The organism is Nocardia sp. 852002-51101_SCH5132738 (genome assembly GCF_001665695.1).
Lineage (GTDB): Bacteria > Actinomycetota > Actinomycetes > Mycobacteriales > Mycobacteriaceae > Nocardia > Nocardia nova.
The window spans coordinates 1-57671 of the sequence record NZ_LZML01000107.1 but is presented as its reverse complement, the minus strand read 5'-3'; the positions used below and the strand labels follow the sequence as shown (position 1 = coordinate 57671).

Sequence of the window (57671 nt, the reverse complement as noted above, 5' to 3'; positions counted from 1 at the left end):
TAGTCGGGCGGAATGTGCGCATCCACCGGCAGGTCGATCCGCACCTCCTTGACCTCTTCCTCGGTCGTGATCGGCCGGCCGTCGGCGGCGGCGCGATAGGCCTCCACCGCCTCACCGACCAGGCGCACGTAGAGATCGAAGCCGACGCCGGCGACATGTCCGGACTGTTCGGCGCCGAGAACGTTTCCGGCGCCGCGGATTTCGAGGTCCTTCATCGCCACGGCCATACCCGCGCCGAGATCGGAGTTCTGCGAGATGGTGGCGAGGCGGTCGTAGGCCGTTTCGGTGAGCGGCTTCTCGCCCGGGTACAGGAAGTAGGCGTATCCGCGTTCCCGGCTGCGCCCGACCCGGCCGCGCAGCTGGTGCAGCTGCGAAAGTCCCAGAGCGTCGGCCCGTTCGACGATCAGTGTATTGGCGTTGGAGATGTCCAGACCGGTCTCGATGATCGTGGTGCACACCAGCACGTCGAACTCGCGCTCCCAGAAGCCCTGCACGGTCTTCTCCAGCGTGTCCTCGTTCATCTGGCCGTGCGCCACCGCCACCCGCGCCTCGGGCACCAGATCGCGAATTCGCTTGGCGGCCTTGTCGATCGAGGAGACGCGGTTGTGCACGTAGAAGACCTGGCCGTCGCGCAGCAGTTCGCGGCGCACGGCAGCGGCCACCTGCTTGTCGTTGTAGCCGCCGACGTAGGTGAGGACGGGGTGGCGCTCCTCGGGCGGGGTGAGAATGGTCGACATCTCGCGGATCCCGGCCAGACTCATCTCCAGGGTGCGCGGAATCGGCGTGGCCGACATGGTCAGCACGTCGACGTGGGTGCGCAGCGCCTTGATGTGTTCCTTGTGCTCGACGCCGAACCGCTGCTCCTCGTCGATGATCACGAGGCCGAGTTCCTTCCACCGCAGACCGGTCTGCAGCAGCCGGTGCGTGCCGACCACGATGTCGACCTCACCGGTGGCCATACCGTCGATCACCTCGCGCGATTCCGCCGGATCGGTGAAGCGGGACAGACCCTTCACCGTGACCGGGAATCCGGCGACGCGTTCGGCGAAGGTCTGCAGATGTTGCTGTGCCAGCAGCGTTGTCGGCACCAGTACGGCGACCTGCTTACCGTCCTGAACGGCCTTGAACGCCGCGCGCACCGCGATCTCGGTCTTTCCGTAGCCGACGTCGCCGCAGATCACCCGGTCCATCGGGACCGGCCGCTCCATATCGGCCTTCACCTCGGCGATAGCGGTGAGCTGGTCGTGGGTCTCGGTGAACGCGAACGCGTCCTCCATCTCCTGCTGCCACGGCGTATCGGGGGCGAACGCGTGGCCGGGCGCGGCCTGCCGCGCGGCGTACAACTGCACGAGTTCGGTGGCGATCTCGCGAACGGCCTTGCGCGCCTTGCGTTTCGTATTCGCCCAGTCGGATCCGCCGAGTTTGGAAAGACTCGGCATCTCCCCGCCCACGTAGCGGGAGAGCTGATCCAGCGAGTCCATCGGCACGTACAACCGGTCGCCGGGCTGGCCGCGCTTGCTGGGCGCGTATTCGATCACCAGGTATTCGCGCCGAGCGCCGCCGACGGTGCGTTCGATCATCTCCACGAACCGGCCGATGCCGTGCTGATCGTGCACGACCATATCGCCCGAGCTCAATGCCAGCGGATCGACCTGATTGCGCCGGCGGGCGGGGAGCTTCTTCCCCTCGCCGGGCGCGGTGACGCGGTTGCCGGTCAGATCGGATTCGGCGATGACGACCAGTTTCGCGTCGTCGAACACGATGCCGTCATGCAGTGAACCGCACAGCACACCGACCAGCCCGCGCACCGGTTCGGCGCCCGGCTCGAGCGCCGCGGCCGGCACCTCGGCATCGGCGAGGCGTTCCTGAATGCGTTGCGCCGTACCGTGTCCCGCGACCACGATCACCGCGCACCCACCGGTGGTCACGTGCGCGCGCAGCGAGGCGAAGACGGTCGCGACCAGTTCCTCCGAACCGCGGGCCGCCGGGGCCGACAGCACCGGCAGCACGATCTCCGCGGGGTCGTCGGCGGCCAGCGGGCTCAGCGTCCACCACGGCAATCCGCGCGACTCGACACCGGCCCGCACGACATCCAGGCCGCGATACGCCGAGGACGCCAGATCCAGACCGTGCGCGCCCAACGGGGCCGAACCGCCGAAGGAGGCGGCCGTCCACGACGCCTCGAGGAATTCCTGTCCGGTGCGGACCAGATCGGCGGCGCGGGTGCGGATCTTCTCCGGATCGCACAGCAGCACATGCGACTGCGTCGGCACCACATCGGTGAGCAACTGGAGCTCGCCCGGCCGCAGCACCGGCAGCAGCGCCTCCATACCCTCCACGGGGATGCCCTGCGCCAGCTTCTCCAGCATTTCGACCAGCGCCGCGTCGGCCGGGTTGTCCGCGGCCACCTTCGCCGCGGATTCGCGCAGGTCCTCGGTCAGCAACAGTTCCCGGCAGGGCTGCGCCACAACGAGATCCACCTCGACCTCGGTGAGCGAACGCTGATCGGCGACCGAGAACGCGCGCAGTTCACTGATCTCGTCGCCCCAGAATTCCACACGCACCGGGTGATCGGCGGTGGGCGGGAAAATGTCGAGAATGCCGCCGCGGACCGCGAATTCGCCACGCTTGCCGACCATATCGGCGCGCTCGTAGGCGAATTCGACCAGCCGCGTGGTCAATTCGTCGAAATCGAATTCGGCGCCGACGCGCAGCACGATGGGTTCGATCTCGCCCAGTCCAGGGGCCATCGGCTGCATGAGCGACCGGACCGTGGTGACCACCACCTGCAGCGGTTCCGGATGGCCCGGATCCTCCGGATGCGCCAGCCGCCGCAGCACCTGCAACCGCCGGCCCACGGTGTCGGCGCTGGGCGACAATCGTTCGTGCGGCAGCGTCTCCCAGGACGGGAACAGCGCGACCCGATCGCCGATGATCTCGCTCAGCTCGACGGTCAGATCGTCGGCCTCCCGCCCGGTAGCGGTCACCACCACCAGCGGCCGCGCGGCCGCGACCGTCGCCGCCACGAACGGCCGGATCGCCGAGGGCGCGACCAGTTGCACCGAGGAGCGCCCGATCAATTCCCGAACCTGACTCAGCGCGGCATCGGCACCGGCCACCTCGGCCAGTCCCGCAAGAGGTGGGCGATGGCTCGGCATGAAAGAAACTCCCGGCTGCACAGATCGGCGAATCAGAGCGACCAATCGAGTCTATGTTTTCGGCCTCCGCTTCGCTCCGGCGGGGTTCTCGGCCCTCAGGCCTCGATTTTTCCCTCCTCCGCTCAGTCGCTGCGCTCCCTCGCTCCGTCAGTCCACAATCGAGGCGGCCGGGAACCACTCAGGCGCACGTCTCGCAAATGCGGGCTCCGGCGTTCACAGGTACCGTCGTCTGACGTCGCGACCGATTACGGCACGTACCTGCGCAGCCGCCGGGCCGCGAATTCCCGGAAGTACGCCACCTTCTCGTCCGGCACGATCGAGGGCAGCAGGAAGTACCACATGCGTTCCATGCGCACCGCCATCTGGTCGATGGATTCGGTGCCGACGGCGGTGATGTGGACTCCGGCGGTCATCTCCTGCAGGAGAAGGCCGATGGTTTCGGGGTCGAGGTCGGGCTTGAGATCGCCCTGGGCGATGGCCCGCTCGGCGAGCAGCATCTGGGTTTCGCCCCAGGTCTTGGTGATGTTCTCGCCCGAGGCGCCGCGATAGTCACCGATCTGGTGCGTGAGTTTGAGCATCGCGCCCACCATCGGATCGTTCATGGTGAGGTCGGCGACGACGTAGGTGATGCCGATGGCGGCTTCGAGGGCGGGCACGCGCGGGTCGAAGAAGCCCTGGCAGGCGCCGCGCAGTCGTTCGTTGCCCTGGTCCACTACGGCGCGCGCGAGTTCTTCCTTGGATCCGAAGTGGAAGTACAGTGCGCCCTTGGTGACGTTGGATTGCGAGATGATCTCGCTGAGGCTCGCATTCGCGTAACCGAGTCGCAGAAAGACGTCGGCCGCGCCTGCCAGCACCGAATCGCGGGTGATTTCCGCACGCGCTTGCCTAGCCATCAGATCCGCCTGTCCTCAAACCAGCCATCCTGAAGTAGACCGATATCCCGAAGTTGACCGACATCACAGCTCGAACAGCACTTGAAGGATGGGTGAACCGTACCATCCGACCGGCCGTCGCCAGCGGAATCGAGCATTAAGACCAGTCTCCTTCGCAAACAATGGGCTAACCGTCCAGTTCGGTCGCCTATTACCCCCCGGCATCGCCACCGCCGGTCAGCCGGGTGTCGCGCTCGGCCATTCGGAGGCCAGCTGCGGATCGGCCTCGAGGTGGGTGAGTCCGTTCCAGCACAGGTTGACCAGATGCGCGGCGACCACCTCTTTGGAGGGCTGCCGCTCGTCGAGCCACCAGGTGGCCGCGGTGGCGACCATGCCGACCAGGGCTTGCGCGTAGAGAGTGGCGAGACTGGTGTCGAAGCCGCGGCGTTCGAAATCGCCGGCGAGGATGTGCGCGACCTGGTTGACCGCCTCGTTCAGCAGGCTGGAATAGGTGCCGGCGGCAGCCGAGGCGGGCTGATCGCGCATCAGGATCCGGAAACCGTCGGTGCGCTCCTCGATATAGGTCAGCAGCGCCAGGGCGACCTGTTCCAGCCGGACGCGGGAGCGGTTCCGGGTCAGCGACGAGGTGATCATGTCCAGCAGCGTCGACATCTCGCGGTCGACGACCACCGCGTAGAGCCCTTCCTTACCGCCGAAGTGTTCGTACACAACGGGTTTGGAGACCTGAGCGCGCTGGGCGATCTCCTCGATGGAGGTGGCGTCGTATCCGCGTTCGGCGAACAGCGCCCGTCCGATCTCGATCAACTGCTGGCGCCGCTGCGTTCCGGTCATCCGCGGGCGCGGCACCCGCGCCGCATCACCCGAAGTCATCGCTGCTCCCCCGCCTCTCTCCCCCGCCTCTCCGGGAATCTTGCCGGTCGTAGGTACCTGGAGATTTCTCGGCCGGGCCGGCGGTCGGCAGCGCACCCGCGGTCAGGGCGTGCCCGACGAGTTACCCATGTGCTTTCGAAATCAGATGTTGCGTTGTGCAAATTTACCCGACCGCGACCGGGCCATCTCGCAGACCCGCGACCACGCGTGGGAAAATCTGCCCGCAATTCGCGGAGATGCGGGGAAACGTGCGAGGATATTGCGCGCATGCCGTGCGTAGTGGTGGACCCGTAGGGTTCATCGGTGCGACGATCCGCCGTAGTGTAATGGCAGCACCACTGATTTTGGTTCAGTTAGTTCAGGTTCGAGTCCTGGCGGCGGAGCTGGCGATGGGGCTGTGACCTGCGTGAATATCGAGTGAAGCCCCGAGCCGGGGCCCGGGCCCGAGTGGACTAGGGTGTGGGCGGACGGCCAGCCGCCGGGCCCGCCGCAGGCCGGATCTGCGAAGGTCCGGCGCAGGCAGCGACAGCCGCAGGCCAAAGACAGCGCGTACCAGCACGATGACAGGCAGCCGAGGGAGATCCATGCCACAGCAGACCGCCGTCGTCGTTCTCGCCGCCGGTGCCGGAACTCGAATGCGGTCCAAGACACCGAAAGTGCTGCATTCGCTCGCCGGGCGCAGCATGCTCGAGCACGCCCTGCACGCGGCGAACGAGATCGACCCCACCGCCCTGATCACGGTGATCGGCCACGACCGCGAACAAGTCGGCGCCGCGGTGAATTCCGTTGCGGCAGAACTGGGTCGCGAGATCACCTCCGCGGTGCAGGAACAGCAGCTGGGCACCGGGCACGCGGTGCAGTGCGCCCTGACGGCGCTGCCCGCGGACTTCGCCGGCGACCTGCTGGTGACCTCCGCCGATGTGCCGCTGCTGGACGGGCACACCCTTTCGGCCCTGCTGGACGAGCATCGCAGTTATCAACCGCGTTCCGCGGTCACGGTTTTGACCTTCGTTCCGGAGGATCCGAACGGGTACGGCCGGATCGTGCGCGACGCCGACGGCGGTGTGCTCGAGATCGTCGAACACGCCGATGCCACGCCGGAGCAAGCGGCGATCAACGAAGTCAATTCCGGCGTCTACGTTTTCGACGTCGCCGTGCTGCGGACGATGATCAGCCGCCTGACGACCGCCAACGCCCAGCACGAGCTGTATCTGACCGATGTCCTGAAGCTGGCGCGCGAGGCCGGTAATCCGGTGCACGGCGCGCGTCTGGTCGACGCCGCCAAGGTCACCGGCGTCAACGACCGGGTGCAGATGGCCCAGGCCGCCCGCACGCTGAACCGCTACATCCTCGAGCGCCATATGCGCGCCGGAGTCACGGTCATCGATCCGGCCACCACCTGGGTGGATGCGAGTGTGCGCATCGGCCGCGACGCGGTGCTGCGCCCCGGCGTGCAACTGCTCGGCAATACCGTGATCGGCGAGGATGCCGAGGTCGGCCCCGATTCCACCCTGACCGATGTGCTCGTCGGCGAGGGCGCGAAGGTGGTCCGGACCCACGGCGAGGGCGCGACCATCGCGGCCGCCGCCACAATCGGGCCGTTTGCCTATTTGAGACCGGGGACCATCGTCGGCGAATCCGGCAAGATCGGCGCATTCGTGGAGACCAAGAACGCCTCGATCGGCGCGCATTCGAAGGTCCCGCATCTGACCTACGTCGGCGACGCCACGATCGGCGAATACAGCAACATCGGCGCATCGAGCGTGTTCGTCAACTACGACGGGGTGAAGAAACACCACACCGTCGTGGGTTCGCATGTGCGCACGGGCAGCGACACGATGTTCGTGGCGCCGGTGACCGTGGGCGATGGCGCATATTCGGCAGCGGGTACTGTGCTGCGTAGAAACGTTCCGCCGGGAGCGCTGGCGGTGTCCGGCGGAGCGCAGAAGAACATTGAGGGCTGGGTGCAGCGGTATCGTCCCGGGACGGCCGCGGCGCAGGCGGCGGCGGAGGCGATCGCGGCCGATGACAGAGCGAGTCAGGCAACCGAGCAAAAGGATGGCAACACAGAGTGACCGCGTTCTCCACCGATAACCAGAAGAACCTGATGCTGTTCTCGGGGCGCGCTCACCCCGAGCTGGCCGAGCAGGTCGCGAAGGAACTCGACGTCGCGATCACGCCGCAAACCGCCCGCGAGTTCGCCAACGGCGAGATCTTCGTTCGCTTCGAAGAATCGGTACGCGGCTCGGATGCCTTTGTGCTGCAGAGCTTTCCGGCTCCACTGAACCAGTGGCTGATGGAACAGCTCATCATGATCGATGCGCTCAAGCGCGGCTCGGCCAAGCGGATCACCGCCGTCCTGCCGTTCTACCCCTACGCCCGCCAGGACAAGAAGCACCGCGGCCGCGAGCCCATCTCCGCTCGCCTGGTCGCCGATCTGCTCAAGACCGCCGGCGCGGACCGCATCATCACCGTCGACCTGCACACCGATCAGATCCAGGGCTTCTTCGACGGCCCGGTCGACCACATGCACGCGCTGGTCCAGCTGTCGGAGTACGTGCGCAACCACTACAGCACCGAGAACGTCACCATCGTCTCCCCCGACGCCGGTCGCGTGAAGGTGGCCGAGAAGTGGGCCGACGCGCTCGGTGGCGCGCCGGTGGCGTTCATCCACAAGACCCGCGACCCGCTGGTGCCGAACCAGGTCAAGTCGCATCGTCCCGTCGGTGACGTCGCGGGCCGCACCTGCATCCTGATCGACGACATGATCGACACCGGTGGCACCATCGCCGAGGCCGTGCGCGTGCTGCGTGAGGCCGGGGCCGGCGATGTGGTCATCGCCGCCACCCACGGCGTGCTGTCCTCCCCCGCGGCGGAGCGCCTGGCCTCCTGCGGCGCCAAGGAGGTCATCGTCACCAACACCCTGCCGATCACCGAGGACAAGAAGTTCCCCTCGCTGACCGTGCTGTCGATCGCCCCGCTGCTGGCGCGGACGATCCGCGAGGTCTTCGAGAACGGGTCGGTCACCGGCCTGTTCAACGGCTCCGCGTAGGAAAAAGCCTCGTCACTACCGCAGAGCTGCGCTCGAGTGGAGAATAGGGCAGGGTAGAACCTAGTCCTCGCGAAGAAGGCCGATGTATCGACTGATTTCGCGAGGACATGGGTAACTCGCCGGGGACGCCCATAACTTCATAGCCTCGTGAGGCGAGACCGACTACCGAGTCGCGTGGCTCTCACGGCACGCAAAATCCCCGGAGAGGCGGGGGAGCCTGCGAGAGAGGTGGGCACGGATGGCCGACGACGACACTTACCCGTTGATGGACGAGGTGTTCGAAATGGGCGATGACGAGCGCGAAGACCTGGATTACGACCTCGGTGACGATGAACAGGCCGACGAGATCCGCGAATATCAGCGCTACATCGACGATCCGCCCGACGACCTGGAGATCAGGTATCACGAGAACGACGACGACGGCCGCCTGGGGATTCGCAGCGAACTCGACCAGGAATGGACCCGCCGCCGGCATCGTCAGGAATTGCGCGACGAGGACGAGCGGCCCGCCGAAGTCGCCGCCATCGAGGTGGTCGACGAGCCGGGCGACTGAGCGGCAGCCGGTCGGAGCGGGCGCCGCGGAACATGTCCGCGGCGGTCGCTAAGTTGGCGGTATGAGCGGATTCGCGGGGTTCCCGTTCGCCGGGCTCGACTTCTACGAGGATTTGGAAGCCGACAACTCGAAGGCTTTCTGGACCGCCAACAAACACGTCTACGAACAGTCCGTGCGGGCGCCGATGATCGCGCTCACCACGGAACTGGAGAACGACTTCGGACCGGCGAAGATCTTCCGGCCGTATCGCGACGTGCGGTTCTCCAAGAACAAGGCGCCCTACAAGGACCATCAGGGCGCGGTGGTCCGTACCGCCCCGGGAGCGGGGTGGTACGTCCAGATCGGCGCGCCCGGGCTGTATGTGGCCGGCGGGGTGTACGCGCCCACGCCCGAGCAGCTCGCGCGGCTGCGCACCACCATCGACGACGAGGTGCGCGGCTACGAATTGCAGGCGCTGCTGGACGGTTTGGCGGCAGTCGGCTATGTGATCGGCGGGGAGCAACTGAAGACCCGTCCCAAGGGTTTCCCCGCCGACCATCCGCGCATCGACCTGCTGCGCCACAAATCTCTCGTGATCCACAAGGACTTCGGCGCACCGCCCTGGCTGGAAACACCGCGCGCCGCGACCGAAGTCCGAGCCGCCTGGGAAGACCTGCGGCCGGCCGTCGAGTGGCTGGCCGCGGTCATCGGCAACTGACCTCGGCGCAGCACCCGCGCCGGGCGATCAGCGTCGTTCGGCGAGGACCAGGGCGAAGCGGTCGTCCGGATCGGTCCACACCTGTTCGGTGGCGAATCCGGCGCTGTCCAGTTCCCGGCCGAGTCCGTCGACGCGGAACTTGGCCGAGATCTCGGTGCGCATCTGCTCACCCTGGGCGAAGTCCACGACCAGGTCGAGGTCGGCGACCGTGACCCTCATATCCCGGGTTGCCGCCAACCGCATCTCGATCCATTCGTTCTCCGCGTCCCAGTGGGCGATATGGGCGAAGGCGTCCGGGTCGAAGTCGGCATGCAATCGAGAGTTCAACACGTGCAGGACGTTTCGGTTGAATTCGGCCGTCACTCCCGCGGCGTCGTCGTAGGCGGGCACCAGCACGGCCGGATCGGTGACCAGTCCGGCCCCCAGCAGCAGTTGCTCACCCGGCTCGAGCACCTGCTGAATGCCGGCCAGGAATTCGGCCCGCTCCTGCGGGACCAGATTGCCGATGGTGCCGCCCAGGAAGGCGATCATGCGGCGACCGCCGCGCGGGAGATTGTGCAGGGTTCGGGTGAAATCGCTGACCACCCCGTGCACCGCGAGATTCGGGAATTCGGTGCTGATCTGCTCGGCGGCACCGCGCAGCGCCGACACCGACACATCCTGCGGCACATAGGTCTTCAGCGGCCCCTCGGACAACAGCGCCGAGAGCAGCAGGCGTGTCTTGGCGGCCGAGCCGGCGCCCAGCTCCACCAGTACCTCGGCCTGGGCGGTGCGCGCGATCTCGCCGACCACCCGCTCCAGTAACGCGCGCTCCGTGCGAGTCGGGTAGTACTCCGGCAGTTCGGTGATCGCTTCGAACAGTTCGCTGCCGCGCGCGTCGTAGAACCACTTCGGCGGCAGCGTTTTCGGATTCGCGGTGAGTCCGATCCGAGCGTCCGATCGCAGGGCTGCGTCGAGATCGTCGTCGGTGAGGTGGATGTCCAGCGTCGGTTCGATCATGTACGGGCCCTTTCGGATTCATCAGGTCCTGCGGAGAGAACAGGTTGTGCCGCGTCCAGCGGCTCGACCACGAGAAGGCCGGGCCGCACCGTCAGCAGCTGCCGGTCGGTAATCGCCTGCCAGCGCGGGTCGTCGTCGTACGGTTCGGAGGACACCACCGCGAAATCGTCGGCGACGAGCACCGACAGCGAATGGTGAACGGTTGTGGCCCAGAGTGTTTCGCCGTCCCCGAGCAACAGGTTCAGCCGGGCACTCGGCGCCTGCGCCAGTACGGCGCGAACCGTCGCCGACACCGCGGCAGCGACCGCCCGGAGCCGGGCGTCGGACTCGCTGCGGCCTGCGAAGGTCGAAGACATCGCGCCGATTCCGTTCAACGCGGCACGCAGCACCACCCAAAGCGCGGCCGAATCGGTCGCGGATTCGGCATCCAGCAGATCCGGCGACCCGAATCGCGTTGCCACCGCGGGCAATACCGTGCGCCAGTTCTGGATCACGCCGTTGTGGCTGAACGCCCATCCGCCGTCGGTGAACGGAGCACAGGCCGTTCGCTCCACCGGCATACCGACCGTGGCCGAACGCACCGCGGCCAGCACCGCGGGCGAGGACAGCTGCGGCAGCACCTCTTCGACCGCGGGGTCGGTCCAGATCGGCGCGGGGTTGCGATAGCGGCTCGCGGTTCCTGCCCCGGTCCACCACGCGACTCCGAAACCGTCGGCGTTGACGGTTCCCCCGTGGCGCATATCGTCGGGCGCCCACGACTGGGTGCGCAGCGAATGCGTGCCACGGGTGAGCAGTTCGCCGACCGGAGCCGGCGGTCCCAGATAGCCGAGATGTCGGCACATCAGCGCTCGTCCGGTCGCAGGTCGCGGGCGAGGCGGAAGCCGGAGAAGATCTGACGGCGGATCGGGTGGTCCCAGTTGCGGAAGGTGCTGCGGCAGGCGACCGGGTCGGTGCCGAAGGATCCGCCGCGCAGGACGCGGTAGTCACCGCCGAAGAACACCTCGGAGTATTCGCGGTACGGGAACGCGGCGAATCCGGGATACGGCTCGAAACCCGATGCGGTCCATTCCCAGACGTCGCCGATCAACTGATGCACCCCGGACGGTGACGCACCGGCAGGGTACGCGCCGACATCGGCCGGTTCCAGATGGCGCTGCCCCAGATTGGCGGTGGTCTCGTCGGGTTCGGCGTCGCCCCACGGATATCGCCGCGACCGCCCGGTGGCCGGATCGAACCGCGCGGCCTTCTCCCATTCGGCCTCGGTGGGCAAACGCTTCCCGGCCCAGTTGGCGTAGGCCTCGGCCTCGAACCAGCACACATGCACCACCGGCTGCTGCGGGCGCACCGGCGCCAGGGTGCCGAAAACCCGTCGCCACCAGCGGTTGTCGCTGTCTCGCTCCCAGAACTGGGGTGCGGTCAGATCGGCCTCCACACGATAGGCCCAGCCACGCTCCGACCACAGCTCGGGCCGGTGATAGCCACCGTCGTCGATGAACGCCAGATACTGCGCATTCGTCACCGGCGCCGCGTCGATCGCGAATGCGGGCAGCTGGACGCGATGTTCGGGGCGCTCGTTGTCGAGTGCCCACGGGTCCGACGAGGTGCCCATGGTGAATTCGCCTGCGGGAATGACGACTTCGTCGCCGACCGCGACGCGCGCGGCCGGTGCGGGCGCGGCTGTCAGCACCGCGACGCCCGCGCGCAGCTGATGGGTGGCCAGCATAGTCTCGTCGTGCTGCTGTTCGTGCTGGGCGATCATACCGAAGGCGAAACCCCTGTCCACCAGACGGTTTCCCCGCAGCGGACTGGAGTTCAGGACATCGAGCACCTTGTCACGCACGGTGCGCACGTACCCGCGTGCCTGCACCGGATCCAGCAGCGGCAGCGCCGGACGGTCGGCGCGGGCATGCCGGAAGGCGTCGTAGAGGTGGTCGATATCGGCCCGCACCGGCTCACGCCCGCCGACATCGCGGACCAGCCACAGTTCCTCCTGGTTGCCGATATGCGCCAGATCCCACACCAGCGGGCTCATCAGCGGCGAATGCTGGGCAACCAGCTCGGCCTCGTCGACCGCCTCGGTCAGCACCGTCGTGCGGGCGCGGGCGCGGGTCAGGACCTCCGCGATCTGTGTGCGTAATCGCTCGGCCGCGGCGTGATCGGTTCCGATGTGAACGGTCATCAGTGCTCTCCCAAGGGTCGTGCCCGGCGGCCTCGTCGCACCGCAGCGAGGTGCGCGCCGCCGGTCGTACTCATTCGGCCGTCTCGGCGGGTGCGCAGCGGGCGACCTCCCCGTCCGGAATGCGCCCGCGGCGACATCGCCGCACCGCGGCCCACATCTGCTCGGCCGCCTCGTCGCTGCGGGCGTGTTCGGCGGCGAGAGTCAGCAATTCGACTGCGACGGAACGGATCTCGGGATCGGCCAGGCCGCAGCGGGCGGCCGAGGCCCATTCGTCGGCGACCGGCTCGGCCAGCGCGGTGGCCTCCGCGACGACCGCCGGCGCCGACATCAGCGCGTCCACGACGTGGATCGGCACCGACCACTGATCACCCGGCTGTGCGTCCAGATAGCGGACCTCGAGATGTCCGGCCGCCCGCACCGGGGGAAAGACCGTGGTCAGGTGGTAGTCGAGATCCTCGACCTCCGGGCGGCGGCCGATCTCGTCATCGAGCGCACCGCACAGCCAATCGGCGAAGGTCGCGCCCGGTGGCGCCGTCCAATCCGCCTCGGCCGGGCCACGCCGCACGCAGAGCAACGGGGTGTCCAGCGCCCAGCGGCCGTACTCGGTGAGCGGATCGGCCCAGCTCCGCACCGGCGGCCGGGTGCGGGTGTGATCGAGCCGCAGCCAGGTGCGCATCCGCTGCGACGCCCAGGCGCCGGTGGGAGCCCCGTGCAGACTCGGCGAACAGGCGAACGCCGCCACCAGGGCCGGGCCGACCGCGTACAGCGCGTTCCAGCGGGCCGCGATCTCCGCGGGATCGGCACCCGCGTCCACGCTGACCTGCGTGGCGGCGGTATTGCACATCATCAGCTTGCCGTACGGGCCCACCCCCGCGAAGGCGCGTTCCATCGCGCGATAACGCGGTAGGCGAAGCACCCGGCGGGCCCGCCGGCCGGCATCGGCGGCGGCGGAATACGTTCGGATGGATCGGGTTTCGAGTAGACCGGAGAGAAAGCGAGAATCCTCGAGCAGCCGGGCGCAGAGTTGCGCGGCATCGGCGAAGGGGGCGCTGGACAGTTCGATCTGACCACCGGGTTCGATGGTGATCCGGCTGCCACCGGGAAGTACTTTGGCGGGCGAATCGGGCGAAATAGACTGCGGGGCATAAGGACCCAGCGCATCCGCGAGCATCGACAAGCGCGGACGCGAATCCGGCGCCGACAGCTCCCCGCGAGCGGTGAGCCACTCCAGTTCGGCACCGATCAACGCCGGTGGGCCCTGTTTGAAACAGACACCTCCCACATATGCCTCCGCCGCGGCGCGCGAAGACAAACCGGCACCCAACCCGGCTGGCGCCTTGTCCACCGTTACCGCCATGCCAACCTCCGCTCGAGCCTGCGGGGGATCACCCACCGCGTTCCGCTCACCCTGAGCCCATGCCGGCGACAGTGCCGCATCGACCGAGTGCCGGTATTGCGTGTAGCAGTGCAACGAGAGACCGCGCCCGGTTCTTCCGTCGCTCGAACCAGGGTAGCCGCGCGCACCGACACAAAATCCCTCGAAATGGTGAACATGCCGGTCACGGCCGTACCACCAGCACCACCGCCCCCACCGAACGCCGCTGTTCCACTTCCCGATGGGCGGCCGCGGCCGCCGCGAGCGGCAGCCGGGCGTGGATCCGGGGCACCAGTTCACCGCGCACCGCCGCGGCGAGGGCCTGCTCGGCGTCCGCCCGCTGTTCGGCATCGGACTTGCGGATGACGACGCCGAGCGCACCGGTCACCGTCAGTCCCCGCCGAGCCACGCCGAGGGCGTCGAGGGCCGCCCAGTCGCCGGAGGCGAAGCCGTACAGGCCGATCCGGCCCGCACCGTCGGCGGCCGCCGCGAGGGCCTGCGCGGCGACCGCGCCGCCGACCGCGTCGAGCACGACGTCCACGCCCCGGCCGCCGGTGAGCGCGCGCACCCGCTCGGCCCAGTCCCCGGACCCGTAATCCAGGGCGTGATCGGCACCGAATTCCGCGACGGCGGCCGTCTTCGCCGCACTCGACACACCGATCACCCGCGCGCCCGCGGCCTTCGCGGTCTGCACCAGCATCGAACCGATCCGGCCCGCGGCCGCGGTGACCAGCACCGTCTCCGCGGGCCGCACCGCCATCGCCGCGAGCAGACCGCGCGCCACCGCGCCGGATTGGAACACGGTGAGCGCGACCTCCGGATGCAGACCGTCCGGTACCGGAAAGGTATATGCCGCCGGGGCCAGGGCCAGTTCGGCGTATCCACCGGCCTGGCCGACCGTCGTCGCCACCACCGCCCGGCCGAGCAGCGCCGGATCGACGCCGGCACCGAGGCCGACGACCCGCCCGCCGACCTCCAGCCCTGGGATCCACGGCAGCGGTAGCGGATACCGGCCGGATCGCACGATCACGTCGCCGAAGGCCACACCGGCCCGCTCGACCTCCACCAGGACCTGCCCGGCAGCGGGTTCCGGTTCCGCGACTTCCGCCGGAACCAGCACCTCGGGATCGCCGAACTCCGTCACCCGTACAGCACGCATGGCATCTTCTCTCGTTTCGCAGGTAGGGTTTCCGCGAGACAACCTGTCTCGTTCCGAACGCACTGTCCAGCCTCCGAAACTTCCTGTGCCACGACAAGATTCATCTCGGCGGATCTGTCCCGAAACAGACAAGGAGCCGAAAATGTCTCAGCAGAACGTGCGCGTCGTCCGCACTCGCACCCTTCTGCGGCAGGCGTTGATCGAGGCGATCGAAGAGCGAGGCTTCGACCGGATCACGGTCGGAGAACTCACCACGCGGGCGATGGTCAGCAGGGCCGCGTTCTACCGCAACTATCGCGACAAATACGAACTCGTCGAGCAGATCTTCGACGAGGCGATGACGGAGATGACCGCCGGCGATCCGGACGCCGAGCGCTCGCCCGAACAGCGCTGGGCCGGCTTCTTCGCCCATATCGACCGCTATCACCGCCTGTACGCGGCATTGCTGGGCCGCAAGGGAAGTCCGTGGTTCACCGACCGCATGCGCACCACCCTCGCGGCCATGTCCAGTGCACATCTCCCGGGACAGTCCGCGACGGATTTCGTGCCCGGCATCGTCGGGGCGATGTTCGTCCAGTCGATCGTGTGGTGGCTCGACAACGGCCGGCCGTGTCCGCCGGAACAGATGGCCGCGGAGTCCGCGCGGCTGATCCGGGCCGTTCTCGGGACGGCGTCCGGCGGCGGTGGTTGGTGATGGCCTACCGTCGACAGGGTGCTCGATAGCGACCGCCTGCGCGCCGATATCCCCGCCTACGACACCGCCGGACCGCCGCCGGTCTTCCTCGACAGCGCGGGGTCCTCACTACCCCCGCGCGTCGTCGTCGATACCGTCGTCGCGCATCTGCGGCGGGAGGCCGAGATCGGCGGATATCGCGCCGCCTCGGAACGGCTCGACGATCTGGCGGCGGTCAAGACCGCGATCGCGTCGTTGATCAACACCGACGCCGCGGCGATCGCCCTGAGCGACAGTGCCTCGCGTTCCTGGTCGGATTTCTTCTACGCCGTACCGCTGCGGCCGGACGATCGCATTCTGGTCTCGGGTTCGGACTACGCCAGCAATGTGATCGCGGCCCTGCAGCGGGCGCGGGCGGCGGGGGCGACGGTCGAGACGATTCCCAGCGACGAGACCGGGCAGATCGACCTGGTGGCCCTCGACGCCATGCTGGACGACCGTGTGAAGATCGTCTCGCTGCTGCACGCTCCCACCAACGGCGGCCTGGTCAACCCGGTTGCCGAGGCCACCCGCATCGCCCATCGCGTCGGCGCGCTGGTACTGCTGGATGCCTGCCAATCCGCCGGTCAGATCGATATCGATGTCGCGGAGCTGGGCGTCGACGCGATGTCGGCCACCGGCCGCAAGTGGTTGCGCGGCCCGCGCGGCACCGGCTTCCTCTACGTCCACCCCGACGTCTGCCGCGAACTCGAACCCAGCCGCCTCGATCTGCACAGCGCCGCGTGGACCGGACCCCAGGATTACCGCGTGGCTCCCGACGCGAGCCGCTTCGAATTCTGGGAGTGCGACGTGGCGGCGCGACTGGGCCTCGGCGCGGCGGTGCGGTATCTGCTGGATCTGGGGCCGGAGAACGTCTTCGCCGACGTGGCCGCCAAGGCGCGGCATCTGCGCGAGAATCTGCCATCGATCCGGGGAGTCACGGTGCGGGACCTGGGAACCGAACATTCCGGCATCGTCTCGTTCACCGTCGACGGAGTCGATCCGAACGAGGTGCGCGAGAGCCTGCGTGCCGCAGACATCACGGTGACCGTCAGCTACCGTAGCTCGACGCTGCTCGACATGTCCGCGCGGCGGCTCGAGTCCGTCGTGCGTGCCTCGCCGCATTGCTTCGTCACCGTCGAGGAGCTCGATCGCTTCCTCGAGGCCGTCGACCGCCTCGCGGGCTGAGGCGGCCGAACCGAGTTCCGATTTTCATCGTGTTATTCGTAGTGCGACGCTGAAACGATCACGCTCCGGCGCCGGCTAACGCCGCGCCCGCGCACCGAGATAGTGCAGATGTGCCGACCGCCGGTCGGGTGGAGACGGGAGTTCGAGGGTGAGCCGGTTCACCGAGGAAATGTTCGCGACCGCACAACGTTCCCGCCGGGGGCTGATCACCGGGGAGCCGGAGGCGCCGCTACGCCGGGGGTGGGACGAGATCCACCGCCTCGCGCGACGGATGGCGGGCGGGCTCGCGGCGGCCGGGATCGAGCACGGCGACGCCGTCGGCGTGCTGGCGGGTATGCCCGCCGATATCGCGCCGGCCTGCCAGGCGATCTGGATGCGCGGGGCGTCGATCACCATGCTGCATCAGCCGACGCCGCGCACGGATCTGCAGTTGTGGGCCCGCGACACCGAGACGGTGTTGCGGATGATCGACGCCCGCGCGGTGGTGCTGGGCGCGCCGTTCGAGGTGGCGGCGCCGCTGCTGGCCGAACGCGGTATCACCGTGGTCCTGACCGACGACCTGGCCACCGGATCCGATACCGATCCGGTGCCGACCGAGGACTCCGATATCGCCCTGCAGCAGTTGACATCCGGTTCCACCGGATCGCCGAAGGCGGTGCGGATCACGCACGAGAACTTCTATGTCAACGCCTACGCCATGTTCGACCGGGTCAAGTTCCAGCTCGATCAGGACGTGATGGTCAGCTGGCTGCCGCTGTTCCACGATATGGGCATGGTCGGATTCCTCAGCGTCCCGATGCAATTGGGCGCCGAGGTGGTCTGTGTGACGCCGATGGACTTCCTGCGGCGGCCGATCCTGTGGGCCGAACTGATCTCGAAGTACCGCGGAACGGTCACCGCCGCACCCAATTTCGCCTATTCGCTGCTGACCCGCCGCTTGGCGCGCGCCGAGGACGGGAGCGTGGATCTGAGCAGTGTGCGATACATGTGGAACGGCGCCGAACCGGTCGATCCCGACACCATGGAGGCCCTGGCCGCGGCCGGAAAACGCTTCGGGCTCAGCGCGTCCGCGCTCACGCCGGTGTACGGCATGGCCGAAACGACACTGGCGGTGTCGATTCCGGATCCGGGCGTCGGGCAGGTCGTCGACCTCGTCGACGCGGATCTGCTCGAAGCGCTCGGCAAGGCGGTTCCGGTGACGGATGCGCCGGCCCACCACGGCAATCTGCGCCGCCTGCCTCTGCTCGGCCGACCGGTGGACAATCTGGAGATCCGGGTGGTCGACGACGAGCACCGGCCGTTGCCGACCCGAACCGTGGGTGTGCTCGAGGTGCGCGGACCCGCGGTCACCGCGGGCTATGTGACCGTCGAGGGTTTCCGGCCCGCGCGCGACGCCGAGGGCTGGCTCGACACCGGCGATATCGGCTATGTGACCGAGGACGGTTCGGTGGTGGTCTGCGGCCGGATCAAGGACGTGATCATCATGGGCGGTCGCAACATCTTCCCGACCGATATCGAACGCGCCGCGCTGCGCGTCGCCGGCGTGCGGCCGGGCAACGCGGTCGCGGTCCGCCTGGACGCCGGGCAGAAGCGCGAGAGTTTCGCGGTCGTGGTGGAGAGCAACGACTTCCAGGATCCCGAGGTGGTGCGCCGGATCGAGCACGAGGTCGTCCACGAGGTCTTCAGCGCGGTCGGCGCCCGCCCGCGCAGCGTCACCGTCCTGGGCCCGGGAGCGCTGCCGAAGACGTCCTCGGGGAAGCTGCGCCGCTCGGCCACCGCGGCGCACCTGAACTGATCGTCACGAGAGTTGCTGCGGTACCGGATCTTCCGAGGCGTCCAGCGGATAGCGGTCGCCGAGCGGGGTCCGGTCGCGGTACACGAAGGCGGCGACCAGATCGTCGGCGACGCGGGCCAGATCGTCGCGGCCCTCGACCGCACCGCACCAATCCAGCGGTAGCGCGTCGAGGCCGTGACGGGCGCCGAGGATGTTGCCGGCCACGGAACCGGTGGAATCGGAATCGCCGGAGTGGTTGACCGACAACAGGAATGCGCGGCGCAGGTCCCCGGTCCGCTCGGCGTCCAGCGCGCAGTAGACGCCGATGGCCAGGCATTCCTCGGCCACCCAGCCCGCACCGACCTGTTCGACCCCTTCGGAGGTGGCGGGCCCCGCGTCCGCGGTGGCCACGGCCTTGCGCAGGGCGGCGGCGGTTTCCGCACCACCGGCGACCGCCTCCACCTGACTCGTGGTGTCCTGCACCGCGGTTCGCAGATCGGCGCCGTTGACGAGCCGGTCGATCAGCGCGGCGAAGGCGCCGGCGGCCAGATATCCGGTGGGATGGCCGTGGGTGAGCTGGGCACACCGGGCCGACGCCTGGAAGGCGGCCTCGGGTCCGAGGGCGGCCAATCCGAACGGGGCGGACCGCATGACCGTCCCGCAACCCTTGGAGTCCTCGTTCACCGGACCCGGGACGCCGAAGGGATGGGGTTCGCGATAGCTCCGCGCCTGCCGATTCAGCCCGCCCATGCACGCGTTGCCCGGTGCGCGCACCGCGTACAGATACGGCAGACTCGCCAGCCAGCCGTCGGGGCGTGCGTCGGGCGCGTGTTCGCGTTGGGTCCGCAGCCAGCGCAGATAGGCACCACGCAGAGCGGGTGCCGGATCCGCACCCGGCACGCACCGCAACAGCCCCTCGGCGGTGAACAGCGTCATCTGGGTGTCGTCGGTGATCTGCCGGGGCGCGGATTCGTCTGCCGCTGGGGCGAATCCGGTGAGCCCGTCGGGACCGAACCGATCCCGGATCTGTTCCAGCTTCAGGAATTCGATCGGCCAGCCCAGGGCATCACCGACCGCCCCGCCCAGTAGCGTGCCCCGATACCGATCGAAAATCGTCGTGTAGTCCTGCACGGCCACCGATCTTCGCAGAGATCGCTCAATGCAGTTGGTTCTGGGCGGTTTCCAGCCCCACCCGCAACAGCAACTCCACCGCGTCGGCGGTCTGTTCGACCAGCACCGGAACCTCTTTGCGCTCGGGCGCGGAGAACGGTTTGAGTACGAAATCGGCCGGATCCTGCCGGCCGGGCGGGCGGCCCACGCCGAACCGGACCCGCAGATAGTCCTTGGTGGACAGGGCATTCGAGATCGAACGCAGCCCGTTGTGACCGCCTTCGCCGCCACCACGTTTGAGCCGGATGCTGCCGAAGGGCAGATCCAGTTCGTCGTGCACGACGATGACCTCGGTGGGCGGAACCGAGAAGAACCGGGCCAGCGCCGCGACGGGGCGGCCGGACAGATTCATGTAGGTACGCGGCTTGGCCAGCAGTATCTTGCGCCCGTCGAGCCGGGCCTCGAGCAGATCGGCGCCCGACTTCTTGTGCACGGTGAACCGGCCGCCGATGCGCTCGGCGAGCACATCGGCGACCAGGAAACCGGCATTGTGCCTGGTGCGCTCGTATTCGGGCCCAGGATTACCCAAGCCCACCACGAGCGCGGGGGCAGTAGATTCCGTCATCAGATTCCGTCATCGAAATCCGTTGAGCGACCGAATTATTCGGCGCTCTCGGCCTCACCCTCGGCCTCGCCCGCACCCTCGCCCTCGACGGCCTCGGCGGCCGGAGCGACGATGATGTTGACGATCAGGGCCTCCGGGTCACCGGCCAGGGTGGTGCCCTTCGGCAGTTCGATCTCGCCGGCGGTGATCTGGGTGCCGGCCTCGACGCCCTCGATCGAGATTTCGATGGACTCGGGCAGCTTCATGGCCTCGGCCTCGACCGACAGCACGGTAGCCTCCTGGGTGACCAGGGTTCCCGCGGCGGCATCGCCGGTGAGGACGACCGGCACGTCGACGACGACCTTCTCGCCGCGCTTGACGATCAGCAGGTCGGCGTGCTCGATGTAGCGGCGGATGGGGTGCACGACCACCGACTTGGTCATCGCCACCTCCTTCTTGCCGTCGATCTCCAGCTCCAGCACGGCGTTGGTGCCGTGCTCGCGCAGGATCGCGGCGAAGGCCTGGGCGTTGACCGCCAGGTGCTTCGGCGCCTCACCGTGGCCGTACAGGACGGCGGGAACGTTGCCGTCGCGACGGGTGCGGCGCGCGGCGCCCTTGCCGAATTCGGTGCGGGTCTGAGCTGCGAGGACGCTGACGTCGGACATGACTGAAATACTCTCCTACGGCTTTCCGGGGCGGACGGTGTGCTGGCCAGGTACTGTCCTGATTCGGACGGCCCTGGCGAAAGGGTCTGCTCGTCGGGCGATGACCGCACGACAACGGCCGGAAGCCGAGCCGCGTCGATCACGGTGTGCACTGGGTGCGACACCCTCGCCGAGACAACCTGAGAACAATAGCATGTAGCGGAAACCGCTTCCGCGCCGCACCCCGATGCGGTATTGCACGCCGAACGGACACCGGTCCATCGTCGGCCCCGGCCGGTTCAGGCGGATTCGGCGCGGAAGTGCGCGGCATGGCAATCCACGTAGCGGCGGCCGGAACGCATCGCCACCCGGATCACCCCGGTGCGGCCGCGATAGACCCGGCCGTCCGGCGAGCGGGTCCCTTCCGGATGAATGCCCCACACCCCGCCGGATTCCAGAATCTCGACCGCCGCGCCGGCTGGTGCTGCGAACGGTCGCCCGACACCCGGCCGACTGACCTGGCACCTACCGGATGCCCAGCACACCGGCCCTGACCGGCGGCTTTCCCCACGGCACTGGCCGCCCGGCGCGGGCCGGACGGGCCTGTTCCCGTATTCTGATGCTTTGCCCTGTCCCGCGAAGAGGAGCCGATCGGTGAATTCCCCCTCAGCCAGCACGACCACATCCGGGCGGGTGGCGCAGGAGGCGGAACGGCGGCGCACCTTCGCGGTGATCTCCCATCCCGACGCGGGTAAATCGACGCTCACCGAGGCCCTGGCCCTGCACGCGAAGATGATTTCCGAGGCCGGCGCCATCCACGGAAAATCCGGCCGGAGATCCACCGTTTCCGACTGGATGGAAATGGAGAAGGCACGCGGTATTTCCGTCAGCTCGACGGCGCTGCAGTTCGAGTACGGCGAGTGCGTGATCAATCTGGTCGACACGCCCGGCCACTCCGATTTCTCCGAGGACACCTACCGGGTGCTGACGGCCGTCGACGCCGCGGTCATGCTCATCGATGCCGCCAAGGGCCTGGAGCCGCAGACCCTCAAACTGTTCCAGGTCTGCCGCCACCGCGGCATCCCGGTGATCACCGTGATCAACAAGTGGGACCGCCCGGGACGGGCGCCGCTGGAACTGCTCGACGAGATCAGCGAGCGAATCGGCCTGACCCCCACGCCGCTGTTCCTGCCGGTCGGCATCGCGGGTGATTTCCGCGGCCTGCTGCGCCGCGGTCCCGAGGGCGCCGCCACCGAATACATCCACTTCACCCGCACCGCGGGTGGCGCGACCATCGCGCCGGAGGAGTCGTATTCGCCCGAGCAGGCCGCCGCTCGCGAGGGCGAACCGTGGGAGACCGCGGCCGAGGAGAGCGAACTGCTCTCGGCCACCGGCCAGGACCACGATCAGGAACTGTTCCTCGCCGGGCAGACCTCACCGGTCATCTACGCCTCGGCGATGCTGAACTTCGGCGTGCGCCAACTGCTCGACACCCTGGTGGCGCTGGCCCCGCCGCCCGGCCCGCGCGCCGACGTCGATGGCGCACCGCGACAGCCGGCCGACCCGTTCAGCGCGGTCGTCTTCAAGGTGCAGGCCGGTATGGACGCCGCGCATCGCGACCGGCTGGCGTTCATGCGCATCGTCTCCGGAGAATTCGAGCGCGGCATGGTCGTCACGCACGCCCAGACCGGACGCCCGTTCGCGACCAAATACGCGCTCACCGTCTTCGGCCGCGAACGCGCCACCGTCGACACCGCCTACCCCGGCGATGTGGTCGGTCTGGTCAACGCGACCGCCCTCGCCCCCGGGCACACGCTGTTCGTGGACAAAAAGGTGGAGTTCCCGCCGATTCCGTCCTTCGCGCCGGAACATTTCGCCACCCTGCGCGCGCGTAGCGCGGGCAAGTACAAGCAGTTCCGCAAGGCCATCGATCAGCTCGACTCCGAGGGCGTGGTGCAGGTGCTGCGCAACGATCTGCGCGGCGACGCCTCTCCGGTGCTGGCGGCGGTCGGCCCGATGCAGTTCGAGGTGGTCACCGCCCGCATGCAGGCCGAATTCAACGTCGAAACGCAGCTGGACTTCCTGCCCTATCAGCTGGCCCGGCGCACCGACGCCGCCTCCTCGCCGGAGCTGGACCGCCAGCGCGGTGTCGAGGTCTTCACCCGCACCGACGGCGTGATCCTGGCCCTGTTCAGCGACAAGTGGCGGCTGCAGTACATCGAGAAGGAAATGTCGGGCCTGACCCTGGAACCCCTCGTCGCGACCGCGGACTGACTGCGTGGCCGGATCACGCAGGGCCCCGCCAGATCGCCGATGAACCGGTACTGGCCGGTTCACCATTGGCGCATCGTAGACCTTGGTGGTTTTCGGCCCGCCTCGATTTTGGACTGACGGAGCGAGGGAGCGCAGCGACTGAGCGGAGGAGGGAAAAATCGAGGCCCAGGGGGCCGAAAACCCGCGTCGGCGAAGCCGTCGCCGAAAACTCAGCCGATCGCCTCGTCCGGTTCTTCCTCGACCGACCCGCCCGGAGTGTCCTCGATATTCGACACCACGGCCGGGATATCGGGCACCGAACCCGGTTCACCGGTGATCACGCCCCACCGGCTGGCGGTCAGGCGCAGACTCGGCAGGTCCGACAGCGACAGCACCACCTCGTAGGTCCGCTCGTATCCGGTGTGGGCGATACGCCACTGGCCGTCGTCGCAGCGCACATACCGGTCGTTGTAGAACGCCGCCCCGCGCAGCAGCATGTTGTGACCGGGAATGAGCACGGTGTCGGCCAGGTACCAGGTGCCGGTCGCCGAATCGCCGTCGATATCGATCTCGGGATGGTCGCACCGATGTTCGGTGATGACGTGGGGCCCGAGGGTATTGCGCATGAACGCCAGGAACGCATCACGCGACTCGAACTGCAGGTACTCGCTGTAGGTCGCCGTCGCCTCCGGGATCATCGTGTCGGCGAAGTCTTCCCACGATTTGGTGTCGAGTGCTCTCAGGTACCGGAACTTCAGCCGGCTGATCGCGGAGACGGCATCGGAATCCATACCTCAACAATCCCACCGGATCCGGCGAATCTGCGCAGATCGGAAAATCTGTATCGTATCGCTACACAGCGTTGACCGGCGGCCGCGGGTCAGGACCCGTTGATGGTGAAGCAGGTCTTGCAGAAGTCCTCGCCGAATTCGGTGAGGCGCAAGCTCTTTCGCACGATCTTGGGCACCCGGCCGGCCTGCTTGAGCGCCGATTCCACGATCGGCTGGACCTCGAGCACCATATAACGGCTCAACACCACCGGATCGTCGGAAGTGGTCAGCAGACCGAGCCGGTTCAGGTTGATCAAATACAGCCGCGACCGGTCCGGATACCGCACGCCGGCCTGCTCCGGCACCGAGGTCAGATCTCCCGCGACCAGCTCGGAACCGATCCCCAGCGGCCGGTTGGTGCGCACGTCGACCGAGGGCTGCGGGCCGTTGATGGCCATGAACCGCAGAATCCGCGCCTCGTCCGAGGACAGCTGATCGAGAATGCGGTCGTAGGCCGGATGGACTTCCTCGGTGAAGTACACATCGGCCGAGCGCGCGAGCAGATTGTCGCCGCGGCGGCGCAGATCGACCAGGGTCGAGGAGCGGACCAGCCCGCCGGTCGACGGGCCGGGCGCCTGGCCGTTGGTGGGGACGTAGCTGACGATCTCGCGCACCGAACCCTCGGTGACGCCGAGGACGCTGCGGGCGACGGACTGCAGTGCGGCTCCGGTGCGTTCGGCGATCTCGGTGGAGGATTCGCCGTCCAGCGCGGCCTGGGCGATCTGCTTGGTGACCTCCAGACCGGTGCCGACGGCCCACTGGCCGCCGCGGACCGCGGTCCCGGCTGCCAGGCCGGCAGCCCGGAAGACGCCGCGGATCATGCGGGCTTCGTTGCTGATCTGCCGCTTCTCCACGTCCGAGCTGCGTTCCACAGCGCGGGAACCGGGTCGGACCACATCCTGTCCGGTCCTGTCGTCTGTCACGTCATTCTCCGAATATCGCCAGGTGAACGAATCCGCTCACATATTCTTACCGCACCCCGAAGGCCACCGGCCATGTTCGGCGGCTCTCGGCCATGAGCGCCGACACCCGCACAGCGATAGCGGCATGAATGTGGTTCCGGTCATTCTTGCGGCTGCCGCTGTCCGGTGCGACATTCCGATCGCACGATGTGATCGAAGTCTCCGCCGATACGCTACCGTGTAGCGGCTTCCAACCCGAATTGGATGGCGACTTCCGCGGCGGCCTCCGTGGTTACGCAGGCTGCCGCCTCCGGCCGCGTCGCTACAGCCGCCAATTGGACCCGTTTCCGGAATTCACAGTAAGGTTCGCCTGGCCGACGGGGTACGTTGTAGTGCCGGTGTGACGGCGGTCACCGGTAAGGGGTCGGCAGGAGGGTGTCGTGCTGGATAGTTTGCTGGGTTTTCACCCGACGATTTTGCTGGAACTGATCACGATCCCCCTCTTCACGGGTGTCATCGGCTATATCACCAACTGGACCGGCATCCTGATGCTGTTCAAGCCGCTACGCTTTCACGGGTTTCGGGTACCGGGTCTGAAATGGTTGTTCCCCTATCTTCCCAAGCGCATTCAGGTGCTGCCGCTGCTGCAGTACGACGGCCGCATGGGCTGGCAGGGAATCGTGCCCTCGCGCGCGGACAAGATGGCCTCGATCGCGGTCGACAAAGGGCTCTCGAAACTCGGCAGCGTCGCCGACTTCTATCGCGAACTGGAGCCCGATGAACTGGCCGCGCATCTGACCGATATGGCGCAGTCGCAGATCCGCGACATCGTCGAGGAGATTGCCCGCCGGGAACATCCGCAGCTCTGGTACAACCTGCCCGCGCAGGTCCGGGAGTTGGTACACGAGCGGGTCCGGGAACAACTTCCGGATATCCTCAAGGAACTGACCGACGAACTCGGGTCGAACATCGAACAACTGCTCGATGTCAAACAGATGGTGATCCGATATTTCCAATCGCGGCCGCAGTTGCTCAACACCGTATTTCAGGTGCTGGGCGCCAAGGAGTTGCGGTTCATGCAGAACTTCGGCTTCTATTTCGGCGCGCCGATGGGTCTGGTGCTCGTCGCGGTGCTGCATCTGACGCATTGGTCGCCGCTGGTGGTGCTGCCGGTCGGCGGTGTGATCATCGGCTGGGTGGTCAACTGGATCGGGCTCAACATGATCTTCGAACCCGCCTATCCGAAGTGGTGGTGCCCGTGGCGGCAGGGTCTGCTGATCAAGCGGCAGCCCGAAATCACCGAGGGCTATGCCGAATTGGTGGCCACCCAGATCATCACGATCGCCAATGTCGGTGACGAACTGCTGAACGGCCCGCGCTCGGACCGCACCATGCAGGTTCTCGAGGACACCCTGCGCCCGGCCACCGACCGCGCGCTCGGGCCGATGCGGGGGGCGCTGAAGTTCGTGATCGGCAGTCGCGACTACGCGACCCTGCAGAACCGCTTCACCGACGAGGCCAAATCGCTGGCACCGGCCGCCTTCGCCGATCCCGGATTCAACGCCCAGCAGAGCCGGCAGGTCAGCCAGTACATCGCCAAGCAGATGGCGGCGCTGAAACCGCCGGACTTCGTCGACATGCTGCGCGCGGCGATCAAACAGGACGAGTGGCTTTTGTTCGTCCATGGCGGTGTGCTGGGGCTCATCGCCGGTTACGCTCATCTTCTGATCTTCGGAACGGAAGTAGCGAACGTATGGCTGTGAGCGGATCCGCGCCGGAAACCGGTGACGGCGCCGAGTTTTCGATCGAATACGCCGAGGTGGTGGCCGAATCCGGCGCCGACGCGGCGGCCGGTACCGGTGCGACCGAAATCGAGACGGTCTTCCCCGACCCGGACGCACGCTCCACCGACCTCGTCGCGCGCCGGTCGGCCGAATTGATGCTGTCCGAGGATGCCCGCCCGGGCTGGGCGGGTCCCGTGCGCACCACGACCGGTGTGGTGCGGGTGGCGCTCTCCGCGGTGACCGAGGCCGCGGCCTGGGGCCTGGGCACCGCAGTGGGGGTGACGGCCACGGTGGTGCGCGGCAGCATGTCCGGGCAGCCGCCGCGGCATGTGCTCTCCGAGGCCGGCGAGCAGGTTCGCGACTCGGTGCGGCGGGCGCTCGGTATCGATGCCGCACCCGCGGGCGCCCCCACCGGCTCGGCGCCGAGCCTGCGCGATCGCGGCGCCGAACTGCTGCGCCGCTCGGCCGATGTGCACTGCGAGGACAGCGACCATCCGGCCTTCGCGCGCATCCTCGCCGAACTGGCTCCCGACGAGGCCCGGATCCTGCGCTTCCTCTACCTCGACGGGCCGCAGCCGGCGCTCGACATCCGCACCGGGCGGCCGTTGAGTTCGGGCACCCAGCGCATCGAGGTCGGCATGTCGCTGATCGGCGAGACCGCGGCGCTGCGCTTCCCCGACCGGGCGATCACCTATCTGACCAATCTGCGCCGCCTCGGCCTCATCACCGTCGAGGGCGATCAACTGGACAACCCGGCCCGCTATCAGTTGCTCGAATCACAGCCCGAGGTGCGGCGGTTGCTCAAGCGCGGATTCGGCACCAAGGTCGCCTACCGCAGCATCGCGCTCACCTCGTTCGGCACGGATTTCACCTGTGCGTGCCTGCCGGTGCCGCCACTGGGCCACGCGCTCTGAAACGCGATAGAACCACCGCGCACACTCATCGGACATTCCACAACCCGCCCGCGCTACCGCATGCGGTCGTGGTCGAGACATTGGAGCGGGCCCTGCGCGATCGCACCGCCGAAGGGGAGGCCGCGGACGTCCTGGTCGGAAGCGCGTTGAACGACGAGGACCGAGATTTTGTCGAACACTGGTGTATGCAGGTCGGGACGCGCGCAGTCTCGGGAAGTCCACTGCTCGGGCTGGCCGTACTGTGCCTGGGGCACACCGCGCGACGATTCGGCCACCTCGGTGTCGACGCCGTGGCGCTGGTGAAATCCCTTGCGGCCCGGGCCGAAGCGGACCCTTCGGATGTCGACGGCCGGGCTCTCGACGGATACGACGACGTTCGGGACTTCCTGCACCTGTGGTGAGGCCGGAGGCCCCGGCCGCCGCCGACGGTCGTAACTGCCTACCCCACCTCTTCGGCGAGTTCCAACCAGCGCATCTCGGTTGATTCCTTCTCGGCCTGCACCTGCTTCAGTTCCGCGCCGAGGCTCACCAGCTTCTCCGGATCGGTGGCGGCTTCGGCCAGTGCGGTGTGCAGGCGTTCCTCCCGCTCGCCGAGTTTCTCCAGGGTCCGCTCCAGCCGGCCGAACTCCTTGCGCGCGGCGCGGTAGGCGGCGGAATCGGTTGCGGGAGCGGAAGTTTCGGTCGGCGTGGAGGTTCCGGTGGGGCGGCGCGCGGTGTCGGCGAGGGCCGCGCGGCGACGCAGGTACTCCTCGATCCCGCCGGGCAGGTTGGTGAGCTTGCCGTCGCCGAACAGCGCCCAGGTGGAGTCGCTGATGCGCTCGATCAGATACCGGTCGTGGCTGATCACGACCAGGGTGCCGGGCCAGCCGTCGAGCAGGTCCTCGAGTTGCTGCAGGGTGTCGATATCGAGGTCGTTGGTGGGCTCGTCGAGCAGCAGGACGTTCGGCTCACTCATCAGGATGCGGGTCAGTTGCAGGCGGCGGCGCTCACCGCCGGACAGGTCACCGACCGGAGTGCGCTGTTTGGCCGGTGTGAATCCGAGCCGCTCGGCGAGCTGCCCGGCGCTGATCTCCTTGTCTCCCAGCCAGGTTCGCTCGGCGACATCGGACACCGCTTCCAGCACCCGCATGTCGGTGGGTAGATCGTCGAGTTCCTGCCGCAGCCAGCCGATCCGGACGGTCTGGCCCTGAATCCGCTTACCGGCCGCCGGTTCCGCGTCACCGGCGAGAGCGCGCAACAGGGTGGTCTTGCCCGATCCGTTCACCCCGACCAGGCCGACCCGCTCTCCCGGCGCCAACCGCCAGGTCAGATCGCGCACCAATTCGCGGCCGTCGGGGGTGGTGAGGGTGGCGTCCTCGAGTTCGATCACCACGCGGCCCAGGCGTTTCCGTGCGAAGGAGGCCAGCTGCACGGTGTCGCGCGGCGGCGGCACATCGGCGATCAGGGCCTCGGCGGCCTCGACTCGGTAGCGTGGCTTCGAGGTACGGGCCTGCGGTCCGCGACGCAGCCAGGCCAATTCCTTGCGGGCCAGATTGCGGCGGCGTGCCTCGGTGGCATCGGCCTGGCGGGCCCGCTCGGCGCGGGCGAAGATCCAGTCGTTGTAGCCGCCCTCATAGCTTTCGACCTTGCCGCCCACCACTTCCCAGGTGCGGGTGGCGACGGTGTCGAGGAACCAGCGATCGTGGGTGACCACCACGAGTGCGCTGCGGCGCCCCAGCAGATGTTCGGCCAGCCACTGCACACCCTCGACGTCGAGGTGGTTGGTGGGCTCGTCGAGGACCAGCAGATCAAGTTCGCGCACCAGCGCGGCGGCCAGCGCCACACGGCGGCGCTCGCCACCGGACAGATTCGCGACCGAGGTGTCCATGCCCAGATCCGCGATGCCGATACCGTCGAGCACGCTGCGGATGCGCGGATTGGCGGCCCACTCGTGTTCGGCGACGCCGTCCGTGCGCGCGTCCTCGGCGAGCCCGGCCAGCACCACCTCGCCGACGGTGGCCCCTTCCGGCAGCACACCGCGCTGAGTCACCGCCGCCATGCGCAGGCCGTTGATCCGGCTCACCCGCCCGCTGTCGGGCTGCTCGAGCCCGGTCAGCACCTCGAGCAGTGTGGTCTTCCCCCCGCCGTTGAGACCGACGACCCCGATCCGCTCACCCTCCTGCACGCCGAGGGACACATTGTCCAGCAGCGGGGTGATTCCGAAGCTCTTGTGGACCTGCTCCAGATTGATCAGATTCGCCAAGGGGTCAGTCCTCTCCGAGTATGGCGGGGCCTCCGGGTGTGCCACGAGCTCGGCGGATCCGGCCGCGTCGCGCGCGCCGGCTGCGCTCCCGCAGCGGCGGGACCACGCCCGTCGGCTTCACCCGTGAAGGTTACGGCACGAGGGTGCGCACTTCCGGCGCGGGTGAGCCGGGCGCGAGCCCGCGCTCTCCGAATACGCCGCCCTGACGGCGACCACCGGCGGTGCGTTCCATGGAGCTCGCGGGAGACGCGGACCGCACGCGCGGGTCGGCCTCCGGCTACACCAGCACGCCGATCTCGGAGCCCACGCAGACCGGTCCCCCAGCCACAGGCGTATGCCGATCTCGAGGCCACGCACGCGGGCGGCGACGCGGTCACCACATGCACGCAGATCTCGGCTTCGCGTTTACCCGCAGCCACCCCAGTGTGGCCGTTTCCCTCCCCTGCCGACGGACCGAACCGCAGCGGTACCGCGTGGCTCCACACATGGATCGCGGTTGCGAAAAAGGTTGAGGCATAGGTACTCTGCGGGCAATCCAAATGGGCTCTCCAGAAGTATGGCCGTAGTGCGGAGCCCCGCCTCGTGAGGGCGCGGAGTGGGCGGCGCTGATTTGCCGACCCCACATTCGGAGGATTCTCATGACCGACTCGTCATCCGCCATTGCCACCTCGTCGTCCGGCGACAGTTCCGGGCAGCCGGACGCACTGCGCACAGCCCACGGCGTGAAGGTCGGCATCGGGCTGCCGATCGCCGCCCCACAGTCACTCGTCGCATGGGCCGAGCGGGCCGAATCGGGCCCGTTCTCCACCCTCGGACTGCTCGATCGACTGGTCTACGACAATCCGGAACCCCTTGTGACACTTGCGCATCTGGCCGGTGCGACGCAGCGGATCCGATTGCAGACCGAAGTGCTCCTCGCGCCACTGCGGGAGACCGCGCTGCTCGCGAAACAGGTCGCCACCCTCGACCGGCTCTCGGGCGGCCGATTCACCCTGGGGCTCGGTGTCGGCGGCCGCGCCGACGACCATGAAGCGTCCGGGACGCAATTGCGCACGCGCGGAAAGCGATTGGACGAGCAGATCGCGACGATGCGCAGACTCTGGTCCGGTGAACCCTACAGCGAGAATTGCGCCGCGATCGGCCCGCTGCCGCACACCTCCGGCGGTCCGGAACTGCTGTTCGGCGGATTCCAGCCCGCCGCGCTGGAACGCGTCGCACGCTGCGGCGGCGGATTCCTCGCCGCGGCCGCACCCTCGTGGGCGCCGGGCCTGTTCGACACCGTGCGGCGGTTCTGGCGCGACTACGATCGCCCGGGTTCACCGCGCATCGTCGCGCAGGTCAACGTGGCCCTGGGTCCGCGGCACGTCATCGACGACGCCCGCGCCGCCATGTCGGCGTACTACGCCTTCAGCGACTACGGCGCGAACATGGTCGAGGGCATGCTCACCACACCGGAGCAGATCCGCACGGTCACAAAGCAATTCGCCGATCTGGGCGCCGACGAAGTGATCTTCTACTGCTACGGGCGAGACCCGGAACAGGTCGACCGCCTCGCCGACACTCTCAGCTGAACGGTCGTACGTAGCTACCGGCCGGCGCCGACCCGCACGCGACGATCGGCGCCGGCTCGTCACGTCCGGTCAGTGACGCCCGTCGGCCAGCACACGCGCACCGGGCACCGGACCGGTCGCGGTGCGGACGCTGCGGCACACCCCGGCGCCGGAGAGTTCGGCCGAGACCTCCACCGCATCGTCCTCACTACCGCACAGGAAGGCACAGGTGGGCCCCGAACCGGAGACGATTCCGGCGAGGGCGCCCGCCTCGACGCCGGCACGCAGGGTGCGGCGCAGGGCCGGATTCAGCGACAGGGCGGCGGCCTGCAGATCGTTGCCGAGCAGGGGCGCGAGCTGGGTGGGGTCGCCGGAGGCCAACGCCTGCAGCAATTCCTGCGGGTCGCCGAGGCGCGGCGGATCGCCGTTCTCGCGCAACCGGTCCAGTTCGCCGAACACCTTCGGCGTCGACAGCCCCTCCTTCGCCAATGCCAGCACCCAGTGAAAAGTGTTGCGCGACAACACCGGAAGCAGTTTCTCGCCACGGCCGCGGCCCAGTGCGGTGCCGCCGTGCAGCGCGAAGGGCACATCGCTGCCGAGTTCGGCCGCGACCTCGGCCAACTGGTCGCGCGACATCTCCAGCCCCCACAATTCGTTGAGCCCCACCAGCGTCGCGGCGGCATCCGCGCTGCCGCCGGCCATCCCCCCGGCCACCGGGATACCCTTCTCGATCTCGATCTCCACCAGCGGAGCGCGGCCGGCCAGATGTCCGAGCCGGACGGCGGCCTGCCACACCAGGTTCGTGCGATCGGTGGGCACCTGGGCGGCGCCCTCCCCGTGCACGGTCACGGCCAGCGATCCGGCCGGAGCGATCCGCACATCGTCGGCCAGCGACAACGCCTGGAAGACCGTGGTCAGTTCGTGGTATCCGTCGCTACGCAGGTCATCGACCCCCAGATGAAGGTTCACCTTGGAGGGGGCGCGGACGACCACGGAACTGGGTACTACAGACAGCACGGGGCTAGGTTATCCGTCCGCGCGGCAAACGGTCGGTTTGCCGCGCGACGCGGGGCTCCCGCAGCTGGGGACTCGCCGGACACCGGCCGCCGCGCCAGGCAGCCGACGCCGAATTGCCGGCCGACGCCAGGCCGATCACCTGCGCAGACGGGTGTCGCCGGAGATGCGCGCCACCGCGGGCGAAATTCCCCGTCGTCCCCCTTGCGCCGGGTACCCATGGGGGGTATGTTCGGTGATGTCAGGGGATACCCCCTCACCGTATAAGACCGAGCGAAGGAAGCGATCATGGCTACCAGCACCTACACCGTCACCGGGATGACCTGCGGCCACTGCGTGGCGTCGGTGCAGAAGGAGATCGGCAAGATCGACGGCGTCACCAGCGTCGACGTAGACCTCGCCTCCGGCCGCGTCCAGGTCGAATCCGCCGCACCGCTGACGGACGCCGAGGTCGTCGCCGCCGTCGACGAGGCGGGATATCAGGTGGCGAGCTGAATGAACGACAGACTGAAGTTCGCGGCATTCGGCGGCGGACTGGTCGTGCTGTTCGGGGCCGCGCTCGGCATCGGCGCCCTGGTGGGCGATCCGGCCGAGCCGGCCCCCGGCCACGGCACCGGACTTCAGGCCACCCAGGAGGGATACACCCTCTCCGAGGTGAGCGCACCTACCGAACCTCGGACCCCCGGCACCCTCCGATTCCGGATCACCGGCCCCGACGGCGCACCGGTCACCCAGTACACCGATCTGCACGAGCAGGACCTGCATCTGATCGCCGTCCGCTCCGATACCACCGAATACCGGCACGTGCACCCGGTCCGCGACGACACCGGCACCTGGTCGATCGATTGGACGTGGGCCCAGCCGGGCACCTATCGCATCTTCGCCGATTCCCGGCCCACGGCGGCGCCGGATGAACTGGTACTCAGCCGCACCGTCACCGTGACCGGCGCGACCGCCGATCGGCCCCTGCCGCCGGTCTCGCGCACCACCACCGTCGACGGCTACCAGGTTCGCATGGACGGCGATCTCTCGACCGCCGGCGGCGAGGTGGGATTCACCGTCACCCGCGACGGGCGGCCGGTCACCGATCTGCAACCCTATCTGGGTGCCTACGGGCATCTGGTCGCACTGCGCGGGAACGATCTGTCCTACCTTCATGTTCATCCCGAAGGAGAGGTCGGCTCGACACCCGCCGGGCCGCGGGTCGCCTTCCATGCCCAAGCGCCCAGTACCGGCGCCTTCCGGCTCTACCTGGACTTCGCCCACGGCGGCGCGGTTCACACGGCGGAATTCACCGCCGAGGCGGTAACCGGGCAGCAGAGCGGGCACCACGACAACGAGCACAACAACGGAGAGCACGGAGGAGGTCACCAATGAGCGCGCCCACGACAGAGCGCTCCGTCGAGCTGGATATCGGTGGCATGACCTGCGCCTCCTGCGCCGCACGCATCGAGAAGAAACTGAACCGGATCGAGGGCGTCACCGCCACGGTCAACTACGCCACCGAGAAGGCGAAGGTCAGCTTCCCCGAAACGGTGACGCCGGATCAACTCATCGAACGTGTCGTCGACACCGGCTACACCGCCACCGTCCACGACACGCGTCCCGCGCACACCGCTGCGGCCGAAGAGGTTTCCACCGATTCGCCGCTACGGCAACTGCGGCATCGGCTGCTGGTGAGCCTCGCGCTGGCGCTTCCGGTCATCGCCCTGGCGATGATTCCGGCGCTGCAATTCCGGAACTGGCAATGGCTTTCGCTGACGCTGGCCACGCCGGTCGTGTTCTGGGGCGGCGCCGCCTTCCATCGCGCCGCGTGGATCAACGCCCGGCACGCCACCGCCACCATGGACACCCTGATCTCGCTGGGCACCCTGGCGGCCTACTCGTGGTCGGTGTACGCGCTGTTCTTCGGCGATGCCGGAATGCCGGGTATGAAGCACGGCTTCAGCTTCGCGGTCGAGCGCTCCGCGTCGGCGTCGAACATCTACTTCGAGGTCGCGGCCGGTGTGATCGTCTTCATCCTGGCCGGGCGGTATTTCGAGACCCGTGCCAAGGAGCGGGCCGGTTCGGCACTGCGAGCGCTGCTGGAACTCGGCGCCAAGGATGTGGCGGTACTGCGCGACGGCGTCGAACACCGAATTCCGGTGTCGGAGTTGCGCGTCGACGATGTGTTCCTGGTGCGTCCGGGTGAGAAGGTCGCCACCGACGGTGTGGTCACCGACGGCAATTCGGCTATCGACATGAGCATGCTGACCGGTGAATCGGTGCCGGTCGAGGTGGGCCCGGGCGATCCGGTGATCGGCGCGACCGTCAACGCCGGCGGGGTGCTGACCGTGCGGGCCACCCGGATCGGCGCCGACACCCAGCTGGCGCAGATGGCCGCACTGGTGGAAGAGGCGCAGAACGGCAAGGCGCCCGTGCAGCGGCTGGCCGACCGGGTCGCCGGCGTGTTCGTCCCGATCGTGATCGCGATTTCGGTTGCCACACTGGGCTTCTGGCTCGGCAGCGGCGCCGCGGTGGCGGTGGCCTTCGGCGCGGCGGTCGCGGTGCTGATCATCGCCTGCCCGTGCGCGCTCGGCCTGGCCACACCTACCGCACTGCTGGTCGGCACCGGCCGGGGCGCCCAGCTCGGCGTCCTGATCAAGGGTCCGCAGGTGCTGGAATCGACCCGGCGCATCGACACCGTCGTGCTGGACAAGACCGGAACGGTCACGACCGGCACCATGTCGCTGGCCGAGGTCATCCCGGCCGAGGGCCAGGATCGCGACGAGCTGCTGGCCGTCGCCGCGGCGGTGGAACACGGATCCGAACACCCGGTGGCCCGGGCGGTGGTGCGGGGCGCCGCCGAACAGGGTCTGGCCGAGGAGCCGGTGCAGCAGTTCGTGAGCCACGGCGGTAAGGGCGTGCAGGGTCTGGTCGGGGAGCGCGCGGTCGTGATCGGCCGCACCGAACTGCTCGCGGATTGGTCGATCCCGCTGCCGGAGTCGTTGGCGCAGGCCAAGTCCGAAGCCGAGACCGCCGGGCGTACGGCGATCGTGGTGGCCTGGGACGGGCAGGCGCGCGGTGTGCTGGTCATCGCCGATGCGATCAAGGCCTCGAGCGCCGAGGCCATCGCGGACATGCGGTCGCTGGGACTGACGCCGGTGCTCTTGACCGGTGACAATGCCGCGACCGCGCGCACGGTGGCCGATCAGGTCGGCATCGACGAGGTGATCGCCGAGGTGCTGCCCGCCGACAAACTCGACGTGGTGAAGCGCCTGCAGGATCAGGGCAAGGTCGTCGCGATGGTCGGCGACGGCGTCAACGACGCGGCCGCCCTCGCCCAGGCCGACCTGGGCCTGGCGATGGGCACCGGCACCGACGTGGCGATCGAGGCCGGCGACATCACGCTCGTCCGCGGCGATCTGCGGACGGTCGGCACGGCGATCCGGCTCTCCCGGGCCACCCTGCGCACCATCAAGGGCAACCTGTTCTGGGCGTTCGGCTACAACGTGGCGGCGATTCCGCTGGCGGCGGCCGGACTGCTCAACCCGATGCTCGCGGGTGCGGCCATGGCCCTGTCGAGTGTGTTCGTGGTGAGCAACAGCCTGCGCCTGCGGCGCTTCCGCTGAACGAATCCGCCGAATGTCCCGTCCGATCGGACGGGACATTCGGCGTTCCCGCCCCGGTCCGCCATACTTTCCGTCCGAAGAGAAGAATGCGCTGTCGCGTCGGCCTGTTTCCCAGCGACCGGCCGCGCACGAGGACAAGGCAGGGACCACATGAGCATCCTGTTCGGGATCGGTTTGGTGATCTGGTTCGTCAGCATCGCCGCGATGTTTCTCGCACGCGCCCTCGACGACCACAGACAGCAGGTCTTCCGGGCGAGCCTGGCACTGTGCGCGGTGGGCTCGATACTCCTCGCCATCGGCACGCCCTTCGTCAGCGGCAATTCGATAAATAAGAACATACTGGTCAGCGGCGGATTCACCGTGATGGCGTCCCTCTGCGCCTACTCGGTCCTGATCACCCGCCACCGCCGCGCCGGCACCCCGGTCACAAGACTTGCCGACCGCGGACTCCCGCCCACACGATCCGAGTCGCATGTGATCATCACACCTTTGCCCGGGTCCGCTGCCTGATCTTGACGTTAACCGCGGTTCAGGTTTTAGCGTCGGAGGCGACCGTTTCCCACCGAAGGGCGCCGCGATGAAGATCCTCGAAGTCGAGCTCACCACAACACATCTCGACGCCACGGCGGAGTTCTACCGCGACGTGCTCGAGCTTCCGGTGATCGCGCAGCCTGACGGTGTTGTCGTCGAGATCGGCTCCAGCAGATTGAGGGTGACCGCGGGCGCCGCCTTCGACGGCGTGCACCATCTCGCGTTCGGCATCTCGCCACACGACTTCGACCTGGCCCGCCGTTGGTTGCGGCAGCGGACCGAATTGCTCACGGTCGGCGGTTCCGACATCATCGACGGCCCGGAAGGATGGGATTCTCGATCGCTGTATTTCCGGGGGCCGGACGGAAGTCTGCTGGAACTGATTGCGCGCCAGGCCGATCGAGCGACCCCGGGCAGCCCGGGCGAAACCCCGCACCTGTTGTCGATCAGCGAGGTCGGCATCGGCGTGCCCGACGTGCGCCGGGCCGTACGCCACCTCGCCGAGGCCTTCGAACTCCCACCCTTCCCGCCACAACTATCCGAATTCGCCCCGATCGGCAGCCACGACGGGCTGCTCATCCTGGCACGGTCGGGCCGCATCTGGTTCCCCACCGAGGAAGACGTCCCCGCCACCGGACCGGTATCGGTCCGCATCGAATCCGCCGGCCACAGCGAAAAGATCGCTCTGACCGACGAAGCCGTCGTTCGAGCCGGTGGACCGATTTCCGAATAGCGCCTTCTTATCGCACGAAATACCGCATGAGCACGGCAAAGGTGTCGACCGGCTACAGCGCGGCCCACGCCGCACTTGCTGGTCCGGACTGGTGCCGGTCACGACCGCTCCCTATCCGTACCGGGGTGGTCGGCCCACGATGCGCTCGTCTGACCGCGGGTGCCACACCAATCGCGCAAACCTCGCCGCTTTTTGCGGTTTTCGCACATTTTCGTCGAGGTTTGCACGAAAAGTTCGGAGTCCGTCAGCGCCGATGTCCGCTCTGGTCACCCCTGCTCGGCGAGGCGTACGAAGGCCGCTGTGTCGAGGGTTTCCCCCCGCGCGGTAGGCGCGATTCCCGCCGCGACCAATCGCCGTTCCGCCTCGGCGGGTGATCCCGCCCACCCCGCCAGGGCGGCGCGTAATGTCTTGCGGCGCTGCGCGAAAGCTGCGTCGACCACGGCGAACACGCGCTCGCGGTGGGCGGTGTCGAGCGACCACGGTGGGTCGGTGTAGCGCTCGATGCGGACCAGTCCCGACTCCACCTGCGGAACCGGCCAGAACACCTGGCGGCCGACGGCTCCCGCGCGGCGGACGGCGCCGAAGAATCCGGCTTTCACGCTCGGGACGCCGTAGATGCGGGAGCCGGGTTCGGCGGAGAGCCGGTCGGCCACCTCGGCCTGAACCATCACCAAAGCCGTTCGGATGCTGGGCAATTCGGCGAGCAGGTGCAGGAGCACGGGTACCGCTACGTTGTAGGGCAGGTTCGCGACCAGCGCCGTCGGCTCACCGGGGATATCGGTGGCCGACACGCGCAGCGCATCGCCGGGCACCACGGTCAGCCGGTCGGCGAGCCCGGTGGCGCGGTCGGACACGGTTTCCGGAAGATGCTGTGCGAGAACCGGATCCAGTTCCACTGCGACGACCCGATCCACGACGTCGAGCAGTGCCAGGGTCAGCGAGCCGAGTCCGGGGCCGACCTCGAGCACCACGTCGTCGCGTCCGACGCCGGCCGTGGCGACGATTCGCCGCACAGTGTTGGCGTCGTGCACGAAGTTCTGTCCGAGCTGTTTGGTCGGGCGCACGCCGAACCGTTCCGCCAGCACCCGCACTTCGGCGGGACCGAGCAGTTCGGCCAGGCCACGGGCTTCGCTCACAGGTTCGGACACGCCCGACAAGGTATCAGTGCGGCTAGGGCCGGTACGGCGTGGACTGCACCCGCGCGACGAACGCGTCGATCGCCGCCCACATCTGCGGATTCAGGTCGCAGTGCTGCCCGGTGCCGACCACCGATTGCGAGTCCACGCCGTTCGCGGCCAACTGGGCGGCCAGCGCGGCGTGCAGCGGCGAGGGCACGGTGCGGTCGGTGGCGTTGAGCAGCAACAGGATCGGAGCGTCGTAGCCGCTCGTGGGCACGGCCAGATAGTCGGTGAGCGCGGCCGTGAACCGCGGGTCGCCCAGCGGCCGCGACAGCAGATCGCCCAGCGATGCGCCGTTGACCTGCGCGATCATCCCGTCCAGGCACAGGCTGCCGATGCTGTCGAGCAGTTGGCGCCCACGCGGGCTCAGATAGCTGTCGACGTCGATATCGGGCCGGGTTTCCCGCATTCCGACGAGCACTCCCGCGATGAAGGCGGTGCTGCCGTCGCCGATCTCCGGAATATTCGGCACCCACGGCCCGGCGATGGGCAGAACGTGCTCCAGATCCGATTCGGGGTCGACCGCGATGGTCCCGCGGAAGTCCAGGTCGGGCGCATAGCTCTGCTGGAGATGACCCGTACCCAGAGCGGCCTGACCACCCTGCGACGCACCGACAGCGATCCAGGTGCGCGACAGCTGCGGATAGGTCGCACGCGCTGCCCGCAGCAGGTCGATGGTCGCGGTCGCCTCGGACTGCCGTTCCAGATACGGATGCGGACCGGTGTCGAACGCACCCAGCCCGAGATAGTCCGGCGCGACCACCGCGAATCCCTTGGACTGGAAGTACTGCAGGATGCGGTCTTCCTTGGCGCGGCCGGACGGGTAGGGCGCGGTACCCGGATTCGAGATGCCGCTGCATCCCATGCCGAGCCCGCTCGTGCCGTGGTCGTAGGCCACCACCGGCCAGCCACCCGCGGGCGGTTCGCCCGGCGGAAGGAACACCGCACCGCTGGCGGGGACGGGCTCACCGCGCGAGGTCGTCGTCCGATAGTCGAGTAGCGCCGCCCCGGTCATACCGTGCCAGCCGTCCGGCTGCGCGGTGACCGACACCGTCGTTCCGGCCGGCTCGGCAATGGCGTCGGGCACCGCGACGACCGAGCCGAGCGCCAACGCGGTGAACAGGGCCGCGACCACGAGCGGCCACCGCATTCGAGCCGAACATTTCGACAACCGCATGGCACCTCACATCATCTGGGATCTGCTGATTTTACGGTGCACACACCGCACGGTCCGGAAATCCCCAGGCCGGGGCGTCGCGGAGCGTTGACGTCAATTGATACACGTTCTAGTTTCGGTGTACTCGCGGAACAGGCGGTGGCACATCAGGTCTCACCGCACCCGAAGCAGCACGAGAGGACGGCCGCAATGATACGCAGGCACGAGGGACGACGGGTGGTGGTGACCGGGGCGGGCTCGGGCATCGGGCGGGGCATCGTGGTGCGCATGCTCGCCGAGGGAGCGCATGTGGTGGGCGCCGACATCTCCGAGCCCGGACTGAAGGAGACCGTGGCGGAGGTGGGCGCGGATCGCGAGCGGCTCCATACGGTCACCGTCGACGTGGCCGATCCGGAATCGGTGCGCCCGGCCGTCGCCGCGGCCGTCGACCATCTCGGCGGATTGGACGTGCTGGTCAACGCGGCCGGAATCATGCGTACCGCGCACACCCACGAGATGGCGTTCGAGAGCTGGAATCAGGTGATCGGCATCAACCTCACCGGCACCTTCCTGATGATGCAGGCGGCCATCCCGACGCTGCTGCAGTCCGAACATCCGGTGATCGTGAACTTCTCCTCCACCGCGGCACTCGGCGCGAATCCGTATATGGCCGCCTATGCCGCCTCCAAGGGCGGGGTGAACGCGATGACCCATGCGGTCGCGCTGGAGTATTCACAGAAGGGCCTACGCGCGGTGAACATCGTCCCGGGCGGAATCACCAGCGGAATCACCAACAATCTGAAAACCCCCGAAGACGCCGACTGGAACCTCTTCTCCCGCCTGACCGGCTGGCTCAACGGCGGCGCCCTGGGCGAACCCGCCGACGTCGCCGGCGTGGTCGCCATGGTCGCCTCCGAGGACGGCCGCTACATCACCGGCTCGGAGATCCGCGTCGACGGCGGCGCCCTGATGTGACTAGCTGATCCCCAAGCGACTCGTGCACGCGGGCCAGGCACCCCAGCCCTGCCGGGCCCGCGTCACCTCGGCGATGGCGATCTGCTCTTCCCGGGTGGCGAGATCCGGCCGCTCGGCGTACTTCAGTCCGCCCTGCCGGGACCAGGTGCTCTGGTCGAACTGGATACCGCCGAAATACCCGTTGCCGGTATTGATCGCCCAGTTGCCACCGGATTCACACTTGGCCAGCGCGTCCCAGACCGCGCCGTCGCGCACGGGCGGAACTTCTGTACCTGGCTTGGCGCCCTTGCGGACGGTCTTGGGCTGGGCGGGGACGACGACGGTATGCCCGACGGCCTCACGCGAGGTTTCCTTGCCGTTGACGATCGAGACGGCGTAGGTGACGTCCTGCACCCCGGCCTTGCCGGGATTCTCGACGACGGTCCGGCTCATGTTGAGGTCGGTGTCCTCGATGACGTTCTCGGTCGGGTCGAGAGGTTCGCGTTCGGTGACCTTCTCGGTGTGCTTGCGGGTGACGGTGATCTTCATACCGTCGTGCAGCGGGGTGACGGCCACCGGCTCCACGGTGTCCTCGCCGGTCAGCGGCACGCCCTGTACCTGCAGCAGCTCCCCGACCGTCGGCGCCGCCAGCCGCACGTAGCTCATCGGTTCACCGTTGTCGGACAGCTGCACCGTGCGCGGGCTGGTGACAGCCAGCACGGCGCCCTGCAGCGGCAGCGGGGTGGGCCGCGAGGGCGAGACGAAAACGTCGCCGGGCAGCTGCAGTTGAGTCAGTGCGTCGGCGACGGTGTACGCGGTGGTCCACACCTGTTTGGTCTTGCCGTCGAAGGTCAGCGAGAGCTGCCGGGCGCGATTGAGCGTGATGGTCGCACCGTTGACGACGTCGGCATCCCCGGACGGCGACACCGAGTCCTTACCGGCCAGCTTGTAGCCGCCGGCCTTGAGCACACCCTTCACACTCGCGGCCATGGTGGTGACGGTCGTGCGCTGACCGTCGACGACCAGGATGACGGTCTTGCGGCTGACGATCGCCAGACTCGCCCCGATGATCAGGGTGATCAGCATCGCGGCGATCGCCGCGTAGAGCAGCGGCGAGCGCGACGTGTTGATCCGCTGGAGAGCGGATATCCGAAACTCCGGCATGGTCACAATACGATAACGAGGGGGTCAGTCCCTGGCAACTACATGCCGTGGAACAGGGGATTTCCACATCACGATTCGATATCGACGATCCGGAAATATCACGACCGCGCAATCGTAAGTGAACTGGAGCACACCTCGCATTCCGGTCGCGAGTTATGTGACGCACCGCACGCGTGCGGCCTCAGCCCCGCTGCAACCGGTAGACCCGCTCGGCATTGGCGGTCGTGATCTCGGCCAGTGCCGCGGGATCCTGTTCGCGCAGTTCGGCCAGGGCGCGCACGATGTAGGGCAGGCAGTACGGCTCGTTCGGCGCGCCCCGGAACGGGTGCGGCGTCAGGAACGGCGCATCGGTCTCCACCAGGATCTGCTCGTCCGGCACCAGCTTCGCGGCCTCGCGCAATTCGTGCGCGTTCCTGAAGCTCACCGTCCCGGAGAAGCTGAGCAGATACCCCTCGGCCACACAGGCCAGCGCCATATTGGCGTCGGAGGAGAAGCAGTGGAAGATCACCGTGTCCGGCGCACCCTCGTCCAGCAGGACCGCCAGCACGTCGTGATCTGCCTCGCGGTTGTGGATCATCAACGGCTTCCCCAGCCGTTTCGCGAGGTCGATATGCCAGCGGAAGCCCTCCACCTGATCCTCGATATCGGCACAGCCGTCGAGTTTGCCGGGCCAGTAGTAGTCGAGCCCGGTCTCGCCGACGGCGACCACGCGGGGGTCGGCGGCCAGCTTCTCCAGTTCGGCGCGCGCCGCATCGTCCAGCGCGTTCGCCCGGGTCGGATGCAACGCGACCGCGGCGTACACACGCGGATCCCAGTGCGCGGCGTCGACGGCGAAGCGGGCGGCATCCAGGTCGTCGGCGATGGTCACCACCCGGCCGACACCGACCGTGGCGGCCCGATCCACCATGGCGGCAACCGATTCCGCGTCCTCGGCGCCGCAGGCATCGAGATGGGTGTGCGCGTCGATCAACGGCGACAGCGGTTCGGGCGGCTCGGGTGCGGGTCGTTTACCGGGCATCGGACCAGATTAGACACACCGCACCGACGGCAGGTGAACCCGGCGGGAGCGAGGAGTGGACGACGGGATATCGACGCGAGGGATTATCGGCGGCGGATTAGAGTGGACACACCATGAGCGCACCCGAACGCACGTCACCGGCCTTCTACATCACCACGGCGATCGCCTACCCCAACGGCGCGCCGCATATCGGCCATGCCTACGAGTACATCTCCACCGATACGCTGGCCCGGTTCAAGCGGCTCGACGGCTACGACGTGTTCTTCATGACCGGCACCGACGAGCACGGCCAGAAGGTGCAGCAGGCCGCGCGCGCCGCCGGCGTCTCCGTGGAGGAATACGCCGCGCGCAATTCGGATGTGTTCGAACGCATGGACAAGGCGCTCGACATTTCCTACGACCGATTCATCCGCACCACCGACGAGGATCATCTCGCCGCCAGCATCGCGATCTGGGAGCGTATGCAGGCCAACGGCGATATCTACCTCGACACCTATTCGGGCTGGTACTCGGTGCGCGACGAGGCCTTCTACACCGAGGAGGAGACCACCGTCACCGAGGACGGGACGCGACTGGCGACCGAAACCCGGACCCCGGTGGAATGGACCGAAGAGTCGAACTACTTCTTCCGGTTGTCGAAATATCAGGACCGGCTGCTCGAACTGTACGAGAACACACCGGATTTCATTCTGCCCGCCACCCGGCGCAACGAAATCGTCAGCTACGTGAAGGCCGGCCTGAAGGATCTGTCGATTTCGCGCACCACCTTCGACTGGGGTGTGCCGGTGCCCGGTGATCCGGCGCACGTGATGTACGTGTGGGTGGACGCGCTCACCAACTATCTGACCGGTGTCGGATTCCCGAATACCGATTCGGCCGCCTTCCAACGGTTCTGGCCGGCGAATGTGCACATCATCGGCAAGGACATCACCCGGTTCCACACCGTCTATTGGCCGGCCTTCCTGATGTCGGCGGGTATCGAATTGCCGAAACGCGTTTTCGTGCACGGCTTCTTGTTCAACAAGGGCGAGAAGATGTCGAAATCGGTCGGCAATGTGGTGGACCCGCTGGCGCTGGTCGACCAGTACGGCCTCGACGCCGTGCGGTTCTTCCTGCTGCGCGAAATCTCCTACGGCCAGGACGGTTCCTACAGCCACGACGCCATCGTCGGGCGGATCAACACCGACCTGGCCAACGAATACGGCAATCTGGTGCAGCGCAGCCTGAAGATGGTGGCGCGCGACTTCGATTCGACCGTCCCGACTCCCGGCGAATTCACCGAGGCCGACCGGGAGCTGCTCGATCGCGCGAACGGCTTGCTGGAGCGCTGCCGCACCGAATTCGACGGCCAGCAACTACATCTGGCGCTCGAGGCGATCTGGCTGACCCTCGGCGAGACGAACAAGTACTTCTCCGCACAGCAGCCGTGGGCGCTGGCCAAATCGGGCACGCCCGAGGACGTGGCCCGCGAGGCGACCGTGCTGTACGTAACCCTCGAGGTGCTGCGGATCGTGTCGATCCTGGTGCAGCCGGTGATTCCGGGTTCGGCCGGGCGGATTCTGGACCAACTCGGCCAGACCGCGCGCACCTTCGCCGACATCGCCACACCGATCGAGGCCGGACTGGCCCTACCCGCGCCGGAGCCGGTGTTCCCGAAGTACATCGAACCCAAGTAGGCGACCGGAGCCGGTTATGGATGCGGAATTCGCCGAGCGCCACCGCAGCGTTCGCGCACAGGCGCTCGGCACCCCTCGGGGCCGACTCATCGGCGCGATGGTCGAATGTGTCGGCGCCCGTGGCTTTTCCGCGACGACACTCACCGATATCGTCGCCCGTGCCCACGTATCGCGAAGCACCTTCTACGAACACTTCGGCAACAAAGAACATTGCTTCGTCGAGGCTGTCCACACGGGTATGGAGATGATCCGCGCCCGGATCGTCGACGAACTGGCACAACTGCCCCGGGATGCCGATCCGCGCTGCCGCATCGCCACCGTGATCACCACGTTCTGCGCGGTGATCGCGTCCGAACCGGATTTCGCGCGGCTGATCCTGGTGGAATCTCTGTTGGTCGGCGAAGCGAGCACCGACTTCCGGGACATGGCGCTGGACCGGTTCACGACCATGTACCGGAAATATCACGACAAGGCCCGCGCCGCGGACCCCGGGATACCGGAACTGTCGGACGAGCTGATCGCGCTGGTGCCCGACGCCATCGGCGAGCGCACCCGCCGTGTCCTGGTCCGCGACGGCGCACAGCGCGTACCCGAATTAGCGCCCACCTTCATCGAATTCGCCAACGCCGCACTGGGTTTGGCGCCGGCACCGGTGCACGCGTAGCGAGCGAGGCTCCTGCGCTCGCGCCGGGCACGGCGGCGACGGTGCCACCGAACCGCGGCAGGCGGGCGCCCCGGGACTATTCCGCGCGGGCGGCCAGGACCGCATCGTAGAGTTCGCGGCGCGACACCCCGCCCGCACGCGCGGCGACCTGTGCGCACGCGTCCTTGAGGCGAATTCCGTCGGCGACCAGTTCCTCCACCTCGTCCACCAGATCGACGGGATCGGCCGAGACCGGTTGCGCCCCTTCGACCACCACCGTGATCTCTCCGCGCGCACCCTCGACGGCCCATGCCGCCAGCTCACCGAGTCCGCCGCGCACGACCTCCTCGTAGGTCTTGGTCAGCTCCCGGCACACCGCGGCCCGGCGTTCGGGGCCGAGGACCTCCGCCGCATCGGCCAGACAGTCGGCGAGCCGGTGCGGTGCCTCGAAGAACACCACCGCGCGCGGCTCGGTGACCAGGGTCGCGAGCCACTGCTTGCGCTGCCCCGACTTTCGCGGGGCGAAGCCGTCGAAGCAGAACCGTTCCATCGGCAATCCGGACAGGGCCAGCGCGGTGGTGACGGCCGAGGGGCCGGGCAGGCACGTCACCGGCAGATCCCGTTCGATACATGCCGCGACCATCCGGTAGCCGGGGTCGCTGACCGAGGGCATCCCCGCATCGGTGACCAGCAGGACCGTCTTACCGGACTCGATCTCGTCCAGCAACAACGGGATTCGCGCCGCCTCGACGTGATCGTAGAAACTCACCACACGTCCGGTGATCTCCACCTCGAGCGCCTTGGCCAGGGCCCGGGTCCGGCGCGTGTCCTCGGCGGCCACGACGTCCGCGCTCGCCAGGGCGTCGCGCAACCGCTGCGACGCGTCACCGATATCGCCCATCGGCGTCGCCGCCAGCACCAACCGCCCGTCGTGCTCGCCCATCGCCGTCCTTTCCACCGCCGCCCCACCATCCGGACCGGCCACCACGCACCCGCGCCCGGTCCGGGCAAACGCTACCCGGGTGCGCAATCGCGCCCGAGGCCGCAGGTGCGCCGTGCGGGTCGGCTCACCGCCGCGCAGCCCACCGCCGCACACCGCATACGATCGGAGCGTGACCCAGCTGACCGATACGCGACCGGCGATCGGCGCGGGCCCGGCCTTGTCCAGTCCGGCGCCGCTGCGCCCCGCACCCGATTTCGGACCGACCGACCGGGCCCGGGGCTGGCTGGTCACCATATTCCTGACGGCGGTCGCGGCGGTCACCCGGTTCACCATGCTGAACTACCCGACCGACGCCGGCACCCCGGTCTTCGACGAGAAGCATTACGCACCGCAGGCCTGGCAGATGCTCACCGGGGGCGGGGTCGAGGACAACCCGGCCTACGGGCTGGTGGTCCATCCGCCGGTCGGTAAGCAGATGATCGCGCTGGGCGAAGCGATATTCGGCTACACCAGCTGGGGCTGGCGCTTCACCGCGGCGGTCTTCGGGTCGCTGCTGGTCCTGCTGGTCATCCGCATCACCCGGCGGATGGCCCGGTCCACGCTGATCGGCGCGATCGCGGGCGTGTTGTTGATCGCCGACGGCGTGACGTTCGTGTCCTCGCGCATCGGCATGCTCGACATCTTCCAGGCGGTCTTCGTCGTCGGCGCCTTCGGCTGCCTGATCGTCGACCGCGACGAGATGCGGGCGCGCCTCGCCCGGGCCGACGCCGAGGGCCGAATAGCGCCCGCGGCGCGAGCGACGGGCCCGGAGGCGGCAGCGCGCGTAACCACGGCGGGCACCGGGAGCGCCGCCATCGCATTCAGCGCCTTCGGCCCGCGACTGGGGGTGCGATGGTGGCGGTTCGGAGCCGGTCTGCTGCTGGGATTGTCGTGCGGAACCAAATGGTCGGGCCTGTATTTCATCCTGTTCTTCGGGCTGATGACGGTGTGCTTCGATGTGGCCGCGCGCAAGGCCTACGGGGTGCCGCGCCCCTGGGTCGGTACGGCGGTCCGTGATATCGGACCCGCCCTGTATGCGCTGGTGCTGATTCCGCTGCTGGTCTATCTGACGTCCTATTGGGGCTGGTTCGCCAGCGAGGACGGCTACGACCGCTATTCGGTGGGCAATGCCGTCGGCGCCGGCGGCACCTGGTCGTGGGTGCCGGACGCGTTGCGCTCGCTGTGGCACAACCAGGCCGAATCGCTGAAATTTCATGAAAGCCTGACCAATTCGGCCGGTAACCATCATCCCTGGGAATCCAAGCCGTGGTCGTGGCCGATGGGTCTGCGCCCGATGCTGTACTACTACGCGGACAACGGCGTGACCGGATGCGGGCAGTCGGTCTGCGTGAAGGCCGTGATGCTGATCGGCACACCGGCGATGTGGTGGTTGTCGCTGCCGATGCTCGCCTGGGCGTTGTGGCGCACCGCGACCCGGCGCGACTGGCGGTACGCGGCGATGCTGGTCGGCTACGGCGCCGGGCTGCTGCCGTGGTTCGCGGACCTGGACCGGCAGATGTACTACTTCTACGCGGTTCCGATGGCGCCGTTCCTGGTGATGGGTCTGGCCCTGACGCTCGGTGACATCTTGGGCCCGGCACCGCTCGTGCGGGCCCGGTCGGGACGATGGTTCGCGCTGGCCGGCGAGCGCCGGAGCCTCGGACTACTCCTGGTATGCCTGTATCTGGGTCTGGTGATCGCCAACTTCATCTGGCTGTGGCCCATCCTCACCGCCCTGCCGATCACGCCGAGCAACTGGCACGACCACCTCTGGCTGCCCAGCTGGCGCTGAGGTCCGATCCGGCTACGGGGTCTCGCCCAGCGCGGCCCGCACGTAGCGCAGCGCCGCCTCGTCGTCGAGACCCAATCGGCGTACCGCGGCAACGTATTCGGTGGCCGCGCGCCCGGCCGCGTCGCGAGTCGGATCCCCGGAGGAGGCGATGAACGACCCGAGCCGGCCCCGGGTCTCGAGCACACCGTCCTGTTCGAGTTCGCGGTAGGCGCGTGCGACGGTGTTCGGCGCCAAGCCGAGCTGGACGGCGAGCGCGCGCACGGTCGGAATCTTGGTACCGGCGGTGAGTTCGCCGGATTGCACCCGGGCCACGATGCCCAGCCGCAGTTGTTCGTACGGCGGCACCGTCGATTGATGGTCGACCGGGATATCCAGCATCGGCTTTCACACCTCGTCACGCGACAGCGGGCAGGACAGGCAGCGGGGCCCGCCCCGACCGGAACCCAGTTCGGATCCCGGAATGGTCAGCACCTCGATGCCCGCGTCGGCCAGCCGTGTATTCGTATTCTCGTTGCGTTCATAGGCCACCACGACCCCGGGCGCCAGTGCGAGGGTGTTGTTGCCGTCGTCCCACTGTTCCCGTTCGGCGGTCACCCCGTCCAGCCCGGTGTCGATGACCCGGAGTTTGTCGATGCCCATCGCCTCGGCCGCGGCGGGCAGGAACGGGTCCGGCCCGCTCATCCGCACCGAATCGCCGTCGGCCCGAATGGTGAACGCGCGCAACGAATTCTGCACACCGGGGTACATGACCACCGCATCGCGGTCGACCATGGTGCACACCGTGTCCAGGTGCATGGTGGCCCGGTTCTGCGCGATCGGCACCACCAGCACGGTATGCGCGAGGGCGTCGTCGAAGAGACTGCGCGCCAAGGCTTCCGCCCCCGCCGGGGAGGTGCGCTCCCCTACCCCGATCGCGACCACACCGGGCGAAAGCAGCAGGACGTCACCGCCTTCCATCGGCGCGGTGTGCGATTCGTAGGCGCGGCGCACGCCGAGGAAGCGCGGATGGAACGCGTACACCAGATCGGTGAGCGAGGTTTCGCGGGCACGGGCCGGCAGCGCCAGTGAGGTGATGGCCACCTTGGGCCCCACCCAGAACGACGAATCGCGGGTGAACAGCAGATTCGGCAGCGGATCGATGACGAAATCGGTGCCCTGGTGCATGCGCCGCACCAGTGAGGCGGCATCCGGTTCGAACGGCAATTCGTCGAAGGTCATGCCGGCCATGAGAGTTCGCGCCAGATCCGGTGCGGGCACCGCGCGCAGATAGGTCTTCAGATCCTCGGCCAGGGCGTAACCGATGCGGCGGGCGTCGACGGCGGCGGTGATGCCCATACTGCGTCCGGCGCCGCTGACCGCGAGCGTCTCGGTGAGCAGATCGGCGAGCAACAGCACCTCGACGCCGCGGCCGCGCAGCACGTCGGCGAAGATCTCATGCTCCTGCTGAGCCCGCTCCACCCAGGGGATGGCGTCGAACAACAGTTGATCGTTGTTGCGCGGCGTGAGTCGGCGCAGCTCATCGCCCGGGCGATGCAGCAGTACCGCGCGCAGCGTCCCGACCTCGGTCGTCACGGAAAACGGTCGCGCCGGGGGCACAGCCTCTGGTCCCATATCCCGACCGTAATGGGCCGCCGCCGGGTTGGCACGGAATTGTTCGCCGACCGGGCCGGATCCGGCGCCCGCCGATATCGGCCGCTGCGCGGCGGCGAAGTTCCCGGTTCTCGCCCGGCCGCCAAAAACCTGAAGTATCGTTGAGGTATGCAGCATACGACGTGGCAAGCCAAGGAGCTCACCCCCGGCCAACTGTCGGAACGCAGCGGCGTCGCGGTGTCGGCACTGCATTTCTACGAACGCGAGGGCCTGATCGCCAGCCGCCGCACCAGCGGAAACCAGCGCAGGTACTCACGGGAAACGCTGCGCAGGGTGGCATTCATCCGGATCTCGCAGCGCGTCGGAATTCCGCTCAGCGAAATTCGCAAGGCTCTCGACACCCTACCGGAGGGGCGCACCCCCAATCGCAAGGATTGGGAACGATTGTCGGTAACGTGGCGCACCGACCTCGATCAGCGCATCGAACAGCTCACCCGGCTGCGGAACAGCCTCACCGACTGCATCGGCTGCGGCTGCCTGTCACTGGGCAGCTGCCGCATCGTCAACTATCACGACCGGCTCGGCGACGAGGGCCCGGGCGCGCGCACCCTGGATGTGAGCATCGACTGCACGAAAGGCGAGGGATGCGAGAACCCGGCCTCGGCGAGCCGTGTGGCCGAGGACGCCGACGTGACGGGGTGCGCCGAAAAGATGTGCGGATGAGTCCCGCTCAGCGCAGGAAGCGGTTGAACTGGTCGTTGGCGCGACGCATCGTGAACTCGTAGGGCCAGGCGAACTTTCGCGCCCACCAGTAGCCGAAGCGCACGTCGAACGAGGTGTAGACGAGGAAGCGATTCTTCTCGATGCCGCGGAAGATGGCTCGCGCGGCCTGGTCGGGTGAGGCCGCGTGCGACTGGAAACGCTTCACGTACCGCTGGATTCGCGGATCGTCGCGGTCCACACCGGCGATCTCGACGGTCTGCACCAGGTGGGTGTTCACCGCGCCGGGCACCACCAGATGCACCGTGATCCCGTGCCGGGCCAGATCGAAACGCAGCACCTCCGATACGCCGCGCAACCCGTACTTGCTGGCGCTGTAGGCCGCATGCCAGGGAAATGCCAGCAGCCCCGCGGCCGAGGACACGTTGACCAGCGCCCCGCCACGACCGGCGCGCACCATCTCCGGCACGAAACTCTCGATGACGTGGATCGGGCCCATCAGGTTCACGTCGACCAGCGAACGCCAGTGCCGGTGCTCGAGATTCTCGACGGTGCCCCAGGCCGAGATGCCGGCCACGTTCATCACCACGTCCAGGCTGCCGTGCCGAGCGTGCACATCCTGGGCGAAGGCGGCGACCGCCTCGTACTCGCTGATGTCGAGAGCCCGCGATTCCAGCACCTTGCCGCCGGTGCGCCCGATCTCCTCGACGGTGTCCGCGAGTCCGGCGGCATCGATATCGGTGAGGACGAGTTCGGCCCCCTGCGCGGCGGCGGCGATCGCGGTCGCCCGACCGATTCCGCTGGCCGCGCCGGTGACCAGAGTCTTCTTGCCGCTCACGGACTTCAAGCGATCACGCACGCCGTTCCTCGAATGCTCTGCGGTGTGATGTCGGTGCTGGGCCGGCATCCGGACTGACTATCTCCGTTGCCCTGGAGCATACGTGTTCCCCGACACACCGCATCCGTACCGGGCCGCACGGGCACGTCACGGCTACGACAATCCGCGCAATACCGACAACATCCCGGCGACCGCGGCCGGCCACGGAAACTGTTCGGCCCGTGAGCGCGCGGCGCGCCGTCGCTGCGCCGCCGGACGGGCCAGCACATCGGTGACGGCCTCGGCGAAGGCCGACGGGTGATCGGCGGCCACGGCCCCGCATTCGGCGGTCACGATGTCGGCCAGCGCCGAGGAACGACTGGCCACCACCGGGGTGCCGGCGGCCAGCGCCTCGAGCGCCGCCAGCCCGAAGGTTTCGTGCGGCCCGGGTGCGAGCGAGATATCCGCACTGGCCAGCAGGGTCGCCAAATGCGTTCGGTCGTCGATGAATCCGGCGAAATGTACGCCCGGACGCCCGTCGGGCAGCGCGGCCACACCGCGCGCCTGCCGGACCAGCGCGTCGCGGCGCGGCCCGTCTCCGGCTACCACCAGCCGCACGTTCACCCCGCCCCGGCGCAGCTGATCCACGGCCTCGATACTGCGATCGACCCGCTTCTCCACCGACAGCCGCCCGCAGTGCACCACCAGATGCGAGCCCCCGAGCCGCGCGCGCAGGGCCCGATCGTGGCGATGCGGCGCGAACAACTCCAGATCCACACCCAACGGGACGAGGGCGACATTCGGAGCGTCGATCCGGTCGAATTCCGCGCGGGCGAACGCGGTGGTGCAGACCACCATGTCGTAGTCGGCCGCGGTGCGACGATTGGCGACGTCGGCGGCCCGCCGTGCGACCGAGGTGGGCAGCACCTGGCCGAGCAACCGGTCGAGGCGCTCGTGCGAGATCATCACCGACGCGACATCCCGGCGGCGGGCCCACCGCCCGAACCCCCGCAGCGTCAGCCGGTCCGACACCTCGAGCGCATCCGGCGCCAGCCCGGCCAGCAGATCCGCGACTCGACGGGGATCGGCTGCGCGATATCCGCCCGTCCACGGAATCCCCAATGCCGGCACGGTCATCCGCACCACACCGTTGGGCAGGACCTCCTCGTCCCGCCGCGCGCCCGGAACGATCAGCACCACCTCGTGCCCGGCCGCCACATATCCGGCGCCGAGATGATGCAGTGCGGTGCGAAGCCCGCCCGAACGCGGCCCGTAGAAGTTCGCCAGCTGAGCGATGCGCACGCGCCGATCGTTCCCGCCCCGCGAACCGGCGGGACGAACACCGGATGAATGCTCGCCGAAGGATGCACCAACCGCCCGCACCGCCCTGTCACGACGCGTCACCCGGCGGCGGGCCGGACCCGGATCATGCCGTGGGCGCGCTCGGACCCCAAGCGCGACAGCTCGGCGCGCACCGGAATCCATTCGGTGTCCTCGAACCGCAGCCGAAACACGAGTTTCCTTGCCGGGGAGTCGATTTCATCGGCAAATACGGCCGCGAACGCCGCCCGGTAGTCCCGCTGATCATCCGGATGCACGACCGGCCGTTCGGTGCTCCACCGTTCCAGCGGCGGTGGCGGCGGACTGATCCACTCGTACACCAGCCCCATCGCCAGTTCGACGAAGCCGACACCGGCGTCGGCCGACCGCGACACCGCCCGGGTGATCGCCAGATCGGTATCCGGGCGCGGCGGGCTGACGTCGGTGATCTCGTGCAGCAGCGCCCGGGTGACGTGCGCGGTGCGGGTCGAGGCGGCCAGATGCGGATCCTCGCGATGCACCCGGATCACCAGCTGAAAGTTGCGCACCATCTCGTCGTCACCGCGAATCGCCAGCTCCCCCTGCCAGCGCCCGGCCGGGTCGGTGCCCGCCACCACCGCGGTGTAGGCCATCCGCTCGTCGAAGCGCACCATCCGCCCGAACACCTCCGGCGGCGTGCGCACGACCCGCACCTGGTCGGGGGCGCGGGCGAAGGCGAGTTCCTCCAGGCCGGGGCCGTGGTGGGCGAGTTCGGTATCGGAATCCCAGTCCCATGCCGCGACCGCGCGCCGCGGCGGCGGTCGCCGTCCCTCGGCGCCGACCCACAGCTGCACCCCGTGCACCGCCCCGAACGAACAGAAGACCGGCACCGCGATCGCGGTCCAGCCGCCCTCGGACAACACGATCCAGTCGTCGGCCGTGACCGCCCCGGACGTCGCGGACGGAACGGCCGCTGCCGCGGTATCGACGGCAGCGGCGGCCAGCGCGGAGGCACCCGCCCCGAGCGAGCGCCCGGCGCGCGACAGATTCGTCCATTCCCGGACGCGCGACCCGTCGGCGACGATGGTCGGACCATTCGCGGGCGCGAGCGTTTCCACCAGCAGCCATGGCGAACCCACGGATTCGGCGCCTGCCATACCGAGGAATCAGATCCGATGCGCCCCAGGGGGAACCCGCGGGAGTTCGAGGTCGAGTGGGATCCGCCCCTCCGCCAGATGCGGTTCGGCCTCGTCGGCGGGCATCGGCCGCGCGATGAGGAAGCCCTGCGCCCGGTAGCAGCCCAGGCCGACCAGGGTGCGCGCGGCGACCGCCGTCTCCACGCCTTCGCCGACCACCCCGAGGCCGAACGAACCGGCAAGTCCCACAATGGATTTCACGATCGCCAGATCGTCGGTGCTGGCGCCGAGCCGCTGCACGAAACCGCGGTCGATCTTCACCGCGTCCACCGGCAGCGCCTTGAGATGCGACAGCGAACTGTAGCCGGTGCCGAAATCGTCGATCGCGATCTGCACGCCCATGCGCTTGAGTCCGCGCAAGGTCACCTGGGTGCGGGTCAGATCCGAGACCACGACGTGCTCGGTGATCTCCAGACATACCGAACTGCCGTCGATTCCGTGCCGGCGCAGCACATCCTCGACGCATTCCACGAAGTCCAGGCTCACCAACTGCACCGGTGAGACGTTGATCCGGATCACCACGTTCGAGGCCAGCCCGGCGCGCCGCCATTTCGCGAATTGCGCCAGGGCCGTGCGCAATACCCAGCGACCGAGTTCACCGGCCAGATTCGTCGCCTCGGCCACCCCGACGAACGCACCGGGCGGCAGCAGCCCGCGGGTGGGATGCTGCCAGCGCACCAGCGCCTCGAGCGCCACGATGCGCCCGGTCCGCAGGTCCACCTCGGGCTGATAGTGCAGCAGCAGCGAACCGTCGGAGACGGCGCCGCGCAGATTCAACTCGACGTCGTCCTGCAGTTCGAACTGCGCGCGCATGGCATCGGTGAACACCGCGACCCCGTTGCCCCCGCCGGATTTCGCCGACAGCAACGCGTGGTCGGCGCGGCGCAACAGATCCGCGACGGTGGTCTCACCCGGCATGCCCAGCGCCACACCCACACTCGCGCCGCGACTCACCGTTTCGCCGCCGACCGACACCCGGCGGGTGATCAACTGCTGAATCCGGGTCGCCTCGAGTTCGGCCGCGACCGGATCCACGGGTTTGGCCGGCACGATGACGAATTCGTCGCCACCCAGCCGCGCGATCATGTCGTTCGGATCGAGGTGTTCCTTCAGCCGCGCCGACAGCGTGCGGATGAAATTGTCACCGGCGGTATGCCCCAGAAAATCGTTGAGCGCCTTGAGCCGATCGAGGTCGAGGAAGAATGCGGCGACCGGTCCCGAACTGCCCGGCCGCAGCCGCTCCTCCATATGTTCGAGCAGGGCGCGCCGGTTGGCCAGTCCGGTCAGGTCGTCGTGCAGGGCGATGTAGCGCAGCCGTTCCTCGGCCACCACCCGGGCCTGCAATTGCGCCAGCAGCGCCGCGATCGCCTTCAGGACGTTGATCTCCCGGGTGCTCCACTGCCGATCGCCCCGTTTCATGAATCCGAGCAATCCGGTCGGCTCACCGCGCGACATCAGCGGAACGGTCGCGGTCGTCACATCGCTCAGTCCGGAACGGCGAATCGTCTCCTGATAGTCGGAGAATTCGGGGGTGGGGCGGGCGATCATCGGTTCGGTGGCGTGTTCGACGGCTCGGAACACCGAATCGGCCTGCTCGAAATACACCACCCGCAGCGGGTCGGGGTCGGGCACGTCCTGGCGTTGCGGCCATTCGGCGACCAGGACCGTCGCCCGGCGTTCCCGGTCGGTATGGCGGACGAAACTGAAATCGACGTCGAAGTAGTCGACCAGTTTGGCCAGCACTCGTTCGGTCGCCGCCACCATCGTCGTGGCGTCGACACCCATCAACTCCGCGGCGACCTGGGTCACCAACGAGTCGAGTGTTCGCCGAGGCACCTTGTCTCCGATCGCGCTATCCACGGCATGTCAAGGGAAGGACGTCCACGCCCCGAGCGTCGATGAATTCGCCCTGAACCGACGCTAGTGTATCGACGTATTGCGATGAAATCGCGGTGAGTTCGCGGAGAGGTGCGGCGGAGAATTCGCCGAGGACCGCGACGGGGCCCGTCCGGCGGGGTCGCACAGGGTGGTCAGCAGCCATATCGTCGCAGCGCCTCCGGTGCGACATCCAGCCCAGTCATACGGTTCCTACTCTGTTGCTGCGCGGCGCGGCGCGATCTTTCGGCCACCTCCGCTCGGCATGCGGTACCGCCGGTGTCGGGTATGGCCACCTAGGGAAGTATCCGTCATCCCTCCGGAATTGACCAGATGTCCGGCAAATCTTCCGAAACCTGAGCGCGGCGCACGGTATCGATCGAGGTCATCCAGTCGGTGTCATACACCGCACAGAACAAAAAGACCGCCCGGTTCCCATTTGGTTACCCGTTGGCAACCGAAAATCACACCAGAATTGAGATGAACAACTCCAGCCGGTCGGGACCACGCCACACCTCGATCTCCTCGCGATAAGCGCGGGTGATCTCGGCCGACGCGGTGGCGTCGTCGACCTGAGCCCAGACGTCCTCGACCGGATCGTGATAATCACCGTTGGGTTCGAATCGGGCATATACGCCCTTCGGGACGCGAATCATCACATCGCCGACCGGCACCTGTTTCGGTGCCTGATATTCGTAGCTGACCAGCACGTTGTAATTTCCGGCCGGGTCGGGCACGTACACGGTGTAGAGCGGACCGCCGATCTCACGATCGCGCAGCCGGTCCCGCAGGAATTCGATCAGTTCGCTGTTGCTGACCTTGAAACTCGGCCGGACCCGCGGCACCACCAGACCGCCGTAGATGGCCGCGTCGCGGACCACGATCGAATACGTCATCGGGGGTCTACCGCCAGGTACAGATCGATCTTGTACGCGTGCGGATAGCATTCGAAATCCCCGGTGAAGGTGCGTTTGATCTGATTGTGTTCCTCGGCGTAGGCGATCTGGGTCCACAGGTCGGTCATGATCTGCGGGAAATTGCCGACAGCGGAGAAACGCGCATAGGCGCCGGCGGGCAGACGGGACACGATATGCCCGCGCGTCACCCGGTCGAACGAGAGGCATTCGTAGCCGACGATCTGGGTGTTGAACGTGCCCAGATCGTGGGCGTAATCGGTATAGGAGCAGGCCAACGGGCCGCCCAGTTCCTGATGCAGGACGGCGGCCCAGGCGGCCTCGAGATCACGATCGCGCAGTTCTCCGAGGGCACGTTTCGGACTGCGCACCGGTAGCCCGGCGACCCACGTCTCGTCCCGCTCGACGATTTCGAACTGCATGCAAGAACTCTCTCGATGTGATCGCGTTGGGCCGCGCAACCGGTGCTGCGGCGGACCGTCCGGCTGGAAACGCCATGCTATCAACATCGAAAGCTACGGACCTGCACGTCTGCTGCCGGGACAGCTGATCATCCGACCGGTCCGGTACCAGCGACCTGTCGGCTTTTCGACCGACAGCGGCCTCCGTCCCGGGAATCGGGGATTCTCGTCGCCACCGCGAACACCTCGCGCCGGATCGAACGAATCGCCCACATGCCACGAATCGGCAGATACCGGACGGCGTGGCGTAGATCGCAAACGGTCAGCTATCGGAAGGGGTAGGTGTGACACGACCGCCACCGAACGGGCAGACTCGCAGGGGCATCGACCGAACGGAGGACCGATGGTGCGTCGCACCAGCCGCAGCGAACCACCGAACGCCGGCGCGGCGGCATCCGCCGACTATCCCGACCTCGAGGCCATGGATACGGCACTGACCGAATGCCGCGCCTGCCCGCGGCTGGTCGCCTGGCGCGAGCAGGTCGCCCGCGAGAAGCGGGCCGCCTTCCGCGACGAAACCTACTGGGGCCGCCCGGTCACCGGTTTCGGCCCCGCCGACGCCGCCATGCTGCTGGTCGGCCTCGCCCCCGCCGCCCACGGCGGAAACCGCACCGGCCGCATGTTCACCGGCGACCGCAGCGGCGACGTGCTCTTCGCCTCCCTCTACGCCATCGGCGCCGCCACCCAGCCCGCCGCCACCCGCCGCGACGACGGCCTCCGGCTGCTCGGCACCCGCGTCACCGCCCCCGTGCACTGCGCGCCCCCGGACAACAAACCCACCATCGACGAACGCGATCGCTGCCGGCACTGGCTGATCAACGAACTCGAATATCGACGACAGCGTGACCGCGGCGGTGTCGCCGGGGAGCCAATGAATGGCAATGGTGATCAGCACGGTCCCGAGC

52 protein-coding genes and 1 tRNA gene (1 of these 53 running past the window's edge) are annotated in these 57671 nt (G+C 68.0%); 24 read left to right on the top strand and 29 right to left on the bottom strand.

Going from position 1 to position 57671, the window contains the following annotated elements:
- The 3 genes from mfd to A5789_RS16145 all read right to left on the bottom strand — a co-directional run.
- Window positions 1-3158: the 5' portion of a transcription-repair coupling factor gene (mfd, locus tag A5789_RS16155; protein ID WP_064901792.1), read on the bottom strand. It extends 457 nt beyond the left edge of the window; 3158 of the gene's 3615 nt are visible here — the first part of the coding sequence; it begins with the start codon at window positions 3156-3158; the stop codon falls past the left edge of the window.
- Window positions 3159-3403: 245 nt separating this feature from the next.
- Complete coding sequence (locus A5789_RS16150) at window positions 3404-4051, bottom strand: TetR/AcrR family transcriptional regulator (protein WP_064901793.1); 648 nt, start codon at window positions 4049-4051, stop codon at window positions 3404-3406.
- Window positions 4052-4267: 216 nt separating this feature from the next.
- On the bottom strand, window positions 4268-4882 hold the full coding sequence (locus A5789_RS16145) for a TetR/AcrR family transcriptional regulator (protein ID WP_063009351.1): 615 nt from the start codon (window positions 4880-4882) through the stop codon (window positions 4268-4270).
- Window positions 4883-5233: 351 nt separating this feature from the next.
- Here A5789_RS16145 and A5789_RS16140 point away from each other — a divergent pair.
- From A5789_RS16140 to A5789_RS16120, 5 genes are all read left to right on the top strand, one after another.
- Window positions 5234-5304: transfer RNA gene (locus A5789_RS16140), tRNA-Gln, on the top strand.
- A gap of 201 nt (window positions 5305-5505) precedes the next feature.
- A complete protein-coding gene (glmU, locus tag A5789_RS16135) occupies window positions 5506-6996 on the top strand; it encodes a bifunctional UDP-N-acetylglucosamine diphosphorylase/glucosamine-1-phosphate N-acetyltransferase GlmU (protein WP_063009349.1) in 1491 nt (496 codons plus the stop codon).
- Entirely contained in the window at window positions 6993-7973 is a 981-nt protein-coding gene (locus tag A5789_RS16130; protein WP_030515237.1) for a ribose-phosphate diphosphokinase, read from the top strand. The genes glmU and A5789_RS16130 overlap by 4 nt, the downstream gene beginning before the upstream one ends.
- 238 nt (window positions 7974-8211) lie before the next feature.
- Window positions 8212-8526, top strand: coding sequence for a hypothetical protein (locus A5789_RS16125; protein ID WP_051043132.1), 315 nt, complete (start codon window positions 8212-8214; stop codon window positions 8524-8526).
- A gap of 61 nt (window positions 8527-8587) precedes the next feature.
- Window positions 8588-9223 carry a DUF2461 domain-containing protein gene (locus tag A5789_RS16120; RefSeq protein ID WP_064901794.1) on the top strand — a complete coding sequence of 212 codons (636 nt, stop codon included), beginning with the start codon at window positions 8588-8590 and terminating at the stop codon, window positions 9221-9223.
- 27 nt (window positions 9224-9250) lie between these two features.
- On the opposite strand, the gene egtD is transcribed toward A5789_RS16120, so the two are convergent.
- The 5 genes from egtD to A5789_RS16095 all read right to left on the bottom strand — a co-directional run bounded on the left by egtD (window position 9251) and on the right by A5789_RS16095 (window position 14935).
- The gene (gene egtD / locus A5789_RS16115) at window positions 9251-10222 is read right to left on the bottom strand and encodes an L-histidine N(alpha)-methyltransferase (protein WP_064901795.1); all 972 of its coding nucleotides are present in this window, start codon (window positions 10220-10222) and stop codon (window positions 9251-9253) included.
- On the bottom strand, window positions 10219-11064 hold the full coding sequence (egtC, locus tag A5789_RS16110; protein WP_063009343.1) for an ergothioneine biosynthesis protein EgtC: 846 nt from the start codon (window positions 11062-11064) through the stop codon (window positions 10219-10221). Before egtC ends, egtD begins: the two co-directional genes overlap by 4 nt.
- On the bottom strand, window positions 11064-12401 hold the full coding sequence (egtB, locus tag A5789_RS16105) for an ergothioneine biosynthesis protein EgtB (protein WP_064901796.1): 1338 nt from the start codon (window positions 12399-12401) through the stop codon (window positions 11064-11066). Before egtB ends, egtC begins: the two co-directional genes overlap by 1 nt.
- Window positions 12402-12471: 70 nt before the next feature.
- Window positions 12472-13758: an ergothioneine biosynthesis glutamate--cysteine ligase EgtA gene (gene egtA / locus A5789_RS16100; RefSeq protein WP_063009339.1), complete on the bottom strand. Its 1287-nt coding sequence runs from the start codon at window positions 13756-13758 to the stop codon at window positions 12472-12474.
- 202 nt (window positions 13759-13960) lie between these two features.
- On the bottom strand, window positions 13961-14935 hold the full coding sequence (locus A5789_RS16095; RefSeq protein WP_064901797.1) for a zinc-binding dehydrogenase: 975 nt from the start codon (window positions 14933-14935) through the stop codon (window positions 13961-13963).
- A 142-nt stretch (window positions 14936-15077) separates the two neighbouring features.
- Here A5789_RS16095 and A5789_RS16090 point away from each other — a divergent pair, with 142 nt between their 5' ends.
- The 3 genes from A5789_RS16090 to A5789_RS16080 all read left to right on the top strand — a co-directional run bounded on the left by A5789_RS16090 (window position 15078) and on the right by A5789_RS16080 (window position 18630).
- Window positions 15078-15629 (top strand): TetR/AcrR family transcriptional regulator, encoded by a 552-nt coding sequence (locus tag A5789_RS16090; protein WP_030515229.1) that lies wholly within the window; start codon window positions 15078-15080, stop codon window positions 15627-15629.
- An 18-nt stretch (window positions 15630-15647) separates the two neighbouring features.
- Entirely contained in the window at window positions 15648-16835 is a 1188-nt protein-coding gene (locus tag A5789_RS16085; protein ID WP_030515228.1) for an aminotransferase class V-fold PLP-dependent enzyme, read from the top strand.
- A gap of 148 nt (window positions 16836-16983) precedes the next feature.
- Window positions 16984-18630 carry a fatty acyl-AMP ligase gene (locus tag A5789_RS16080; RefSeq protein ID WP_063009333.1) on the top strand — a complete coding sequence of 549 codons (1647 nt, stop codon included), beginning with the start codon at window positions 16984-16986 and terminating at the stop codon, window positions 18628-18630.
- A gap of 3 nt (window positions 18631-18633) precedes the next feature.
- On the opposite strand, the gene A5789_RS16075 is transcribed toward A5789_RS16080, so the two are convergent.
- The 4 genes from A5789_RS16075 to A5789_RS38580 form a co-directional block, all read right to left on the bottom strand.
- Window positions 18634-19740, bottom strand: coding sequence for an ADP-ribosylglycohydrolase family protein (locus A5789_RS16075; protein WP_064901813.1), 1107 nt, complete (start codon window positions 19738-19740; stop codon window positions 18634-18636).
- Between the two features lie 25 nt (window positions 19741-19765).
- Complete coding sequence (pth, locus tag A5789_RS16070) at window positions 19766-20344, bottom strand: aminoacyl-tRNA hydrolase (protein WP_063009329.1); 579 nt, start codon at window positions 20342-20344, stop codon at window positions 19766-19768.
- 35 nt (window positions 20345-20379) lie between these two features.
- On the bottom strand, window positions 20380-20988 hold the full coding sequence (locus A5789_RS16065; RefSeq protein WP_063009327.1) for a 50S ribosomal protein L25/general stress protein Ctc: 609 nt from the start codon (window positions 20986-20988) through the stop codon (window positions 20380-20382).
- Window positions 20989-21266: 278 nt separating this feature from the next.
- Window positions 21267-21512 (bottom strand): 1-acyl-sn-glycerol-3-phosphate acyltransferase, encoded by a 246-nt coding sequence (locus A5789_RS38580; RefSeq protein ID WP_369828782.1) that lies wholly within the window; start codon window positions 21510-21512, stop codon window positions 21267-21269.
- Between the two features lie 109 nt (window positions 21513-21621).
- Between A5789_RS38580 and A5789_RS16060 the strand changes: the two genes are divergently transcribed.
- Entirely contained in the window at window positions 21622-23241 is a 1620-nt protein-coding gene (locus tag A5789_RS16060) for a peptide chain release factor 3 (RefSeq protein ID WP_064901798.1), read from the top strand.
- A gap of 209 nt (window positions 23242-23450) precedes the next feature.
- Here the strand turns inward: A5789_RS16060 and A5789_RS16055 are convergent, their stop codons facing one another.
- Together A5789_RS16055 and A5789_RS37870 are read right to left on the bottom strand one after the other, a co-directional pair.
- Window positions 23451-24011 (bottom strand): nuclear transport factor 2 family protein, encoded by a 561-nt coding sequence (locus tag A5789_RS16055; protein ID WP_036524295.1) that lies wholly within the window; start codon window positions 24009-24011, stop codon window positions 23451-23453.
- An 89-nt stretch (window positions 24012-24100) separates the two neighbouring features.
- Window positions 24101-24973 carry a DUF4393 domain-containing protein gene (locus A5789_RS37870; RefSeq protein WP_030515219.1) on the bottom strand — a complete coding sequence of 291 codons (873 nt, stop codon included), beginning with the start codon at window positions 24971-24973 and terminating at the stop codon, window positions 24101-24103.
- 419 nt (window positions 24974-25392) lie between these two features.
- Between A5789_RS37870 and A5789_RS16045 the strand changes: the two genes are divergently transcribed.
- The 3 genes from A5789_RS16045 to A5789_RS16035 all read left to right on the top strand — a co-directional run bounded on the left by A5789_RS16045 (window position 25393) and on the right by A5789_RS16035 (window position 28051).
- Window positions 25393-26715, top strand: coding sequence for a hypothetical protein (locus tag A5789_RS16045; protein ID WP_082856617.1), 1323 nt, complete (start codon window positions 25393-25395; stop codon window positions 26713-26715).
- Window positions 26706-27650, top strand: a complete 945-nt coding sequence (locus A5789_RS16040) for an Abi-alpha family protein (protein WP_228795192.1) — start codon at window positions 26706-26708, stop codon at window positions 27648-27650. The genes A5789_RS16045 and A5789_RS16040 overlap by 10 nt, the downstream gene beginning before the upstream one ends.
- 68 nt (window positions 27651-27718) lie before the next feature.
- Entirely contained in the window at window positions 27719-28051 is a 333-nt protein-coding gene (locus A5789_RS16035) for a hypothetical protein (protein WP_063009323.1), read from the top strand.
- A 38-nt stretch (window positions 28052-28089) separates the two neighbouring features.
- On the opposite strand, the gene A5789_RS16030 is transcribed toward A5789_RS16035, so the two are convergent.
- Window positions 28090-29892, bottom strand: a complete 1803-nt coding sequence (locus A5789_RS16030) for an ABC-F family ATP-binding cassette domain-containing protein (protein WP_064901799.1) — start codon at window positions 29890-29892, stop codon at window positions 28090-28092.
- Window positions 29893-30530: 638 nt separating this feature from the next.
- Between A5789_RS16030 and A5789_RS16025 the strand changes: the two genes are divergently transcribed.
- Window positions 30531-31463: an LLM class flavin-dependent oxidoreductase gene (locus A5789_RS16025; RefSeq protein WP_227463028.1), complete on the top strand. Its 933-nt coding sequence runs from the start codon at window positions 30531-30533 to the stop codon at window positions 31461-31463.
- A gap of 69 nt (window positions 31464-31532) precedes the next feature.
- Here the strand turns inward: A5789_RS16025 and A5789_RS16020 are convergent, their stop codons facing one another.
- The gene (locus A5789_RS16020) at window positions 31533-32459 is read right to left on the bottom strand and encodes a 4-(cytidine 5'-diphospho)-2-C-methyl-D-erythritol kinase (protein WP_030515215.1); all 927 of its coding nucleotides are present in this window, start codon (window positions 32457-32459) and stop codon (window positions 31533-31535) included.
- Window positions 32460-32744: 285 nt separating this feature from the next.
- On the opposite strand from A5789_RS16020, the gene A5789_RS16015 reads away from it, so the two are divergent.
- The 5 genes from A5789_RS16015 (at window position 32745) to A5789_RS15995 (ending at window position 37331) form a co-directional block, all read left to right on the top strand.
- Window positions 32745-32951: a heavy-metal-associated domain-containing protein gene (locus A5789_RS16015; RefSeq protein ID WP_030515214.1), complete on the top strand. Its 207-nt coding sequence runs from the start codon at window positions 32745-32747 to the stop codon at window positions 32949-32951.
- Window positions 32952-33833 carry a hypothetical protein gene (locus A5789_RS16010; protein WP_063009319.1) on the top strand — a complete coding sequence of 294 codons (882 nt, stop codon included), beginning with the start codon at window positions 32952-32954 and terminating at the stop codon, window positions 33831-33833.
- Window positions 33830-36067 carry a cation-translocating P-type ATPase gene (locus A5789_RS16005; protein WP_064901800.1) on the top strand — a complete coding sequence of 746 codons (2238 nt, stop codon included), beginning with the start codon at window positions 33830-33832 and terminating at the stop codon, window positions 36065-36067. Before A5789_RS16010 ends, A5789_RS16005 begins: the two co-directional genes overlap by 4 nt.
- Before the next feature lie 150 nt (window positions 36068-36217).
- The gene (locus A5789_RS16000; protein WP_064927289.1) at window positions 36218-36577 is read left to right on the top strand and encodes a hypothetical protein; all 360 of its coding nucleotides are present in this window, start codon (window positions 36218-36220) and stop codon (window positions 36575-36577) included.
- Window positions 36578-36644: 67 nt separating this feature from the next.
- Complete coding sequence (locus A5789_RS15995; RefSeq protein ID WP_064901802.1) at window positions 36645-37331, top strand: VOC family protein; 687 nt, start codon at window positions 36645-36647, stop codon at window positions 37329-37331.
- 266 nt (window positions 37332-37597) lie between these two features.
- On the opposite strand, the gene rsmA is transcribed toward A5789_RS15995, so the two are convergent.
- Together rsmA and A5789_RS15985 are read right to left on the bottom strand one after the other, a co-directional pair.
- Window positions 37598-38479, bottom strand: a complete 882-nt coding sequence (gene rsmA, locus A5789_RS15990) for a 16S rRNA (adenine(1518)-N(6)/adenine(1519)-N(6))-dimethyltransferase RsmA (protein ID WP_064901803.1) — start codon at window positions 38477-38479, stop codon at window positions 37598-37600.
- A 22-nt stretch (window positions 38480-38501) separates the two neighbouring features.
- A complete protein-coding gene (locus A5789_RS15985) occupies window positions 38502-39659 on the bottom strand; it encodes an alpha/beta fold hydrolase (protein ID WP_155525541.1) in 1158 nt (385 codons plus the stop codon).
- A 219-nt stretch (window positions 39660-39878) separates the two neighbouring features.
- Between A5789_RS15985 and A5789_RS15980 the strand changes: the two genes are divergently transcribed.
- Complete coding sequence (locus A5789_RS15980) at window positions 39879-40640, top strand: SDR family NAD(P)-dependent oxidoreductase (protein WP_197516620.1); 762 nt, start codon at window positions 39879-39881, stop codon at window positions 40638-40640.
- Here the strand turns inward: A5789_RS15980 and A5789_RS15975 are convergent, their stop codons facing one another.
- Complete coding sequence (locus A5789_RS15975; RefSeq protein ID WP_064901815.1) at window positions 40641-41768, bottom strand: resuscitation-promoting factor; 1128 nt, start codon at window positions 41766-41768, stop codon at window positions 40641-40643.
- A gap of 196 nt (window positions 41769-41964) precedes the next feature.
- Entirely contained in the window at window positions 41965-42801 is an 837-nt protein-coding gene (locus A5789_RS15970) for a TatD family hydrolase (RefSeq protein ID WP_064901806.1), read from the bottom strand.
- Window positions 42802-42914: 113 nt separating this feature from the next.
- Between A5789_RS15970 and metG the strand changes: the two genes are divergently transcribed.
- Together metG and A5789_RS15960 are read left to right on the top strand one after the other, a co-directional pair.
- Complete coding sequence (gene metG, locus A5789_RS15965) at window positions 42915-44477, top strand: methionine--tRNA ligase (RefSeq protein WP_030515200.1); 1563 nt, start codon at window positions 42915-42917, stop codon at window positions 44475-44477.
- A gap of 16 nt (window positions 44478-44493) precedes the next feature.
- Window positions 44494-45141 (top strand): TetR/AcrR family transcriptional regulator, encoded by a 648-nt coding sequence (locus tag A5789_RS15960; RefSeq protein ID WP_063009302.1) that lies wholly within the window; start codon window positions 44494-44496, stop codon window positions 45139-45141.
- 76 nt (window positions 45142-45217) lie between these two features.
- Here the strand turns inward: A5789_RS15960 and rsmI are convergent, their stop codons facing one another.
- Window positions 45218-46063, bottom strand: coding sequence for a 16S rRNA (cytidine(1402)-2'-O)-methyltransferase (gene rsmI, locus A5789_RS15955; protein WP_063009300.1), 846 nt, complete (start codon window positions 46061-46063; stop codon window positions 45218-45220).
- 169 nt (window positions 46064-46232) lie between these two features.
- Between rsmI and A5789_RS15950 the strand changes: the two genes are divergently transcribed.
- Window positions 46233-47894 (top strand): dolichyl-phosphate-mannose--protein mannosyltransferase, encoded by a 1662-nt coding sequence (locus A5789_RS15950; protein ID WP_064901816.1) that lies wholly within the window; start codon window positions 46233-46235, stop codon window positions 47892-47894.
- Window positions 47895-47906: 12 nt separating this feature from the next.
- Here A5789_RS15950 and A5789_RS15945 read toward each other — a convergent pair whose 3' ends face one another.
- Window positions 47907-48272 carry a GntR family transcriptional regulator gene (locus A5789_RS15945; RefSeq protein WP_030515196.1) on the bottom strand — a complete coding sequence of 122 codons (366 nt, stop codon included), beginning with the start codon at window positions 48270-48272 and terminating at the stop codon, window positions 47907-47909.
- Window positions 48273-48278: 6 nt separating this feature from the next.
- Window positions 48279-49505 carry an arginine deiminase gene (gene arcA, locus A5789_RS15940; RefSeq protein WP_063009294.1) on the bottom strand — a complete coding sequence of 409 codons (1227 nt, stop codon included), beginning with the start codon at window positions 49503-49505 and terminating at the stop codon, window positions 48279-48281.
- Between the two features lie 147 nt (window positions 49506-49652).
- Here arcA and soxR point away from each other — a divergent pair, with 147 nt between their 5' ends.
- On the top strand, window positions 49653-50207 hold the full coding sequence (soxR, locus tag A5789_RS15935; protein WP_064901807.1) for a redox-sensitive transcriptional activator SoxR: 555 nt from the start codon (window positions 49653-49655) through the stop codon (window positions 50205-50207).
- 7 nt (window positions 50208-50214) lie between these two features.
- Here the strand turns inward: soxR and A5789_RS15930 are convergent, their stop codons facing one another.
- From A5789_RS15930 to A5789_RS15905, 6 genes are all read right to left on the bottom strand, one after another.
- Window positions 50215-51111: an SDR family oxidoreductase gene (locus tag A5789_RS15930; protein ID WP_064901808.1), complete on the bottom strand. Its 897-nt coding sequence runs from the start codon at window positions 51109-51111 to the stop codon at window positions 50215-50217.
- 84 nt (window positions 51112-51195) lie between these two features.
- Window positions 51196-52323: a glycosyltransferase gene (locus A5789_RS15925; RefSeq protein ID WP_064901809.1), complete on the bottom strand. Its 1128-nt coding sequence runs from the start codon at window positions 52321-52323 to the stop codon at window positions 51196-51198.
- 98 nt (window positions 52324-52421) lie between these two features.
- Window positions 52422-53477: a GAF domain-containing protein gene (locus A5789_RS15920; RefSeq protein ID WP_064901810.1), complete on the bottom strand. Its 1056-nt coding sequence runs from the start codon at window positions 53475-53477 to the stop codon at window positions 52422-52424.
- Window positions 53478-53486: 9 nt separating this feature from the next.
- A complete protein-coding gene (locus A5789_RS15915) occupies window positions 53487-55301 on the bottom strand; it encodes a bifunctional diguanylate cyclase/phosphodiesterase (protein ID WP_064901817.1) in 1815 nt (604 codons plus the stop codon).
- Between the two features lie 554 nt (window positions 55302-55855).
- Window positions 55856-56287 (bottom strand): effector binding domain-containing protein, encoded by a 432-nt coding sequence (locus A5789_RS15910; RefSeq protein ID WP_030515189.1) that lies wholly within the window; start codon window positions 56285-56287, stop codon window positions 55856-55858.
- Window positions 56284-56727 carry a GyrI-like domain-containing protein gene (locus A5789_RS15905; protein ID WP_030515188.1) on the bottom strand — a complete coding sequence of 148 codons (444 nt, stop codon included), beginning with the start codon at window positions 56725-56727 and terminating at the stop codon, window positions 56284-56286. Before A5789_RS15905 ends, A5789_RS15910 begins: the two co-directional genes overlap by 4 nt.
- Window positions 56728-57187: 460 nt before the next feature.
- On the opposite strand from A5789_RS15905, the gene A5789_RS15900 reads away from it, so the two are divergent.
- Window positions 57188-57671 (top strand): uracil-DNA glycosylase family protein (locus A5789_RS15900; protein WP_304528570.1); only part of this gene is annotated, 484 nt, incomplete at its 3' end.

Excerpts from the sequence above, each read along its gene's own strand:
- A5789_RS16150 (WP_064901793.1), bottom strand. The coding sequence starts at position 4,051 with ATGGCTAGGCAAGCGCGTGCGGAAATCACCCGCGATTCGGTGCTGGCA.
- A5789_RS16145 (WP_063009351.1), bottom strand. The coding sequence starts at position 4,882 with ATGACCGGAACGCAGCGGCGCCAGCAGTTGATCGAGATCGGACGGGCG.
- glmU (WP_063009349.1), top strand. The coding sequence starts at position 5,506 with ATGCCACAGCAGACCGCCGTCGTCGTTCTCGCCGCCGGTGCCGGAACT.
- A5789_RS16125 (WP_051043132.1), top strand. The coding sequence starts at position 8,212 with ATGGCCGACGACGACACTTACCCGTTGATGGACGAGGTGTTCGAAATG.
- A5789_RS16120 (WP_064901794.1), top strand. The coding sequence starts at position 8,588 with ATGAGCGGATTCGCGGGGTTCCCGTTCGCCGGGCTCGACTTCTACGAG.
- egtD (WP_064901795.1), bottom strand. The coding sequence starts at position 10,222 with ATGATCGAACCGACGCTGGACATCCACCTCACCGACGACGATCTCGAC.
- egtC (WP_063009343.1), bottom strand. The coding sequence starts at position 11,064 with ATGTGCCGACATCTCGGCTATCTGGGACCGCCGGCTCCGGTCGGCGAA.
- egtB (WP_064901796.1), bottom strand. The coding sequence starts at position 12,401 with ATGACCGTTCACATCGGAACCGATCACGCCGCGGCCGAGCGATTACGC.
- egtA (WP_063009339.1), bottom strand. The coding sequence starts at position 13,758 with ATGGCGGTAACGGTGGACAAGGCGCCAGCCGGGTTGGGTGCCGGTTTG.
- A5789_RS16095 (WP_064901797.1), bottom strand. The coding sequence starts at position 14,935 with ATGCGTGCTGTACGGGTGACGGAGTTCGGCGATCCCGAGGTGCTGGTT.
- A5789_RS16090 (WP_030515229.1), top strand. The coding sequence starts at position 15,078 with ATGTCTCAGCAGAACGTGCGCGTCGTCCGCACTCGCACCCTTCTGCGG.
- pth (WP_063009329.1), bottom strand. The coding sequence starts at position 20,344 with ATGACGGAATCTACTGCCCCCGCGCTCGTGGTGGGCTTGGGTAATCCT.
- A5789_RS16065 (WP_063009327.1), bottom strand. The coding sequence starts at position 20,988 with ATGTCCGACGTCAGCGTCCTCGCAGCTCAGACCCGCACCGAATTCGGC.
- A5789_RS16055 (WP_036524295.1), bottom strand. The coding sequence starts at position 24,011 with ATGGATTCCGATGCCGTCTCCGCGATCAGCCGGCTGAAGTTCCGGTAC.
- A5789_RS16040 (WP_228795192.1), top strand. The coding sequence starts at position 26,706 with ATGGCTGTGAGCGGATCCGCGCCGGAAACCGGTGACGGCGCCGAGTTT.
- A5789_RS16025 (WP_227463028.1), top strand. The coding sequence starts at position 30,531 with ATGACCGACTCGTCATCCGCCATTGCCACCTCGTCGTCCGGCGACAGT.
- A5789_RS16015 (WP_030515214.1), top strand. The coding sequence starts at position 32,745 with ATGGCTACCAGCACCTACACCGTCACCGGGATGACCTGCGGCCACTGC.
- A5789_RS16010 (WP_063009319.1), top strand. The coding sequence starts at position 32,952 with ATGAACGACAGACTGAAGTTCGCGGCATTCGGCGGCGGACTGGTCGTG.
- A5789_RS16005 (WP_064901800.1), top strand. The coding sequence starts at position 33,830 with ATGAGCGCGCCCACGACAGAGCGCTCCGTCGAGCTGGATATCGGTGGC.
- A5789_RS16000 (WP_064927289.1), top strand. The coding sequence starts at position 36,218 with ATGAGCATCCTGTTCGGGATCGGTTTGGTGATCTGGTTCGTCAGCATC.
- A5789_RS15995 (WP_064901802.1), top strand. The coding sequence starts at position 36,645 with ATGAAGATCCTCGAAGTCGAGCTCACCACAACACATCTCGACGCCACG.
- A5789_RS15985 (WP_155525541.1), bottom strand. The coding sequence starts at position 39,659 with ATGCGGTGGCCGCTCGTGGTCGCGGCCCTGTTCACCGCGTTGGCGCTC.
- A5789_RS15970 (WP_064901806.1), bottom strand. The coding sequence starts at position 42,801 with ATGCCCGGTAAACGACCCGCACCCGAGCCGCCCGAACCGCTGTCGCCG.
- metG (WP_030515200.1), top strand. The coding sequence starts at position 42,915 with ATGAGCGCACCCGAACGCACGTCACCGGCCTTCTACATCACCACGGCG.
- A5789_RS15960 (WP_063009302.1), top strand. The coding sequence starts at position 44,494 with ATGGATGCGGAATTCGCCGAGCGCCACCGCAGCGTTCGCGCACAGGCG.
- rsmI (WP_063009300.1), bottom strand. The coding sequence starts at position 46,063 with ATGGGCGAGCACGACGGGCGGTTGGTGCTGGCGGCGACGCCGATGGGC.
- A5789_RS15945 (WP_030515196.1), bottom strand. The coding sequence starts at position 48,272 with ATGCTGGATATCCCGGTCGACCATCAATCGACGGTGCCGCCGTACGAA.
- arcA (WP_063009294.1), bottom strand. The coding sequence starts at position 49,505 with ATGGGACCAGAGGCTGTGCCCCCGGCGCGACCGTTTTCCGTGACGACC.
- soxR (WP_064901807.1), top strand. The coding sequence starts at position 49,653 with ATGCAGCATACGACGTGGCAAGCCAAGGAGCTCACCCCCGGCCAACTG.
- A5789_RS15930 (WP_064901808.1), bottom strand. The coding sequence starts at position 51,111 with ATGCCGGCCCAGCACCGACATCACACCGCAGAGCATTCGAGGAACGGC.
- A5789_RS15920 (WP_064901810.1), bottom strand. The coding sequence starts at position 53,477 with ATGGCAGGCGCCGAATCCGTGGGTTCGCCATGGCTGCTGGTGGAAACG.
- A5789_RS15915 (WP_064901817.1), bottom strand. The coding sequence starts at position 55,301 with ATGGGTGTCGACGCCACGACGATGGTGGCGGCGACCGAACGAGTGCTG.
- A5789_RS15910 (WP_030515189.1), bottom strand. The coding sequence starts at position 56,287 with ATGACGTATTCGATCGTGGTCCGCGACGCGGCCATCTACGGCGGTCTG.
- A5789_RS15905 (WP_030515188.1), bottom strand. The coding sequence starts at position 56,727 with ATGCAGTTCGAAATCGTCGAGCGGGACGAGACGTGGGTCGCCGGGCTA.